Source organism: Fulvivirga ligni, from assembly GCF_021389935.1.
Classification (GTDB): Bacteria; Bacteroidota; Bacteroidia; order Cytophagales; family Cyclobacteriaceae; genus Fulvivirga; species Fulvivirga ligni.
In genome coordinates, this window is sequence record NZ_CP089979.1 from 3,988,297 (window position 1) to 4,045,967 (window position 57,671).

At 41.1% G+C, this 57,671-nt stretch carries 29 protein-coding genes and 2 tRNA genes (2 of these 31 only partly in view); 2 read left to right on the forward strand and 29 right to left on the reverse strand.

Annotated features, from left to right (window positions below; translation table 11 throughout):
• From LVD16_RS16935 to LVD16_RS16975, 9 genes are all read right to left on the reverse strand, one after another.
• Positions 1–3,092 carry the 5' portion of a VCBS repeat-containing protein gene (locus LVD16_RS16935; RefSeq protein ID WP_233769461.1) on the reverse strand. Its footprint begins 193 nt before the window's first position, so the window shows 3,092 of its 3,285 coding nt (coding positions 1–3,092); the start codon lies at positions 3,090–3,092; its stop codon lies beyond the left edge, outside the window.
• Positions 3,093–3,164: 72 nt separating this feature from the next.
• Entirely contained in the window at positions 3,165–4,691 is a 1,527-nt protein-coding gene (locus LVD16_RS16940; RefSeq protein ID WP_233769462.1) for a RagB/SusD family nutrient uptake outer membrane protein, read from the reverse strand.
• A gap of 22 nt (positions 4,692–4,713) precedes the next feature.
• Positions 4,714–7,674 carry a SusC/RagA family TonB-linked outer membrane protein gene (locus tag LVD16_RS16945; RefSeq protein ID WP_233769463.1) on the reverse strand — a complete coding sequence of 987 codons (2,961 nt, stop codon included), beginning with the start codon at positions 7,672–7,674 and terminating at the stop codon, positions 4,714–4,716.
• A 356-nt stretch (positions 7,675–8,030) separates the two neighbouring features.
• Complete coding sequence (locus LVD16_RS16950; RefSeq protein WP_233769464.1) at positions 8,031–8,585, reverse strand: porin family protein; 555 nt, start codon at positions 8,583–8,585, stop codon at positions 8,031–8,033.
• 126 nt (positions 8,586–8,711) lie between these two features.
• On the reverse strand, positions 8,712–9,380 hold the full coding sequence (locus LVD16_RS16955; RefSeq protein ID WP_233769465.1) for a porin family protein: 669 nt from the start codon (positions 9,378–9,380) through the stop codon (positions 8,712–8,714).
• Between the two features lie 77 nt (positions 9,381–9,457).
• A complete protein-coding gene (gene hutU / locus LVD16_RS16960; RefSeq protein ID WP_233769466.1) occupies positions 9,458–11,428 on the reverse strand; it encodes a urocanate hydratase in 1,971 nt (656 codons plus the stop codon).
• Positions 11,425–12,192, reverse strand: coding sequence for a patatin-like phospholipase family protein (locus tag LVD16_RS16965; protein ID WP_233769467.1), 768 nt, complete (start codon positions 12,190–12,192; stop codon positions 11,425–11,427). Before LVD16_RS16965 ends, hutU begins: the two co-directional genes overlap by 4 nt.
• Entirely contained in the window at positions 12,192–13,034 is an 843-nt protein-coding gene (locus LVD16_RS16970) for an MBL fold metallo-hydrolase (protein WP_233769468.1), read from the reverse strand. Before LVD16_RS16970 ends, LVD16_RS16965 begins: the two co-directional genes overlap by 1 nt.
• A gap of 160 nt (positions 13,035–13,194) precedes the next feature.
• Positions 13,195–14,142 carry an acetyl-CoA carboxylase carboxyltransferase subunit alpha gene (locus tag LVD16_RS16975; RefSeq protein WP_233769469.1) on the reverse strand — a complete coding sequence of 316 codons (948 nt, stop codon included), beginning with the start codon at positions 14,140–14,142 and terminating at the stop codon, positions 13,195–13,197.
• A gap of 268 nt (positions 14,143–14,410) precedes the next feature.
• Here LVD16_RS16975 and LVD16_RS16980 point away from each other — a divergent pair.
• Both LVD16_RS16980 and LVD16_RS16985 read left to right on the forward strand, forming a co-directional pair.
• A tRNA-Asp gene (locus LVD16_RS16980) sits at positions 14,411–14,484 on the forward strand.
• A gap of 155 nt (positions 14,485–14,639) precedes the next feature.
• A tRNA-Asp gene (locus LVD16_RS16985) sits at positions 14,640–14,713 on the forward strand.
• A 97-nt stretch (positions 14,714–14,810) separates the two neighbouring features.
• Here LVD16_RS16985 and LVD16_RS16990 read toward each other — a convergent pair.
• The 20 genes from LVD16_RS16990 to LVD16_RS17085 all read right to left on the reverse strand — a co-directional run.
• Positions 14,811–16,130: a sugar porter family MFS transporter gene (locus LVD16_RS16990; RefSeq protein ID WP_233769470.1), complete on the reverse strand. Its 1,320-nt coding sequence runs from the start codon at positions 16,128–16,130 to the stop codon at positions 14,811–14,813.
• Positions 16,131–16,149: 19 nt separating this feature from the next.
• Positions 16,150–17,175 carry a LacI family DNA-binding transcriptional regulator gene (locus tag LVD16_RS16995; RefSeq protein WP_233769471.1) on the reverse strand — a complete coding sequence of 342 codons (1,026 nt, stop codon included), beginning with the start codon at positions 17,173–17,175 and terminating at the stop codon, positions 16,150–16,152.
• A 94-nt stretch (positions 17,176–17,269) separates the two neighbouring features.
• Entirely contained in the window at positions 17,270–18,610 is a 1,341-nt protein-coding gene (locus LVD16_RS17000; RefSeq protein WP_233769472.1) for a sugar porter family MFS transporter, read from the reverse strand.
• A 250-nt stretch (positions 18,611–18,860) separates the two neighbouring features.
• On the reverse strand, positions 18,861–20,033 hold the full coding sequence (locus tag LVD16_RS17005) for a beta-1,2-mannosidase (RefSeq protein WP_233769473.1): 1,173 nt from the start codon (positions 20,031–20,033) through the stop codon (positions 18,861–18,863).
• A 124-nt stretch (positions 20,034–20,157) separates the two neighbouring features.
• The gene (locus LVD16_RS17010; protein ID WP_233769474.1) at positions 20,158–22,404 is read right to left on the reverse strand and encodes a GH92 family glycosyl hydrolase; all 2,247 of its coding nucleotides are present in this window, start codon (positions 22,402–22,404) and stop codon (positions 20,158–20,160) included.
• Between the two features lie 106 nt (positions 22,405–22,510).
• Positions 22,511–24,775: a GH92 family glycosyl hydrolase gene (locus LVD16_RS17015; RefSeq protein WP_233769475.1), complete on the reverse strand. Its 2,265-nt coding sequence runs from the start codon at positions 24,773–24,775 to the stop codon at positions 22,511–22,513.
• A 19-nt stretch (positions 24,776–24,794) separates the two neighbouring features.
• Positions 24,795–26,276, reverse strand: coding sequence for a sialate O-acetylesterase (locus tag LVD16_RS17020; protein ID WP_233769476.1), 1,482 nt, complete (start codon positions 26,274–26,276; stop codon positions 24,795–24,797).
• Between the two features lie 4 nt (positions 26,277–26,280).
• Positions 26,281–29,241, reverse strand: coding sequence for a discoidin domain-containing protein (locus LVD16_RS17025; protein ID WP_233769477.1), 2,961 nt, complete (start codon positions 29,239–29,241; stop codon positions 26,281–26,283).
• A gap of 105 nt (positions 29,242–29,346) precedes the next feature.
• Positions 29,347–30,732, reverse strand: coding sequence for an SGNH/GDSL hydrolase family protein (locus tag LVD16_RS17030; protein WP_233769478.1), 1,386 nt, complete (start codon positions 30,730–30,732; stop codon positions 29,347–29,349).
• A 2-nt stretch (positions 30,733–30,734) separates the two neighbouring features.
• Positions 30,735–33,086, reverse strand: coding sequence for a GH92 family glycosyl hydrolase (locus tag LVD16_RS17035; RefSeq protein ID WP_233769479.1), 2,352 nt, complete (start codon positions 33,084–33,086; stop codon positions 30,735–30,737).
• A 9-nt stretch (positions 33,087–33,095) separates the two neighbouring features.
• Positions 33,096–35,630, reverse strand: coding sequence for a glycoside hydrolase family 38 C-terminal domain-containing protein (locus tag LVD16_RS17040; RefSeq protein WP_233769480.1), 2,535 nt, complete (start codon positions 35,628–35,630; stop codon positions 33,096–33,098).
• Between the two features lie 164 nt (positions 35,631–35,794).
• Positions 35,795–38,299 (reverse strand): family 43 glycosylhydrolase, encoded by a 2,505-nt coding sequence (locus LVD16_RS17045; RefSeq protein WP_233769481.1) that lies wholly within the window; start codon positions 38,297–38,299, stop codon positions 35,795–35,797.
• Complete coding sequence (locus tag LVD16_RS17050; protein ID WP_233769482.1) at positions 38,299–41,265, reverse strand: galactose-binding domain-containing protein; 2,967 nt, start codon at positions 41,263–41,265, stop codon at positions 38,299–38,301. The genes LVD16_RS17045 and LVD16_RS17050 overlap by 1 nt, the downstream gene beginning before the upstream one ends.
• A complete protein-coding gene (locus LVD16_RS17055) occupies positions 41,262–45,314 on the reverse strand; it encodes a discoidin domain-containing protein (protein ID WP_233769483.1) in 4,053 nt (1,350 codons plus the stop codon). The genes LVD16_RS17050 and LVD16_RS17055 overlap by 4 nt, the downstream gene beginning before the upstream one ends.
• A gap of 109 nt (positions 45,315–45,423) precedes the next feature.
• A complete protein-coding gene (locus LVD16_RS17060; protein WP_233769484.1) occupies positions 45,424–47,766 on the reverse strand; it encodes a DUF5005 domain-containing protein in 2,343 nt (780 codons plus the stop codon).
• Between the two features lie 370 nt (positions 47,767–48,136).
• Positions 48,137–49,579, reverse strand: a complete 1,443-nt coding sequence (locus tag LVD16_RS17065) for a DUF5005 domain-containing protein (RefSeq protein WP_233769485.1) — start codon at positions 49,577–49,579, stop codon at positions 48,137–48,139.
• A gap of 17 nt (positions 49,580–49,596) precedes the next feature.
• The gene (locus tag LVD16_RS17070; RefSeq protein ID WP_233769486.1) at positions 49,597–52,668 is read right to left on the reverse strand and encodes a SusC/RagA family TonB-linked outer membrane protein; all 3,072 of its coding nucleotides are present in this window, start codon (positions 52,666–52,668) and stop codon (positions 49,597–49,599) included.
• Between the two features lie 20 nt (positions 52,669–52,688).
• Positions 52,689–54,410, reverse strand: coding sequence for a RagB/SusD family nutrient uptake outer membrane protein (locus LVD16_RS17075; protein ID WP_233769487.1), 1,722 nt, complete (start codon positions 54,408–54,410; stop codon positions 52,689–52,691).
• Positions 54,411–54,424: 14 nt separating this feature from the next.
• On the reverse strand, positions 54,425–57,523 hold the full coding sequence (locus LVD16_RS17080; RefSeq protein ID WP_233769488.1) for a SusC/RagA family TonB-linked outer membrane protein: 3,099 nt from the start codon (positions 57,521–57,523) through the stop codon (positions 54,425–54,427).
• Positions 57,524–57,534: 11 nt separating this feature from the next.
• Positions 57,535–57,671 carry the end of a DUF4961 domain-containing protein gene (locus LVD16_RS17085; protein WP_233769489.1) on the reverse strand. 904 nt of this gene lie beyond the right edge of the window, so the window shows 137 of its 1,041 coding nt (coding positions 905–1,041); its start codon lies off the right edge, out of view; its stop codon occupies positions 57,535–57,537.

A 57,671-nucleotide genomic window follows, 5' to 3' on the forward strand; every position in this document is an offset into this window, starting at 1 on the left:
GTTGCGGAATAATTTCCTGTAAGAAGAAATTTTTGGTCAGTCTCTTCATTAGAAATAGGCTGAATGTCAAAAATCGGTGAGAATTGAGCCTTTTCCGGTAAGTTCTGAGTAGTGTAAGATCCGTCACCATTGTTAATGACAGCTATGGATGCCAGATTAAAAACCTCCAATCTTACCGACTTATCAAGTTCTTCTGAGGAAAATATTTCATTAATGGTTTTTCCAGCATAGTCTTTAAAGTAGGTGAATTTTTTCTTTAGAAGAGGTAATTGCTTTATTAAGTCATTTTTAAGAGCAGTAGGATAAAGCTGACCATTTTGATAATAAGCAAAGATATGTTCATCGGTTCCATTATTGTCAAAATCATTAATAAACAAGGTCAATGGTTCTTTTTCAGAGGCATTAAATTTGGAGTTTAATCCCCAGTTTCCAATTAGAAGATCCATTTCTCCATCTTGATTTAGGTCAGTTGATATTATGGATTGATACCATCCGTTGCTATTAACTAGTCCTGGCACATTATATAATCTTTCGAGGTTGGCTCCTTTGTTTTTGAAAATTGTTGGGGGCATCCATTCGCCAACCACTATCAAATCGAGATCCGAGTCGTTATCGATATCCACCCATACACCATCCGTTACCATGCCTACTTTTACAAGTTTAGGCGCTACTGTAGCAGTAACGTCTATAAATTTACCATCACCTGAATTCTCAAGGATTCTGCTTGTTCCCGGACTACCATATTTACCAGGTTCCGCTCTTCCTCCTACAAAAAGATCTATGAAGCCATCATTATTGAAGTCACCGGCTTTTACACAAGCTCCCATATCAAAGAATCTAGGTAATGCAGATTCGGAGCGCGTAAAATCAATTTTGGAACCAGCACTTTTTTGGATATATACTCGATCCTGTAATGAAGCAGTACCTGCTGGAAACTCATACCCCCCGCTTACAACATATAGATCTTGCAAGCCATCATTATTTACATCAAGAAAAATTGCGTCAACATCTTCAAAATTTTGATCTGTCTTGAAGTCAGAGACTTCTAATGATCTAAAACTTCCATTTTTTTGTTGGATATAGACGCTACCTGCCTGGCCTGTGGCGCCTCCAATATAAAAATCATCAAGGCCATCACCGTTGATATCACATTTTGCTAATGAAGGTCCCTCACGAGATATCATATGATAGATTAGTCTTTCTCTATCAAAATCTACAAATGAATTTTCCTTGTGTTTGAACTCAGGAGTCATATTTATGTTAACACCCTTAATGTCAGATCCTTGATCAATTGTAGGACCTGAAAACATACTAGCATTTTGAATATCAATATGGAGTGTTTGATTAGCTTGTATGGCAGAATTAATTATTTGCTTTTTGTCAGGTCCCCATGTAACTATCAAGCTATCTACTTTAGAGCTTTTACCAAGACCAAAAATCAGTTCATAGTTCATTGAGGACTGGAAACCTTTGGTTGGAATATTTTCTAACATCTGTGTATTTCCTTGCCAGAATATTTGAACCCTTGCACCCACGCCAAATGGATTTTGTCTATCACCTTTGAGATGTATCTTAAGGAAATTATGTTCAGTATTTTTATTGGAATTGTTTCTATATACAAATGCAGGCTGATTTACATTGTTGACAATAAGATCCAGGTCACCGTCGTTATCAAGATCTCCATAAGCAGCACCGTTAGAATGTGAAGGTTCAGCTAAACCCCAATCGGCGGCAACATTTTTAAATTGAAGGCTAGAATCTTGAAGAAACATATAATTTTCAATTGGTGTGGAAGGCATCTTTTCCACAAGCTTTTCAAAATCGACTGTTTCCTGACGCATAGCAGTAATGAGATTATCTTCATTAGCCAAAAAGTCGATAAAATCTTGATCTGTTACATCTCTGTAAACTCCATTTGTTACAAATATTTCTTTAAGACCACTGTTGGTGAAATCAGCTATTAATGTACCCCAGCTCCAATCTGTAGCACTTACACCAGCATATTGGCCGATCTCCTTAAAAACACCATTGCTACCGTTTAACTGTAGCGTATTACGCATGAACTGATCATAGTAGTCATTGGCTAGAATTAATCGATGTCTGTCATAGGTTTCATAGTTGGTAGTCAGTTTTAATCTCTTGTCAGTAGCAGGTAGCATATCGGTCACAAAAATATCTGGCCACCCATCATTATTAATGTCTGCAGCATCTGTCCCCATGGAAAACTGGCTAATGTGCCCTAACCTGCTTGTAAGTTCATCTTTAAAGGTTCCGTCTTTTTGATTTACATAAAGGTAATCCCTTTCGAAGAAGTCATTAGAAATGTACAAATCCAACCAGCCATCTAAATTTATATCTGTTACAGTTACTCCTAGCCCAAAACCTATTACACTTCCATAAATTCCAGATTCCTGACTTACATCAATAAACTTATTGCTATCATTTCTATACAACTTATCACCACCAGTACTATCTCGGACGTGTCTAATGTTTTCTAATCCTAAGGATGAGACAGGTCGAAAGGAATTATTAAGGACATAGCAATCTAAATCTCCATCATTATCATAATCAAAAAATACAGCATGTGTGCTAAAACCTTTATCTGCTAGACCGAATTCTTCAGCTTTATCTGTGAAGGTGAGATCACCATTATTAATAAATAATTCATTTTCCCTTCTTCCCCCTGTTATGTCTCCTGAGTTACAAACGTAGATATCTAGCAAGCCATCGCCATTTACATCAGCCATACTTACTCCGGTGGACCAAATTTTATCACCTCCGACACCAGCTTGATCCGTTATATCCTTGAAATTAAAATCCCCTTGATTTAGAAATAGCTGGTTGCCTTTCATATTGGCTGTCATGTAAACATCGGGAAGACTATCATTATTGATGTCCCCTATGGCAACACCACCACCATTATAGTAATTTCTGTACCTAAAAACGTCGAGATCTTTATTTAAGGTGAGCTCGTTGGTGAAGGATATTCCAGAAGTGGTTACATTGGTAAAAAGGGTTTCCTGTGAAGGTTCTTCAGGGGTGGAACAAGAAATGCAAAATATTATGAAGGTCAGGTTAATTAGTTTCCGCATTAATAATGGTATTTAACAAGTAAAAGCAAGTGCCATTATGACACTTGCTTTTAATGATAAGTCTTTTATTAATTAATATCCAGGATTAGGCTGCAAATTAGGATTAGAGTCTAATGCCTGTTGAGGGATTGGGAATAAAACTCTTGTTTTGTCTGTAACTGTTTTACCTTCCCATGTTGATGTGAACGTTCCAAATCTAATTTGATCAGTTCTTCTTACTCTCTCGTAATAAAGTTCTCTTCCTCTTTCATCCAGAACGATGTCTAAAGATGCTGGAATTGATGCTACACCACGAAGATCTCTTAGTTCATCTAACATCCCTTGAGCAGATTGTCCATTAGTTACTGATCCGCCCCTTAAAATGGCTTCAATTTTCATTAAATGCACATCTGCATATCTTAATAATACTAATGAGCCAATGGTTGCAATACCTGGAGCATCCGGGCCTTGACTAATTACTTCTGGATAATACTTTACTACCCTAATACCTGCTTCATCATTATTTCCTACCAAATTGATATCTTCAGTATATGTTAATTGACTTCCCCTCCTATTGTTAACTGGTTCACCAGCAGCATTTGTTTGAGGACCAACTAAAAAGCCAAAGCCATGAGCAGGGTTAGGTCCAAGCCTAACATCTCCATTGTCAAATTTATTGTAAAAATCACTCAAGGTAGTGAAGCCATTCCATCCACCAGAACCTTGTCCCTTAGGAGGCTGATTGTAATGAATACCCATATAATAATAGGCATCAGGAGGGCTAGTTACACCTTTATCCGCCACAAAAATCTTTTCTGTAGTAGTTGAATCCTTAAAATTTCTAAAATAATTCTCTTCTAAGGCATACCCCATATCCATTACGGCATCACAGTATTCAATGACTTTGTCCATATCGGCCTTTTCGAAATTATAAGGACCTGCAGGTTCTGTTGCAGTATAGACTGCTTTGTTAAGATAAAGTCTTGCTAATAAGGCATTAGCAGCTCCTTTATTTACTACACCTGGATTTACACCTGGTCCACCTGCATCTAAATCAGGTAAAGCCTCAGTTAAATCTTTAACAATGAAATCAAATGCCTCTGTTCTAGACATTACCTTAGGGTCTACATCCACACCCTCATCAATTTCTCTAAATGGTACAACACCATAAAGGTCTACTACATAGAACATATTGAATGCTCTCAAAAACTTGGCTTGTGCAGCCTGTTCAGCCGTAGGAGATGATCCTAATATTTGATTACATACAAAAACTGCTGAATTTAGATTATTCCAAGCTCGTGTAACATATTGGTGAGTAGGATCCCATGTATGCTGATGTAAAGATCTCCAAATACCATTATCACCCCAGTCGGTACCTCTAGTAGGTCCAATCATCTCGTCACTTGGATGTTCTAATAGAGCCATAATGTTATCTTGACCAATATGATCATTCAATTTATTATAGGCTGTAGCAAGTAAATCACCTGGATCACCTGTACTAACTCCCCCCACTATTACTACTGGAACAGAATCTGTAAATTCCGTCTCCAAATCGGTACATGCTACCGAACCTGCCAATAGCATGCATAAACTTATTTTTTTAATCGTAGTATATCGCATCTGTAATAATTTTAAGTCCTAACTATAAAGAAAGATTAACTCCAAAAGTGATTGTTCTTGCTCTTGGGTATGGAGTATAGTCAATCCCGAATGATGGGATACCGTCAATAGCTTTGTTTGTGTTCACTTCAGGATCCTGTCCGCTATATCCTGTAATTATAAACAGGTTCTGCCCAGTAAGAAAGAGTCTTACAGAAGAAACTACGTCACTGTTTTGCGGTGTAATATTATATCCCAAAGTGAAATTTTGCAGACGAACGAATGATCCATCCTCTAAGAATCTGGTTGATACGTCAGGTGCATTTAATGGAGACTCACCACTATCAGCAACACTTCCATCTACATTTCTACCAATTGCTAAAGATCCAGCGGTGAAATATGCGTTGGCAGTATTATTATATATTTTCTGACCAAACATGCCTGAGAAGAAGAAATTCAAATCGAAGTTTTTATATCTTAATCTGTTTGTTAGACCTGCTGTGACTTTTGGTAATGGACTATCTCCTGTAAATTGCTGCACATCACCTCCTGCATAAACAGATAAACCTTCTGAATCATATCCTTGAAATTCTCTAAGATAATATGCATACAATGGCTGGTCATTAGCTATTCTCTGGGCATAAGCGTTAGATAATCCTTGACCGTTAATTTCACCAGTATTAGTTATACTTGCATAATTTTTAACAAGATTTTTATTATAACCTACATTCCCCATAATGTTCCAAGAGGATGATTCGTTATCAACGGCAACAACTTCTAAAGAAAGCTCTACCCCTTTGTTAATAATGTCGGCTCCTAAATTTTGCCAAACGAAAGGTTGAGGTGCTGGTTGGGCACTTGTCACTTGAATTAAGAGGTCATTTGTTGTTTTGTGATAAAAATCTAATGAACCAACTACTTTGTTATCTGCAAATCCATAATCTAAACCAAAGTTAATCTGAGAAGTTGACTCCCATTTAAGGTCAGGATTTTCGAATGCAACGCTTCCAAGTGTACCTCCATTGGTAGAACCGTTTTCATTAAAACCATAATCACTCCATCTCTGTCTTTGATAAACAAGGTTGTTAGGAATTTCTTGATTTCCTGTAATTCCGTAACCTAAGCGTAATTTCAAATCAGAAAACGCATCAGGAGTGAAACTTTCTTCTGATAACCTCCATGCGAAGGCAAATGATGGGAAAACACCATATTTGTTGTTCTCTCCAAATTTTGTAGATCCATCAGCTCTTACCGTAGCCGTTAGTAGATATTTATCATTTATATCATAATTGACCCTTCCATAAAAAGATTGAAGCTCATCTTTAGTTTTACTAGTATTAGCTAAAAACTGAGTAGCTGAAGATACATTGTTGATCATAATATCAACAAATGGAGTTCTATAGTTTCGTGCTAATAATGACTTGGTTTCATAATTAAACTGTTGATAAGAGTATCCTAACAATAGGTTTAATTTACTTGATCCGAGTTCTTTTTGATAATTGAAGTAGTTCTCTGTAATCAAATTATTTTCAGCCAAATCAAGATATCCACCTCTACCAACTCCCTGAATTCCAGCTGCTACCAAATCACTAGAATAAGCAGCCTTTCTGGAAGAAGATGAATGGTCTAGACCTAAACTAGTATTAAAAGTTAATCCTTTAGTTATTTCATACTCCAATGTGAAACTACCCAGAGACCTTAGTGTATTTGTATAATCATCTCTTAAGTTAAGCATGGCCACGGGATTCAATTGATCCACCCCTGGTTGATTATACGTTCCATCCGGATTATATACAGGCCTTGTAGGGTTTGAAATAATCATGGCTCCTAATAAATCTCCTCTAAATCCAGAGTTATTGGTAACAGGCACGTTATCGTCATGCACTCTTGATACAGTGATTTGAGATGAAATGTTCAATTTATCATCCCAAAATGATTTATTGGCATTAACACGGGCAGTTACTCTTTGTAATCCACTGGTTTTAACAATACCTTCTTGATCTAAGTAGCTAAGAGAAAGTCTGTAATTACCATCATTACCACTACCACCGTATGATAGATTATGATTATGAGATATTGCAGTTCTTAAAACTTCATCCTGCCAATCGGTGTCAGCTCCTAAATCAATCGCACTTCTATCAGCACCTAAGGATTCTGCTCCGTCTAGAAATTCATCCCTGCTGAGCAAGTCATACTTTTTTGTTATGCTACTAAAGCTAACCGATGATGAATAATTTAAAACACCAGTTTTCCCTTTTCCTTTTTTAGTAGTTATTAATATAACTCCGTTTGCTCCTCTCGAACCATAGATGGCAGTTGCAGATGCATCTTTAAGTATACTGATGCTCTCTATATCATTAGGATTCATAAAGCTCAAAGGGTTTCTGGCTGAAGATGATCCGAAGCCAACATCTGTACCAGATGAACTGGCATCACTTCCGCTTAATGGAACCCCATCAATAACATATAATGGGTTATTTCCACTTCTAATTGAGGACGTTCCTCGAATACGGATGTTCATACCTGATCCTGGTTCACCACTTGAGGATGTCACCTGAACACCAGCAGATCTTCCCTGAATAAGTTCTTCTGGGGAAGTGATCACTCCCTTATTAAAGTCTTCTGATGAAATGGAAGTAACAGCTCCGGTAGCATCCTTGGCCTCCACAGTTCCATACCCTACCACCACTACTTCAGTAAGCTCGGTTACATTTTCATCTAGTGCTATGTTAAAGGTGGTTCTTCCGTTCACCGGGACGACTTGATTTTTATATCCTATAAAGGAGAATACCAAATTGGCTCCATCCGTTACGGACATACTAAAATTTCCTTCAATGTCTGTGACTGTACCGTTGGTTGTACCTTGTTCAAGTACACTCACACCTGGTAGGGGGTTGCCGTCGGCGGCTGAGGTAACCTTACCAGTAACTGTTTGCTTTTGGGCCATGGCGGAATAGAACCCACACACCATGATCACCACAAAATTGAGTAAAAGTTTCTTCATGAGGTTTTGTGCTATGTTAACAAATAATCAGTTTAGAAATCGTTTTCAGTTAATACTTATTTGATCACATTTTCTATTATAGAAGCGAAAATGATAAAAATTAGCGCTAAAAACAACTTCTTTAGTTTATGAAGTATTAAAATAATTCTAAAACGCAACCGCAAACGTTTGCATGTATTAATTAAATCAGTTTAGCATAAAAAGAAATATTTATGTAATTATTTAATGGTTTAAAAAATTGATAATCAGAGTAATCATATTGCCCTAGATTGAGAAAGTTTCTAAATGTCATGTAATAAAAAAAGCCGGCTTATGCCGGCTTTTACTTGAGGATTTATAACCTTTATTATTTTAACTTAGAAAAGTTTCCAACCTACATAGATTTGCATTACTCTGTTCTTAGTTTCTACACCAAAACCATCATCACCATCGTTAATATCATTCAAACCTAAGTTATATCTTAACCCACCTACTAAACCTACAGGTAATTCTACACCAGCACCCAAAGCCAAGCTTAAATCTGCTGATTTGAAACTATCCTTAATATCCTCATCTTCATATTTAGCACTGCTTAAAATTCCAAATTGAGGACCAGCGTGTACGTTAAGTACTTTAGCAAATTTCAACTTTAACAACACAGGAATCGTTAAGTAATTCATATTAATATCAACGTCATCAATAGAAGTACCTTGAGCTGAAAAAAGTAATTCTGGCTGGATGCTGATGTTTTCATTCAAGCCCAAATCTACGAAAGCTCCAAAATGATAACCAGTTTTGCTATCTGTATCAACATCCCCTACATCAACATTGGCGAAGTTTGCACCTGCCTTTATTCCTAAACCAACACCTTGTGCTCTAGCTCCCAGAGCAGCAAAAAAACATACGAGAGTTAAAAAAGTAATCTTTTTCATATTATTCATGATTTTAGTTGTTATAGCATTAAACGCCTTTAAGTTCATAAATGTTATTTTAAAAGGTTTTAATAAAAAGCCTGCCTTAATTTTATCAGGCAGGCTTGTATTCTAGTCTCTAAAAAATTAGAATGTATAAGCTACAGAAATATTGATTACAGTATTCGTTATTTTGTAATCGAAATCTTCAATATCAAAACCTTCCATGTCAATATCAGGATTTATATTGGATAACCCCTTCAATAATGATGCGTTTACGGAAACAAACCCAAAATTATAGCCTACACCAGCTTGTATTCCAAAATCTGTTCTTTTAAAGTAGGTTTCATCTTCAGATAAGTCCTCTAAATCAACCTTATTCTTAAATTTAAAATCACCCTCTTCTGATTGCCCATCAATTTCTTCTTTATATTTTCCACTAATTGCGATGCCTACATATGGACCAGCAAATAATTCAAATTTTCCAAACTTAAAGACTCCATTAATAGGAATCTCAATGTAATTAATTTTGGCTCTTGAATAGTCACCATCTCCAGCATCTTCAATATCCAGTGCTGCACCTTTACTACTATAGAATATAGCTGGTCTTAAACTAATAGACTCACTTAATTGTGCATCTAAAAATACACCGATTCGTGGTGCAAGTTTATATTTCAAATCATCTTCGGTATCATAATCATCACTTAGATTCCATGTGGCCAAATTAGCCCCACCCTGAATACCAAATTTTGTCTGAGCCATCGATACCGATGCTCCTGCTGCAATTAAAGCAAACGCTAAAAAAATCTTTTTCATAATATTTATTAAAAAATTACATTATTTGTCGCAAACATATTTTATTCTATAAAAAATGCAAAAGAAATATTATCATTTTAAATTATATCAACCCTCTCCGGTAATGTAACCATTAACCTTTTCTCACCCTCCATGGCCCTTTTAATAGCGAAAATGGCTTCATCATTTCGTGCCCAACTTCTTCTGGCTATTCCGTTATTAACGTCATAGAAAAGCATATTCTTAAGCTTCCGTTCGGCATCAGCAGATCCATCTAATAGCATACCGAAGCCTCCGTTGATTACTTCACCCCAACCTACTCCACCACCATTATGGATGGAAACCCACGTAGCCCCCCTGAAGGAGTCTCCTATTACATTTTGAATGGCCATATCGGCAGTGAATTGTGAACCATCATATATATTGGAGGTTTCTCTGTAGGGGCTGTCAGTGCCGGAAACATCGTGGTGATCTCTGCCTAATACAACAGGGCCAATCTTACCGGCTTTTATAGCATCGTTAAAGGCTGTTGCAATCTTCATTCGGCCTTCAGCATCAGCATATAGTATTCTGGCCTGTGATCCAACTACTAATTTGTTGGCACCTGCTCCCTTAATCCACTGGATATTATCGGCCATTTGTTGTTGTATTTCCGCTGGAGAATTTTCTTTCATTTCAGATAGAATATCACAGGCTATTTGATCAGTTGCTTCCAGATCTTTGGGGCTGCCACTGGTGCATACCCATCGGAAAGGACCAAAGCCATAATCGAAACACATCGGCCCCATAATATCTTGCACATAGCTGGGATACTTAAATTCAGTGCTATTTTTCATGATTTCAGCTCCAGCCCGAGCTGACTCTAAGAGAAAGGCATTTCCATAATCAAAGAAGTAGGTACCTTTTGCCGTGTGCTTATTGATGGCATCAACTTGTCTTCTAAGTGATTCCTGGACATGCTTTTTAAACTCATCAGGATGATGTGACATCATTTCATTAGCCTCTTCAAAAGACAGATCTACAGGGTAATAACCTCCTGCCCAGGGGTTGTGTAATGAGGTTTGATCAGATCCCAGCTCTACATACACATTATTTTCATCAAAGGCCTCCCAAACCTCTACAACATTTCCATGGAAAGCGATGGATACCACTTCTTTCTGCTCTTTAGCCTTCTTAACTCTCTTAACTAACTCATCAATGGAGGAGATCTTTTCATCTACCCAACCTTGACTATGTCTGGTATTGATAGCTTTTTCATTTACTTCCGCCACTACGGAAACACATCCGGCAATATTACCTGCTTTAGGCTGAGCACCACTCATACCACCGAGACCTGCCGAAAGGAATAGTTTGCCAGCTAATCCATCAGTAGAAATCTTTCTTCCCGCATTCAGGATTGTAATGGTGGTACCATGCACTATACCTTGCGGACCAATATACATGTATGAACCGGCTGTCATTTGTCCGTATTGGGAGACCCCTAGAGCATTATATTTTTCCCAATCATCTGGTTTTGAGTAATTTGGAATCATCATGCCGTTGGTAACTACAACTCTTGGGGCTTCCTTTGATGAAGGGAAAAGTCCCATCGGATGACCTGAGTACATGTGTAGTGTCTGCTCCTCTGTCATGGTGGCCAGGTATTTCATAGTCAAAAGGTACTGAGCCCAGTTTTGAAAAACTGCACCATTCCCACCATAAGTAATGAGTTCATGTGGATGTTGAGCCACTGCTGGATCCAGGTTATTCTGAATCATGAGCATTATGGACCCTGCTTGTTGGGTTTGGAAAGGATAATCTTCTAATGGTCTTGCATACATATCATAATCAGGGCGAAAACGATACATATATATACGTCCATATTTTTCTAATTCTTCTTTAAATTCAGGTAAGAGCTCTTGATGGTGCTCAGGCTTAAAATATCTTAAGGCATTTCTTAAAGCCAGCACTTTCTCATCATCATTCAGGATATTCTTACGCTTAGGAGCATGATTAATACTAGGATCATAAGCTTTCTTCTGGGGTAGAACATCAGGAATACCTATTAATATTTGCTCTTTAAAATTCATCTATCAAGTTTAGTTTTAATCTTTAGTTTATCTATTTGCTGCATGGCTTGTGTATAACCAATATCAAAAATGGCATCCACATTTGACAGGTCCATAACTTTAAATGGCTCCAGACCTTTTGGTTCAATAAAGAAATCGCAGGCTTTTCTTCGGCTATAAACATTGCAAGTGATGGCTAGCATAAGTGCCCTTTCCATTACCAAACGAGCATTTCGTGGGTTAAAATCATGGTCTATAGGGTTGCAATGTGAGCCTATGATGATATCACAATTATTTTCTAAAGGCTCAACCGGAAGGTTATTAAGGATGCCCCCGTCTATATATAAGGTGTCATTATGTAAAACCGGATCGAATAATACTGGAATACATGAAGAGGCACAGATGGCGCTGATCAGTTTTCCTTCATTAAAGTACTCTGTTTTGCCAGTGACCACGTTGGTGGCGGCTATATAAAGTGGTTTCTTAAGAGCACTGAAATCATCATCCGTAATGTGTGCTTCCATAAACTTATGGATTACATCCATATTTAATAGTCCCGTCCAGCTAAGAGCAGGCTTCAACAATCTAAAAGCTTTAAGACTTCTTATTATCTCTACAATTCTATCTATCTGATACCCATATGAGTACAGAGCACCTATAATGGCGCCTGCACTACTGCCGCTGATCACATCTATTTGGATGTCAGCCTCTTCAAGTGCCTTGATTACTCCAAGGTGAGCTATTCCCCTAGCTCCGCCGCCGGAAAGTGCTAACCCTACTTTCATTAGAGAATATCTTTTAATGCAAATGTTTCATCTAAACGAACGCCTTTATCAGTATGCTTTACTGTACAGCATTCGTTAACAGGATCATGCTCCAGGAATATAATGTAGTTATTATCAGCAGCCTCTTTTAAGAATGCTTCTTTTTCCGTTAAAGTTAAAAGTGGTCTGGTGTCATATCCCATAACATAAGGAAGTGGAATATGCCCTGTAGAAGGAAGCAAATCTGCTGCAAATACTATGGTTTTATCTCCATACTTGATCTTGGGAATCATCTGTTTATCGGTATGGCCATCAACAGGTAATATATCAAACTGAGAGAAAGGAGATTTTGATTTCAAGTCAATGAAATTGAGGTGACCGCTCTCTTCCATGGGAAGCAAATTTTCAGTTAGAAACGAGGCCTTTTCTCTGGCGTTGGGCTCAATGGCCCATTTCCAATGATCACCATTAGTCCAATATTTAGCATTTTGAAATACTAATTCAGTTTTTCCATTAGCATCATATTTTACGCCACCACCACAATGATCAAAATGCAGGTGAGTCAGGAACATATCGGTTATTTCACTCTCGTTAAGTCCTATTTTATTTAGAGAAGAATGCAGGCTGTCATCACCATGTAAATAATAATGGCTAAAGAATTTTTCACTTTGCTTGTCCCCTATTCCATTATCAATTAGAATCAGTTGATCCCCATCTTCTATAAGCATGCAGCGCATAGCCCAGGTGCAAAGATTATTATCATCAGCAGGATTGGTGCGTTGCCACAATGCCTTAGGAACAACCCCAAACATGGCACCACCATCTAGTTTAAAAAATCCGGTGTTTATAACGTGTAAATTCATGGTAATAATAATTCAAATTTCAAATGAACCAATAAATGACCAGTTCCTATGGGTATAAATTTAACCAGCCAAATGTATTTGACCCTGTAAATTACTTTAAAAAAATAAAGCCACAGAAAGTTTACTCCTGTGGCTTTATATATTAATGTGTTGTGGGTTTCTACTCGTTTACAACTCCCATGTTGCAGAATTTATCAATTCTTTGAGCTATTCTATCTTCTGTAGAAAGCTCTGATAACTCTTTGGTTTGTTGTAAAATCACTTTCTTGATTTCCTTGGCCATAGCTATCATATCAACGTGTGCTCCACCAAGAGGCTCGTTAATAATACCATCTACCAATTTTAAATCTTTCATGTCATGAGATGTTACTCTCATTGCTTCGGCAGCAGTTTCTTTGTAGTCCCAGCTTCTCCATAAAATTGTAGAGCAGTTTTCTGGTGAAATAACTGAATACCAGGTGTTTTCAAGCATGAATACTTTATCACCAATGGCAATACCTAAAGCACCACCTGAAGCTCCCTCACCTATTACTATACAGATTACAGGTACTTTAAGCATGAACATCTCTTTTAGGTTTCTAGCAATAGCTTCACCTTGACCACGCTCTTCTGCTTCTAATCCAGGGAATGCTCCCGGAGTATCTATGAAAGTAACAATAGGCTTGTTAAACTTTTCAGCCAATTTCATTAACCTTAAAGCTTTTCTGTAGCCTTCAGGGTTAGCCATACCAAAGTTTCTTAGCTGACGCTGCTTGGTATTACGGCCTTTTTGCTGACCAATAAACATGTATGTTTGCTTATTTACAGATCCAAAGCCGCCTACAATAGCTTTATCATCCTTCACAGTTCTGTCACCATGAAGCTCGATGAAATCATCAGCTATTTCATAAATATAATCTAATGTATATGGCCTGTCCGGATGGCGTGACAGCTGTACTCGCTGCCAGCGAGTGAGGTTGCTGAATGTTTCCTTTTTCAGGTTCTTAATTTTTGTTTCCAATGACTTTACGGCATCGCTGACATCAACATCACTTTCTAGAGCGATCTTCTTCATGTCCTCCAGCTTAGTCTCTAATTCTGCGATAGGTTTCTCGAAATCCAATAGCATGTCCGTTTTAGTTAAAGATACAAAAATATGACTGAAACACTCAAATACAAGGTTATGTAGGTTGTTTTTAGATTTAACAACTTAAAAACACAAAAGTTCAACTTGTAAATAATTGATTTACAGATGTTTGAGTCTTAATTCTGAAATATTTGAAAAAAAATATCTTGGAGCTGTTGCAAATAAAAATGCAGAGATATACATTTGCAACACCTTAAACGAAAGGGACGATGGAAACAGCAATTTAACGCTTTTTTATTGAAAACAAAATGGTCTGGTAGTTCAGTTGGTTAGAATGCCTGCCTGTCACGCAGGAGGTCGCGGGTTCGAGTCCCGTCCAGACCGCTCTACCCTCTTAATGCAAATTGAGAGGGTTTTTTATTGTTAAAATTTTAGTGCGGTTATTGATAAATCCTATCTCTAAAAATAAAATTAAATTTTTTATCGCAAGAGTTGGTGATTAAAAACAATGACATATATTTGCACCCCTATTAGAAAACGGTCTGGTAGTTCAGTTGGTTAGAATGCCTGCCTGTCACGCAGGAGGTCGCGGGTTCGAGTCCCGTCCAGACCGCAAAAAAAGCCTCTCAAGAAATTAAGAGGCTTTTTTTATGCTCAAAATCTAAAACTAGAATAAATTAAGTTTTCGACTATAAATTGGATTTATACCATCAACTACTCAACTTCTCTTCCAATTCCTCTAAACTTACTCCCTTTGTCTCAGGCATCATATAATGAGTATACAGGAGTTGAAGTACCATGAAGAAGCAGAAAATAGCGAATATATATTCTGGGCTAAATTGGGATATGACCACTGCTCCAAATAGCGTGATAATGGCTGCGAATATATTTAATAGACCAGATCCCCACGATTGACCGTAAGACCTGACCTTATTAGGGAAAATTTCTGATATAAACACCCAAATTACAGCTCCCTGGCCAATGGCATGAGAGGTAATGAAGAGCAGCATGGATACCAGCATGAAAGTAGCTGGATAGTTGTTGTAAAAGCCTACAGCGGTCATAGCCAGGCTAATGATGTAGCCAACGGAACCTATGTACATCAATTGCTTTCTGCCGAGCTTATCTATAAGGGAAATTCCTATGAAAGTGAAGAATAGGTTAACCAGGCCTATTGAGACGGAGCTAAGTAATGAATCCGTAGTGCCCAGACCGGCCTTCTCTAATATTTCTGGCGCATAAAATAAGATGAAGCTGATGCCTGAAAATTGATTAAAAAAGGCAATTAAAAACGATAGTATCAATACGCGGTTGTATTTGCCAGAGAAGAGCTTCCCCTCTCCCTTTGAATGCTTTTGCTCCTCTTTAACAATACCCTCAATAATCTTCTCAGGTTCTGATGAAGAAGTACTTAGAACCTTCTTGGCTTGTTCCAAATCCTTTTTATGAACAATAAGCCATCTCGGACTTTCCGGTATAATAAGTACAAGCACAGAGTATATCACGGCCGGTATTAGCTCTATTCCTAGCATATATCTCCAGCTATCACTACCCGCAATATCTACCAAGAGGTAATTGGATACATAGGCCATGAGAATACCGAATACCAGATTGAATTGAAAAAGCATCCCCATTCTTCCTCTATTCTTAGCCTCCGATATTTCCGTTATATAGGAAGGCGCAGCTATAGAGGCCACTCCTGCACTTACTCCACCAATGAAGCGAAAGAATGAAAATAAGTATGGACCCGTGGCAATTGCCGCACCTAAAGCTGAGACTGTATATAAAATACCTATCCAGATTAAAGTGGTCTTCCTGCCTAGTTTCTCAGTAGGATAGCCACCCCAAAGGGATCCTAGTACGGTGCCCCATAAGGAAATTGATATGATAAAAGTGCCGTGAAACAATCCTGAAGTCTGCCAGAGCTCCTTCAATGGTAAGTTTACCCCAGATATAACAACGGTGTCAAAGCCAAAAAGGAAGCCGGCCATTGACACAATAAACACATACTTTAAAACTTTACTTTTCATAAAATGGATAGAAGCCTCGCTAGCTTTTTGCGGCTGTTGATTCTCTTTCAATCAGAGTGGCAGATAAGGTAATGGACTTCTTTGAAGCATCTTTTTTGGTGCTTTTAAGTCTATCTAATAAAGTGTCAATTACTGTCTGAGAAATCTCTTCTATGGGTTGTGAGACTACCGTGATTTTAGGCTTATGTATTCTGAAAAGGTCATGATCATCGAAAGATACTATAGCCAGGTCTTTTGGTATTTCAAGACCAAGATCATTAATAGCTTCTAATCCACTAATTCCCAAATAGTTAGTTCCGAAAAGGATAGCATCGAAATCAGGATTGTCTTTTATTATTTGACCTATATCTTCTACGTAATCTTTGTATTTGGCCTTAAATGGTAACGGAAAGACATGCGTTTCAAGTCCAAACTCTGCTACGGCATCTTTATAGCCGATAATACGGGCTTCTTTTTCCGCTTTACCTAATGCCAGGGCGATCATTGCTATCTTTTTGTATCCTCGGTCTACAAGGTGTTTGATGGCATTATAGGTACCTTCCTCGTTGTTGACCATCACCACGTCGTTGGATATGTTTTTGAATTTCCTATCAAAGAGCACTACATCCATGCCGTTGTTCATCAGCTCTTTAATATCATCTTCCATGCCCATAGTAGGTGCTATAATGCAGCCGTCTACTCCCAGCGTGGTAAACATGTTTAAAAACTCCTTGGCTCTGTCTCGATCGTTTTCTGTACTACAGTAAACTATTTTATAATTATTTTGAAGTGCCTTATCCTCTATTTCTTTGGCTATGCTAGCGAAGAATGGGTTAGAAATGTCTTCCACCATAAGACCGATAATATTAGTCCGTCCGGTTCTAAGACCCTGAGCAAATTGGTTTGGGCGATAGCCCAGTTCCTTTATTTTTTTATGAACTTTAATTACAAGCTTATCGCTAATTCCCTTCTCTTTGGCTCTTCCATTCAATATGAATGAGACAGCCGTTTTGGAAATATTGAGCGACGTAGCAATGTCATTTATGGTAAGTCTGGTTTTGGCCATTAGTTGATTAGAAATTGAGATCTAAAATAGGCATTAAATCTAGGAATATAACCGATTTGGCGAACTAAATCGGTTATATAAATCTTTTTAAGGCCTATTCGCTGCCTTTCTTTCTTACTAAAACCTTATGCAGTTCCTCCAAAGAAACTCCCTTAGTCTCCGGCATGAGGAACATGGTGAATAGAAGTTGTAATACCATGAAGAAGGCGAAGAAACAGAATACGATATAGGGTTCGAAGCTATTAATGAGTACGGCTCCTAAAAGCGTAATAATAGCTGCAAATACCCAGTGTGTACCACAACCCCAGGCCTGACCGAAAGCCCTTACTTTATTAGGGAATATTTCAGATATAAAAACCCAGATTACTGTCCCTTGTCCTACAGCATGCGAGGCAATAAACATTAAGATAAATACCAACTTAATGTTAGCAGAAGCATCAGCGTAAAAACCATAAGCTACCATTAACAAGCTTATAATATATCCAAATGATCCGATATACATCAATTGCTTACGACCCAGCCTATCTATGAGGTACATACCTACAAAAGTGAAAATAAGGTTTACAAGGCCTATTGATATTGAACTCAGTAAAGAGTCTGAACTGGCAAAGCCTGCTTTCTCCAATATTTCAGGAGCATAGTATAGAATAAAGTTAATCCCTGACAGCTGATTAAAGAAGGCAATAAGGAATGCTAATAAGAGCGAGAAATTATATTTGCCTGAGAAAATACTGGTAGGCTCTTCTTTCGATTTATTTTGATCATCCTGAATGTCTTTAAGCAGTGCTTTTGCATCCTCTTCTGATGAAGTTAATTTCAGTACTCTTAGGGCTTCATCAGGATCGTTTTTATGCAGGAGTAACCATCTTGGACTTTTAGGAACTCCGATGACCATAATTGTATATAGCAGAGCTGGCACAGCTTCTATACCAAGCATCCATCGCCAGTCGTTATCACCGCCTACTCCATTAAGTAAATAGTTGGAAATAAAAGCAATTAGAATTCCAAAGACCAAATTGAATTGATAAAGTACGCCAAGACGACCTCTGTTTTTTGCATTTGATATCTCAGAAATATAAGTAGGTGCGGCAATAGAAGAAGCTCCTACGCCCAGACCACCGATGAATCTAAAGAAAGAAAATGAATATGGGTCTGGTGCCAATGCCGATCCTACAGCAGATATAAAGAATAAGGCTCCTATCCAGATCAAGGTGGTTTTACGTCCCAGTTTCTCGGTAGGATAACCGGCAAGCAAAGCACCTACTACTGTTCCCCAAAGGGCCATTGACATAATAAAGGTGCCATGAAACCATTCTGAGGTATTCCAAAGTTCTTTAATAGGTAGATTGGCTCCGGAGATAACCACGGTATCAAAACCGAAAAGAAACCCCGCCATGGACACGGTTACCGCAAAGTAAAATAGTTTGTTTTTCATGAGGTTAAATAAATGAGTAGTACTAAATGAGCGTAAGTTATTATAGTAAGATAAGCAAAAGCTGAGAGATATACAGCAACCACTTACTTCAGGAGGATAAACCACCACGCATAATTTCAGCTCTTCATCATGAAAGATGCTTTATAAAATCGATTTAGTCAACTAAATAAGCAATATTTTCTTGAGGTCACGAGGTCTTTATGTCTTCAAGCTGAAATTATGCTAATGGTTCGGTTAATAGTATAATAACTTACTCTGGTGTGTATACAGCCACTGAAACTCTGGAGTCGGCACAGCCATAGTACAGGTACCACTTATCTTTGAAGTACACTAATCCTTCAATGAACACTGTGCCATCAGGATATTGGCCACTTTTCTCAAATGATTCTGAAGGAACCAGGAAAGGCTTATCTAAGCGATGAAGTACTTTGGTAGGAGCGTTCTTATCAAATAATACCTGCCCTGCGCAGTAGCTATTAGCCGTATAAGTGGTGTCTCCCCCATCCGCAAGGTTTTTACCATTGTACATCAGCACTATACCTTTGTCTGTGATTACCGCTGGAGGTCCAGCTTCAGTAAGCTGACTATCGAAATAACCTTTTCGTGGTGAGATCAGTGGTTTTAGTTCTCCATTCTCTTCAATTGGAGTCCAGTTAATCAAATCATCTGAAGTGGCTGCAAATATGCCCTTCTCACCCCAGTACATCCAATACTTGCCATTTACTTTAGTTATCACCTTTTTTCCGTCTTTCACCTGCGTAATAATGGAAGCTGATTTACTGAATCTATCTTTATATTTTCCGTCAAATGCCTTCTGGAAAGTTGGTCCATGCTTATCCCAGTCCACTAAGTTTTTTGATGTAGCTACAGCCAGTCGAGCCACTTTCTTATTCCATTGGGTGTAGAGCATTACATAAAGGCCATCTTCGGTAACGGCTACCCGAGGGTCTTCACATCCACCGGTCCATTCGTTTTGCTTTTGAGCATCATCTTTGGGATACATTACCGGAGTATCTCTTCTATTCATGGTAAAGCCATCGGCAGTGGCCGCTAGCCCTAGTCTTGAGGTTCGTTCACCAATGCCTACACCAGACTTGTCTTCAGCCCGGTATAATACATAAATACTGTCACCCATTACGGTGGCAGCAGGGTTGAAAGTGTCATTAGACTCCCAGGCTATGGCTTTGCCAGACATAGGATCATTAAAAGAAGTCTCTTCCTTTGGTGAGATCACAGGATTAATGCCTTCTGGTCTTACGAAAGGTCCTAATATCCAATCATCTGCTGTCGTTTCGATCCTCGCCTCAGTTTGGAGAGTGTCACTCTCTTCGGTTGTTTCTTTGCTCGGACCTTGACAAGCACCAAGCAACATGATACTTAGTGCAGCAGCGGTGAGCTTCATTGGTTTATATGAAGATTTCATGTGTATGTGTTTATTTTCAATGGTCACATGGAATTCTCATAAACATTCATCCGGCGGTTGGTATAAATTCACCTAGGAATGTTTATGCTGATTTCATGAGTAGTTAAGTTTAGATGGTCAATAATTAATTGTATGATGGTGGTTCAGCTTCTAATCCCCAAGATTTGTTAGGTTCTGAACCCAAGCTATAATTCAATGTACCACCTTTTTTAATTTCATCCCAGGAGATCCAGGTTTGGTCATATGTATTGCCATTCCATTGTAGGCTTTGGGTGTATTCATTTTGTTCTGAACCTCCTAAAATGGTCAAGGTATTACCAGAGCCTAGCTTCACCACAATCTTTTCAAAAGAAGGATTATTCAGTGAAAAACCTCCTACACCAGGAATAACAGGGTAAATGCCTATATTGGCAAATACATAAAATGCACCCATGGCTCCCATGTCATCATTTCCGGGCAATCCGCTGGCTCGGTTAGTATATTGCTCTCTGATGATTCTTCTTACTAATGCCTGCGTTTTCCATGGTTGATCGACCCAATTGTAAATCCAAGGCACCTGAAAATCAGGCTCATTACCAGCAGCAAACCACTCTTGATGATAGTTAGCGTTAAGCTTCATAAAAAACTCATCAAGACGTTGAGCAGCATAGTCTTTTCCTCCGATGGTGTCGATCAAGGTCTCCAGATTTTGTGGCACCATCCAAAAGTAGTTTTTGAAACTGGCTTCTCTCCAATCATCTCTCTGGTTCTTCCAGCTGCCATCAGCATTTCTGGATTGCAGCCAGTTAGTCTTAGGGTTGTAAAGGTTTTTCCAATACTGTGAATGGCTTAAAAATAGATCATAGGCTTTTTGATCATTTAAGGCCTGCTTGGCAAACTGTGCAATAGCAAAGTCAGAAAGGTTATATTCCAGGCTCATAGAAGCCTGTGTGTAGCCCAGCTTGAGATATTCATCCAGATGAGGTCTTGTTTCAACTCCTTGTGATCTTGTGCCTGGCTCTAGTGCACTCTTTTTCATTATCTCAAAGGCCGCCTGATGATCAAAGTCCTGAGCACCAAAAGCATAGGCATTGGCTACAAGCGCAGATGTAGGATCGCCTTGCATGATGCCCGTCTCAAAATTATTGAGCACCCATCTTGGCCAGCCACCACCCGATCTCTGGGCAAATAGTATATGAGATTTAATGATGTCACTGGTCTCTTCAGGAGCCAGCATGCTAATCAGCTGTGTCTGTGTTCTGTAGGTGTCCCAATTGCTGAATCCGGTATAATATGTGAAACCTTCAGCCTTGTGAATCTGGCCATCAGAGCCTATATATTCGCCGTTAACATCGTTAAATATGTTAGGGTGATTGAACACGTGGTATAATGCTGAGTAAAACTGAACCTCTTTATCTTTCGAGGCTCCGGTGGCCTGTATTCTGCCAAGGTATCCGTTCCATGCAGTTTCAGCATTGTTTTTTACCTCATCAAAGTCCCAACTGGTATTTTCAGTTTTTAGATTCTCCTTAGCATTCGCTAGCGAAACGTAAGAAATACCTATTTTGTAATTGATTGATTTACTTTTAGAAACATCAAAGGTGAAATAAACCCCTGAATTAGAGCCATTTGCTGCTTTACTGTCAGGCGATAGTTGTCCATCTTTCCAGGTGCCGCTCTTTAAAGGTTCCTTCTCAAATTCTGCATAGAAATAAAGGATGTAAGGAGTTCTAAAACCGCAAAACTGACCACCTTCAGCCTTTCCTTCAAAGCTGTTTCCGTTTATTTTTACTTCAGAAATATTCAGGTCATTAGCGTTAATTCCTGTACCGATGATCACTGTTCCTTTATCACTATTTTGACTATAGGAAAAACGGGCCATACCACTTCTTGGTGTTACAGTCAGTTCTGCCGTAACATTATTTTTTAAGGCAGCCTTATAATAACCAGCATGTGCCTCCTGCACCTCAATCTGCGGTTCAAGGTTCATCATGTCTACCGGTGAGGCAGTGAGATCGCCAGCAAGGGGTAGCGTAGGACAATTACCCATATGCCCACAGCCAGCTCCGCTCATTTGGTTAATGACAAAGCCTTTCTGCGGATTGAAAAAGGTAGTCGTAAACTGTGCCATTCCCATCGGATACATGGCGCCTGGGAAGGTATAGCCTGCTTCTAAATATTGCTCATGAATACCATGCCCCTTCCCTTGCGAACCAATGGTGGAATTCACCAACTGAGCATAATTTGGCGTGCTACCAGATGCTGTAGTAGTAGACGAGTCGCTGGCTTGCGGTGTTTGACAACTGCTCAACAAAAGAGGCAGAACAAGCAACAAGGCCAGGCCGGCAAGAAGCCTCTCCGAAATGTGATTACTGAATTTTTTAATATGCATTTATCAACGGTTTAAACTGATTTTTAATGGAAATAAAGAGGCCGTACATTGCAGACGACCTCTTTTCAAAACTAGAATAAAAAACAAAACCCTAACATCTAGTGTGTTATTTATTAGTAGAGACGGAATAAGGCTGATCCTCATCATTGATGCCTCTATTTTTATTAGGCTGAGCAGACATGTTCAGGTGTAATGTTCCTCCTTTCACAATGTCCTCATAAGTAATATAGTTCTTAGTGTATGTTTTGCCATTCAGGCTGGCTGAGTTGATGTAGACATTCTCCTTTCTGTTGTTGGAGGCATCGATCACGAACTTTTTACCATCTTCCAAAGTCAGGGTGATCTTCTCGAACATCGGGCTACCCAGCACATACTGATCCGTTCCCGGGCAAACACTGTAAAAGCCCATGGCACTTAAGATGTACCATGAAGACATGCCGCCCTGATCTTCATCACCAGGATAGCCTTTCTCTGTACCGCTGTAGAGCTGGCTCATGATTTTCCTTACTCTTGACTGGGTTTTCCAGGGCTGACCCACAAAGCTATAGAGGTAAGGAACATGCTGCACTGGCTGATTACCATGAGCGTACTGCCCCATATTGGCCGCCTCCATCTCACGCATTTCATGGATCACCTGACCATAATGGCCCACGTCATAAACTGACTCCATGGTGAAGAAGGTATCCAGCTTATGAATGAACTTATCTCTGCCTCCCATGAGATCCACCAGGCCATCTACATCATGAAATACTGACCATGAATATTGCCAGGCATTGGCTTCGGTAAATGGATTACCCCAGGCAATTGGATTGAACTCTTCAGGTACCCATTCACCCGTGATCTTGCGACCTCTCATAAAGCCCACTTCATTATCATAAATGTTTTTATAATTGTACATCTGACGTGAGAAAATCTGCATATAGTACTCATTACCAATAGATTTAGCCATGTTATAGGCACACCAGTCGTCATAGGAATATTCTAAAGTTTTGGCAGCACTCTCTCCTACTTCAGGATAAGGAATGTAGCCTAATTCAAACCATTCTTTGTGGGCTTCTCTACCATTTGAGCCACCCCATGGACCTTTGTTGGTCACTTCATGGAAATAGGCCTTTAGGGCTTCCTCAGGATCAAAACCTCCGACCCCTTTAATGTGAGCATCGGCCAGTAAGCTGATGGCATGGTTGCCGATCATGATGCCTGACATTCCAGGGCATGACCAGGTGGGTAAGAAACCACTTTGCTGCTGTGCATCCAACAGGGATTGCATATAGCGCGCTTGCATGGTGGGGTGCAGTAAGTTGCTTAGCGGAAATTGTGCTCTGAAAGTATCCCAAAAGCCATTATCTGTGTACATGTAGCCATCATGAATCTTGCCATCGTATGGACTGAAATAGTAAGGCTTGCCTTGCTCATTGATCTCAAAAAAACGATGAGAAAAGAGGTTCGCTCTGAATAAACAAGAATAGAAAGTGGCTTTATCTTCTTCTGAGCCTCCTTCTACCTTGACCCTGCTCATAAGTTTATTCCATTTGTCAGCGGCCTTCTTTTTAGTAACGTCCAGACTCTTATCATTGCCTACTTCCTGCCTCATGGTCAGCACCGCCTGCTCCGGACTGATGTATGATGAAGCGATTTTCACCTGAACGGTTGTGCCTGGCTTAAATTCAATGTATGCGCCTTTTCCATCACCTTCTGCGCTAGTCTGACCTTTCTGTATAGTATTTTCTCTGTTTTCCCAGGTACCATAGGCCTTAAAGGGCTTGTCAAATACAATTTCGAAATAACATTTGAAGTTGACCGGTATGAGCAAGCCATTGTGCACCCATCCGGTTATCTTCCTTTCTTTAGAATGAATTTGCACTGAACTCTGCTTGGTATAGCCATCAAAAACCAGGTACGCCTCCTGCCCTTTTGGAAAGGTAAATCTCATGTGGCCTGATCTTTCTGAAGGCGATATTTCAGCTCTCACACCATTATCAAGATCAACTTTGTAGTAATGCGGTTTAGCTATTTCTTTGTCATGAGTAAAACCAGTGGCCCTTTCATCTTCGTTTACCTTCAGCTCTCCCAGCACAGGCATGAGTGAGAAAGTGGCATAATCATTTACCCAGGGACTACACTGGTGCACCTGTTGAAAGCCTCTGATAGTGGTTTTGGAATATTGGTATTTCCAGCCATCTCCATTTTTACCGGTTTGGGCAGAAAAGGAATGCACAGGAAAAGGCACCGCCACGGTTGGATAAGTGTTTCCATAACTAAAACCAGGGTCTGATTCCGTACCCTGTAAAGTGTTTACATAGTTGACCAGGTCTTGCGCTTGAGCGGCCAAACCGATCAACATTAAGGTAGATATTATAAATACTCTCATAGATAAGTGCTTGTCTTAATTATTTCTTTTTTACAGGTGGCTCGGGCCAATTATCTGACCTGAAAGGTACCGCAGGAAAGCCTGCTCCATTCTCCAAATTGGTGACTGGATAATTGGTGAAAGCATAACGAACAGCCACTGGCTTCTTCACTTCCTTGCTGCTTACAATGATTTGATTGCCAGATATTTGAGCATGAGCTGGATGAAATACCTGATCCTCTCCTGCCACTTCAAAAAACTTGGGTGCTGCGCCATCATTGGTTTTTAATCCACCGGTTACCGTGCCTGGTTGGAAGGTGACAATGGCCTGGCTTTTATTGAATTCTGCTGACTCAAAGTGTGGGCCCTGATAAGCTACATTCAACTGTCCATAGTATCTGTTTAGGGCTGTTTTTTCTAGCCTTACACCAATTGGCTTTTTGTTTTTCGGGTGCAGGTCTTTAGCTTCCCCCACATCCATGGTGATGACCATTTCTGTATTGCCCATATCAGTAATGGCTTCCTGAGCTTCTCTGAAGAAAGCATAATCGGCCATGGTTGGATCCTCAATATCATAATAATAAGGAGCTACCTGAACAAAATAGAATGGTAATTCTCCTTGTTGAAAAGCATCTCGCCAGCTGCTGATCATCTTGTACATGAGCTGAGTATACTGGCTTCTGTCGTCTCGGTTAGACTCTCCCTGATACCAGCAGAAGCCTGAGATAGAGAGGTTTTTAAAAGGGTGTATAACGGCATTATATAACAAAAAAGGCCTTGTTACTTTTTCGAAGCTGAAGCCACCATCAATCTTCTCCTTGCTTTTGTCAGACTCCAGGTATGGTTGAAGATAGGCTTTATTCAACACCGGATCAGCGGCCAACACCTCCCTGGGCACATACGCCTGAGCTGCAGAAGCTCCTATACCGGTAAAAACTATACCTACCGGAATGTTAAGGTCCTTTTGTAGTTCTGTACCAAAGAAATAGGCTACTGCGGAAAACTTCTTGGCTGATACTGAATCGCATACCTTCCATTCACCAGATATATTCATCAAAGGGTCATTGCTGAAGTTAAGGCCGGCAGAGAAAAGCCTCACCTGAGGATGTGATGCCTTGGCCAGTTCCTCCCTGGCATTGGGCACCTCATGTAATCCAAATTGCATATTGGACTGCCCGCTACAAATCCAAACATCACCGATTAAAACATCTTCTAACTTCTTGGTCTGTCCTTCGCTCCCAATGCTGAGCCAATGATTTTTAAAATCTCCTTTTTTGATGGCTGGAACAGTGATAATACCGATAAACTGTCCATCTTCATCGGCTTTTACTGTCACAGATGAAGACAGCCAATCCGCTGATATCTCCACGGAGGTTCCTGATTTGGCAGTACCCCAGACTTTGAATGGCTTGTTCTGCTGGATCACCATGTGCTCTCCCAGAGGGTCGGCAAAGGACAGATCCTGCCCATAGCTGATCACAGCAAATGCTAGTAATAAATTGATTAACAGTAGTTTCTTCATGGCACTAATTATTGTAAGGTTCCACCACCAGTTTTGGCGTGTCTTTTCCTATTATACTCTTGGCTATTTCCAGCTGCACCTTTTTACTTTCACCCGGCAGCAGACTGAAATAACTATCTGATTTAAAGGTTGGTAAGTATTGCTCTCCCGTTTCACTGTTCACCAGTTTTACACGGATAGCCAATGCCACACCTCTTGCATCTTTAGGGTTCATAATCTCAGCATTCACCAGATAATTGCCGTCCTTTTCAGCTACGGCTGAGTTCACTTCTAAGTGTGCTTTTGGTAAATCATTGATAGCTGTGTAATCTAAAGGCGTTGATCCTCTCCAATAGAAGTTATCAGAAATTATATTTCCTTCTTTATCGGTCAGCTTGAGTTTGATGAAATGCACAGGATCCAGCTGATCAGGGCTTTCACCATATACTTCAATTTCAAAGATGGAATAGCCCCAGTCGGTGGCCCTTTTCTTACCTTTCATACGCACATATCTGGCTTCCTGTTTAAGGAATTGAATATGATCGATGCTGCCGTTGCCGTCAGTAGTTTGATATACATCTTTCCAGTTTTTGGCGTCATCTGAAAGTTGTAGTTTATACGCTTTGGCGAAGGCCGATTCCCAGTAGATTCTTACAGTGGTAAAGCTCTTTTTCTCCCCTAAATCAACATACACCCAGTTGTCATCGTCATATGAGCTGCTCCATCTGGTGCCGCTGCTGGCATCACTTACTGATGAAGCATCCCCAGCGTCTTTCGAGGTGGATGAGGCTACGGCTTGAGCATTGGCTGCCAGGTTATTGACATTGAAATTAATTTTAAATACATCGTAGATGCCATTGGCGGGAGCATCAAGCTTTACTTTTCCTCCGAGCTCTTCATATGGTTTGCCGGCAGGATCGTATACGGCTATTTCCGCGGTTACCCCTTCCAAGTCTTCACGAGTGGAGTTCAACACTTTTACTGAATTATCAGAAGCGCTCCATTGAATGTGTACCGGCTCGCTTCCTCTTCTGGCTCCCCAGAAAGCACCATTCAGATCATAATAATAGTCGTAGGTTTGCCACACAAATGATGGATAGGCAGATTGGCTCATCCAGGTTAAAATCCCGGAGGCTTTATCCCAGCTGTCATGTCTCCAGCCTTCGTACATGGCTTTGTTGGTTTCCAAATTAAGCAACTGCGCTTTTCTACACCAGTCTTCTATTCCATTAGCCTGGCCGTACCTTTCATTGATGCTTTGCTCATAAGTATCAGGGCCACCATTCGCGGCTGACTTACCAAAGAAATGCTTATTCCACATCTCATTTCTCGGCCACCAATCTTCTTTGGGCATGAACTTCTTGAAACTCTCAAATGTGGTAAAAACTGCTGTTCCTACTTCGCTTCTGAAGCCTTTAACCGGTGAGTTTTCATCTCCATTAAAACCTGCCAGGCCACTGAAGTATACTTTTGGATCGGCGTTAGTCCAAGGGCCGCTGCCTGAGAATCCGCCACCTTTCCTGGAGTTGGATTGATAGCGTCTGTCACCGGCATCATACTTGGCAACATGAGCAGCCAAAATAGAATCTAATGGTGGCTGTGGACTAGCCTCATTGTCACCACACCATAAGGCGACCGATGCATAGTTTCTGTATCTTTTGATTTTCTGGATGGCGTTATCACTAAAAGCATCGATATCAGTAGGCAAATTAGGATGTGAGTTTAACCAGAAATCATCCCAAACCATGATGCCGTATTTATCACAAGCCTTATAAAACTCTTCATCAGTGGTGGAGCCGATCCAGTTACGGATCATGTTGAAATTCAATTCTTTATGTAACCTTAGTTTGGTCTCATATTCTTCACCACGGCAGCGCAACATGTATTCTGACATGCCCCAGTTCCCACCTCTTACAAAGATTTTCTCACCGTTAATCAGTAAATGAAAGGCATGATTGGTACTGTCATAACCATATTCTCTGATACCGAAAGTCACCTGATCATAATCAGAGGGTTCATTATTTGCAGAAAACTCAAAATCACAGGTGTAAAGTGGCTGATCACCGTAGCCATTAGGCCACCAAAGTTGTGGTTCATCAATATTCAGTTGAGTGAATTCTGAGGGAGTGAAAGCTATAGTTTTTCTCTCATTAGCAGCCAGGGTCACTTCTTGAGAAAACTCGATATTTCCAGGTTTAATGAACCCTTTCAATGTGCCTTTCACTGGTTCACCGGCATTATTTTGAACTTCAGTTTGAATAGTTAAATGTGCCTTTTTCTGACCTTCCAGCTTGGTTCTTATCCATGGATCATGAATGGTGACATCACCGCTATTGCTCAGGTAAACGTCATCCGTGATCCCCATAAGCAAGCCAGGTACGTAAGGCATCCAATCCCAACTGGCACTGGAAATGTAAGTAGGACTTGCCAGGTTTGGAATAGGTAATGTGGGCCAATAAACCAGCACGGCTAGTACATTATTGCCCTCCTTTTCAAGCTCATCGGTAATATCAAAATGGCCTCTGTCCATGAAGCCATCCAGTTTACCCAATAGCTTACCGTTGAAAAAAACATCTGCCTTTCGATTTACACCTTCAAAGTTTAGCCAGGTTTTGCCCGACTTGTAGCTTTCCGGTGCCTTCAATTCCGTTCTGTACCAGAAATTACGATCGTAAAGCTTCTTATCTACCTGATAGATATTGTCACCAAAGTTAGGATCCTTTTCTATGCCTGCTTCTACATAAGAAGTAAATACTGCTCCCGGCACCACGGCTTTTACCCACCCGTCAGTGTTATAATCAGGCGCGAAAATGTTAAGACTGTCCTTGCCTATGGAGTCCTGCGGATAGACCTTCCATTGAACAGATTCCTGATCGCTGTTTAAAGAAATATGAGTGTACTCCCCTTTCGAATGGTCTGCCGACTGACAGCAGAATAACAAGAAGGAAAGAGTGATTGATAGTAGTATATATATGCCTTTACGCATTGGTAATGAGGATATTGATTGTAAGTTTTAACTGATCTTAAAGATATAAAATATATTACTAAATCGTTTTAGTAAAAACATAAAATTTAGGGAATACCGGTGGACTTATTGAGCCACCGGTACAATCTTAAAATTATGTGTTTTAGGCTTGTTTAGCTTGTAGATTAAATCGGCCAATGCTTCCTTTTGATCGTAATAGGTTTTACGAATGCTTTCAAACCTCATAGCCTCGTAAGTGTCCATTTTAGATTTCAACCAGAAGTTGTTTTCAGATTGCTTTCTGGCAAATTCAACGGCCTCATCATCATTCTGGAATAACATACCGTGCTCTAAAAAGAAGTCGAACTGGATCCAGTAGTATTCTCTTAGCTTATTGTCAATGTCTCTGATGGAATTGGCAAGGTGCCCCACTGTCCATGCTTGTCTGTATTGAGGTGTATTCTGTTGCAAAGCCAGATTAATTCCGTTATTTAAAGCCTGTGCATCCCAAATTCCGATGCTATCTCCGTCAATCAATAATTGATACTTGCCTGCTTTCAGGTTTTCTAATTTTAGCATCTCTCTGTTGAAATCCTGAGTAAAAGGAACCACGTCCAAAGCCAGGTTCATCTTCTGATCATTACCCCACATTCTGGAGCTGCTGTCCACCGGATAAGGTAAGGATTTAGCTAAATAATCGAAGGTTATGCTACTTTTGCTGGCTTGCAGATTGCTGATCTTAGCATTGTTTTCTTGCAGTACTTTACCTTTTTTCAAGTCTATACTTACCTCTGCTACAGGCGCTTCCAGGCCTTGTGCTTTTAAGAATAGATAGGCCATCACCAGATGACCACCATTGCCCGGGTGGATTCTATCAGGACCGGTGATGGTGAATTCAGGATTCGTTTTTTGTCCTTCTGTATTGATGGCTTGCATTGGATAATACAGATCAACAAAAGGCCAATTATACTTAGCTGCTTCCTCCTTCTGGAAAGCCACAATTCTTTCTATGGTTTTGCTTTTACCAGGGAAGTAGTTTTGCTCATTCTTCATAGTTTCATCATAAGGAGAAGTGCTCATGATGATCTTTTCTACATTAGGTTTAGCCTTAAGCTTTTTAATGATCTCCTGGAAATACTTGTTAGATTCCTTCACCTTGTCATCAGCAAATTGCTGCGGATTATCACCATTATACTCATGATAACCGGAGTCATTCATTCCAAATGTTACTACCACCACGGTAGGATTGAGCGCAAAAGCATCAGATTCTATTCGGGCATCAATCTGTCGGGAAACATCTCCTCCGATACCTACATTGATCACCTCTATCCTACGATCAGGGAAATGAGTCATGTAGTAAAGCCAGATGTACTCTTCATAAAAACCTGCCTCCGTGATGCTATTCCCCACAAAAGCCACCTTTTCACCTTCTTTGAATGGTTTCACAGTCTGCGCTAGCAAACTCCAGGAGAAACCGAGTAAAATAATAACAGTAAAGCCTATTCTACGCATGATTATTTAAGTTTATAGTTTGGTTCAGAACCCATAGTTAACTCCAGCTTCCCTCCTTCTTTGATATCTTCAAAATCAAGATATGGCTCGTTATGTGCCTTACCATTCAACTTGATCTCCTGGATATAGAGGTTTTCCGGGCTATTATTATGAGCTATGATTGTAAAAGTCTTTCCTTTGGCATATTTGGGATCCAGCTGAAACTGAATTTCATCGAATACCGGGCTGGTGATATCAATCCTGTTATTTCCAGGGCATACCTGATAAATGCCTGAAGCTGAAAGTATATACCAGGCCGACATTTGACCAACATCTTCATTGCCTACCAGTCCTTCCACGCCATCTTTGTAGCCTCTGTCGCAGATCAGTCTGGTCCATTTTTGGGTGAGCCATGGAGCATCTACATAGTTAAACAGGTATGGTACATGATGCACGGGTTCATTGGCATGGTTATAATATTCATTCCACATGAGGTTTTCCGGGGCTTTTTCGAAAAAGTTGGTCAGATCATCCTTCACTTCTTCTTTACCTCCCATCAGCTTGATCATACCATCTATGTCCTGAGGTACAAACCACCCCTGTTGGTAAGGGTTGCTCTCTACGCTTCCATACCACTCTTTCAATCTGCCGCCTTCAGGCCAGGGCTCAAAGGAGCCATCTTTTCTGCGGGGACGAAACCATGAAACTGAGTCGTCAAATATGTTTTTATAGCTCTCTGATCTTTTATAAAAGTCTTTGGCGATTTCCTTCTCTCCCATTAATTCGGCCATATGAGCAGTACACCATTCCGTATAGGCGTATTCCAGGGTATTTGAAATACCAAGCGACTCATAGGTATAGCCCACCTCGTTGTTACCGAACTGATTATCAGTATTTACCATGTACTTTAATGCTTTCTCCGCATCAAAATCTCTTATGCCTTTAGAGTAGGCATCCGAAATGACAGAAACGGCAGGATTACCGATCATACAGCCACTGTAGGCGTTGAGCAGCTCCCATCTTTCCAGGTAAGATTTGTCTTTTTCATCGGCCAGCGTTACCAGTGAGTTTATCATGTCATTCACCAATGAAGGATTAATGATGGTTTGCAGTGGAAACTGGCTTCTAAACACATCCCAACCACTGAAAATAGTCCTTTTTGTGAAATGCTCTGATTGGTGTGCTTCTCCGTCACCACCCATATATTCACCACTCACATCCTCAAAAACTCTTGGGTCGATCATGGTGTGATATAGGGCCGTGTAGAAAACTTTCTTTTCTTCATCGCTGCCGCCAGCCACCTTTACTTTAGAAAGGGCGTCATTCCATAGCTGCGTAGCTTCGGACTTTAGCTTTTCAAAATCCCAATCCTTTATCTCTGCTTTCAAATTCTGCTCTGCTCCTTCTAAACTCACGAAGGAAATACCTGCTTTCAGTTGAATTTGCTCGTCCTTTTTGGTGTCATATTCGGCAAAGAAGCCCAGATGTTTGCCTTCAGCCTTGTCCACATTATGGGAAACTTTTGCTTCAGCTATTCTTTGTTGATAACGATCACTCTCAATGTCTTCTCTCTTCCTGGTCCAGTTATCAGGTATGTCGGCTTCCCAGATTCCGTATTCCGTAAAAGGTCTGCTCATTTGGGCATAGAAATAAACTGTATAGTTGGCCTGACCATCGCCATTGCCCCAGCCACCACCGTCAGGAGTACATTTCATCCAGCCACGAATGGTGTGATCATTAAGCACTTCGATGGATTGTAGTGTAGAGGTGCCTCCAACTCTTCGGGCTAGATCAATTTGAATGCGTGATTGCTTGTTTTCGGGGAAAGTAAACTGTAGCATGCCGCTGTGGGGCGCAGCAGTCATTTCCGCTTTAATGTTATAGTCACTTAGTGCGACACCGTAGTAGCCCGCAGAGGCAGTTTCACTTTTCTTATCATACGCTGAACGATATCCTGCCGAAGGGTTGTCGCCTTTGCCAGCAGCGGTATGCAATTCACCCACTGAAGGCATAACAAGGAAGTTACCCATATCTCCAAACCAGCCTATTCCGCTCATTTGGGTAAAAGCAAAGCCCTCGATGGACGTATGCTCATAACTATAGCCCGAGCCATTATCGCCTCCCGTGATGGTGTTTGGACTCACCTGCACCAGTCCATAAGGCGTGGTGGCACCTGGGAATGTTTTACCTAACCCATGGTAGACGCCAGCAGCATCTGTGCTGGTGCTAGCCCCGATAAACGGGTTGACGAAACTGGCCGGAGACTCCACCCATGCTTCCTTTTCCGCTGTCGCTTCTTCAGCCCGTTGGGTGAAGGCACAGGCGTTGAGCATAAGCAATGCAGCCAGCGTACACGATTTACTAATTATTTTCATTGAATTCCTTTATCGTTTTACAGACTTAAAACCTTTTATTTTTAATGTTCTTATACCAAAATGAGGTATGCTTAGCGATACCGTCTTTTGGCCTTTGACGTCCTTTATTGGTAGTGTTTCAAGCACCTCTCCATTAAGAGCGACTAATTTTATTTCATCAAAATCACCATTCAGAGTTATGTTCTGAGGCTCTTCATTTCCTTCGGCATTAAACACACGTACCAGCAAATCCTGATCATACTGCACTGAGATGAGCTCCCAACCCTGATTTTCGAAGTTGATGAGCGACTGATCATTGGCTTTTTTACTTATAATTTGGGCTGGCAACGATTCATTCCATGCTACACTTTGCATCCATATGCCTGCTTTATCCCATTTCTGCTGATGTGGAACAATGGCATATTTCATATGGGTATGACCTTCCAGGCTGTAGTTTCTACCCCAAAGCCCTCTACCAGAGTACTGTACATTAAGCGCCAAAGGATGATCATCAGCATGTGCATAGCTGGTGGTATGATCAGTGAAAAGCGCAACACCTTGATTATCATCACCATCCATCACATCCACCCAATTGAGGATGACATTATTTTTTATGCTGTCCCATCGATCAAAGAAGGTGGATTGCAGCCGACTTTCTGTGACATCAAATGGCGCATTTTTATATATTTTCTGGTGATCAAAAGCCAATGGAAAATGAACAAGCAACTTGTATTCATCATTATAAAAGGCCTTTTTTGGGTCCTTGGCTTCATACTCTTCCATTTGTGAATATTTACCAATGCCCGGGCTGCCCTGCCAATCAATATCGAGTTCAAAATCTATCCTCCCATCGGACTGATAAAGTGTGATCCACTGGGTAAAGGGGTGCTTATCGATATGACCTTTTACCGCTATGGTAGTTAACACGGGTCCATCATTTACGACCTCAATTTCAGCGGGATGGTCTTTACTAGAAATTAATTTATTCTGTTCATAAAAGTGCCCTCTTAGCTCGTTGAAAGCTCTTTGCGATTGTAGATCCACCAGTTCCTTATTGCCATTCTTTTTATCGACCAAACTGGTGATAACACCTCCTTTGGTAGGATCGAGGGTAAGCTTATAAAAGGCAGTTTCAATGATGGATTCGTTATTACTGAAGTGTTCCCCTGATTCTTGTTTCAGCTTTTCCACTTTGAAATAAGTCATCCCGAAGGGTTTTACTTTGCCTACAAATACCAATTGTTTGCTTCCGTCAGCGGCTGTAATTACCTGAGCAGGAGTTTTCTGGCCATCGTCAGCAGTCAGTAAGACATTCTTGTTCCAATCTGGCTGTATGTTTACACGAATAACATCCTCACGGTCAACCGCTTGAGTATTAAAGATTTTTATATATTCCCCGTAAGCTATATCCTGTGCAGCGCCAAGTACTTGCTGTGTTACGCTATCGCTGATGGCATTGGTGCTGTGTGTCCAGTCCACCACTTTATCAGCCCAGGTGTCTCCTTTTCTGCCATTGTAGGGCACAATCCAGCAATCATGATGCTGTGATAGTAAAATGGTGCGCCAGGCCTCATCGAATCTGCTTTGTGGCCAGGTGGTTTGATGGGTAGCTTTTGAAAAGGCCGATGCTTTTTCAGCCATGGTAATTTTGTTTTCTGAGGTGCGTACTTGCTGCGCTATTCTCTGCAATACCTGAGCTCCCCAAACCAGGCTGACCTTGATATCTTCCTGGCTAAAATCCCATTGACTGGTAGGTTGTTTCACAGCATAATCCTCGAAATAATCTGTCCAGGTGACATATTGTGAAGGTCTATAGGTGGATTTCGCAATGCCTAGCCATGGGCCACCTTTCCAGCCGGCATCTTGCAAACACATGCCCACGGGGTGCTCAATGCCTTGAGCCAGAGCCGCTTTCACATAAGTATCACTGTTGCCCCAGGCAGTGGTTTGCCAGGTAGAATTCTTTTCAAAAGCCTCACTTTCATATCTGGTGACGGTGTTAATCATGGTTTTGTCTGGTCCTTCCCAGCCTACCAGTTCACCACCATAATTCTGCACATAGCCACCCCAGCAGGTATTGGGGTTTTTCAAAACGGCATTTTTAAAACCAAATGATTTTAATATCTGAGGCAAAGCACTGGTAAAACAAGGCTCTTCGGAGGAATAAGTGGTGTAGCTAAAGCCAGGGAAATGTTCATTCAATCGTCTGATACCCAGATCAAACTGCCGAATAATAGACTCCCCTGAAATATTATATAAGTAGGCCTGACCATAGGCAGGATTTACAATGTCGATTCGTTCGGATAGCTCAGGATTTTTCATGGCTTGTTGAAATTCTACGTAAGCCTCAGGGTCGTAAACCTTTACCGAATCCCAGGTCTCAGGCTCTATTTCCAGATTGATTTTCCAATCAGGATGCGCCTTGAGCTTTTCTACCATGAAGTGGGTCTGCCATCTTGGATAATGACCATAAATACCCCCATGATATCCGTCCACAAAATAAGCTTGCTGAGCTAACACTATTTGAGGAAACAGCACGATCAGCAATAACCATCTTATTTTCATTTAAACACAAAAATTATAATCAGTAGTACGTAAATCTAATCAATTAAATCGATTTAGTAAGTAAATATAAAAATAGTTTTCCTCATTGGTAACGATTTCTGAGAATTGGGCCTTCTAAAACTAATTTTCATTTGCTAAATCAGTTTAGAAGGCCCTCCATCATATTATTCCTTAATCACCTTTTTGGACAGAACAAAAGCCTCTGACTCTATCTTAATAATGTAAATTCCTGGCTTCACCTTAGTACCATTTTCATTTTTTCCTTGCCATTTGATGATCTCTTTTTGAGAAGACAGATTCATTTCTTTTGAAAAGACAATCTTACCTGAGAAATCATAAACAGTCATAACTCCTTGAGTAGGCTCTTCTATTTCTAACGGTATTAATACATCATCCTCAAAAGGCATAGGATATGGTTTTTTATCTAAACTCTGTCTTGGGCTTATTTTGGGAATGCTGTTGCTGGCCATGGTGTCTTCAAATAACTCCAATTCTGAAAGTTGTAATATATTTCCACTATTATTATTAAAATTAAATTTATAATATCTGTAAGCTGTATTATTACTAATGGAGAAACTTCTGGCTTGAAACCTATTATTAAAATCTTCATCATTACGCGTGTCCAATGTATGCCAGGTTACACCATCAGCACTTCCTTCCAAGGTCCAGCTTAGAGGGTCTCGCTGCGGGTTATCATTGGCTGAGACGAGCTCATAACTTCTGATAATATGACTCTCATCTGCCTGATATTCTATGTAGCAGTTAGGGTTTAAGGTAAGGTATTTGGTATCAATATTATTATCAATCAAATTACCCAACCCCTCGCCTATCGGCGAATCTGAATATTGGCTTGTGAGCACTCCTCCTAAATCTGTAATGCCAATACTTCCTGGTCGTAAAGGTTCACCGTATACTTCCACCTCGTATATTGAATAACCCCAGATGGTAGCCCTGGTAGTACCCAATATTCTGAAATATCTACCACTTGTATTTAGGTCATTATGATCATTTACAATAGAGTTATTGGCGGTAACTGACTTAACCGTAGACCAATTAGAGCCATCTTGCGATACTTGAAGTTCGTAGTTAGAAGCATATGCTCCCTCCCACGTTATTTTTACATTTCTAATATTATAATTTTGTTCCAAATCCACATATAGCCATTGAGGGTCACTGTATTCACTTTCCCAGCGACTATCTGTTTTGTCGCCATCAACAGCCAGACCACCAGCATTACCACCAATAAATGAACTTGCAACCACAGGCTGGTTAAAGGCCCTATTAGGTGCAATATAACGGTTGCCAAAAATTGAGAGCTCGTATATTGAGTATCCCCAAATGGTGCCGCGCGTAGCACCAAATATTCTAACAAACCTCCCACGGGCATTAAGATTGTTATAACTGACATCGAGTTCCGTATTTCCGGTTATCGACCTTACAGTAGTCCAGCTGCTGGCATCTTCCGATACCTGAATCATATAGTTACTACCATAGGCATTTTCCCACAAAATATCTACCTGGCTAATATCATAAATGCCACCTAGATCAACGTAAACCCACTGATAATCAGTATATTCGCTCTCCCATCGTGTGCTTATGTTATTGTCTGTTATATTACTTCCAATGTTACCGCCAAAAGTTGATGAAGCAATCACCGGCTTTCCGGAGGCAATGTTGATGCTTCCTAACGGCCTTTTTTCTACACCTTGATTGGTCATTTGTATAGGTTGGATAAAGCCATTTCCATCAAAATACATCTTATCTATACAGGTATATCGGTGATTTCCATCATTATCACCCAAGGGTTTCCTATGATAAACCATGTACCATTCATCAGCCTCTGGCACCTGAATAATTGAATGATGGCCAGGCCCTGAAGCTATCTGATCATTGCCCTGGAGCACGGTGGCGACTCTATCAAAGGGACCAAACGGGCTGTCACTGACGCCATAGGCCACTCTATAATTACCAGCAAACCAAAGACCTTCAGACCACATTAAGTAGTACTGATTGTTTCTGCGGAACATTACTGGTCCTTCAACATAATCAGGGTGTGGGGTGATCTCTCTAAAAACAGAGCCATCTTCGAACGGTACAAATCCCGTGAAATTATCATTGAGTTTCACTATGTTACAGTGACCTTCTCCCCCATATAGCATATAAAATTGTCCATCTACATCCTGAAAAATAGATTGATCTATAGGTTGAGCTCCATTGTGATATTCACCTAGTAGCGGAGCCCCAATAAGATCTACGTAAGGGCCTGCAGGATTATCGGCAACACAAACACCAATAGCATTATCAAAATCAATACCCTCAGCGCTGAAGAAGAAATAGTACTTGCCATCCTTCTCAGCTATACCAGGAGCCCACATACATCGATCAGCCCAGGTGACAATATCATTATTTACAATGCTGTTGTGCTTAGTCCAGTTGACCAAATCGGGTGATGAGAAAGCATCAAAATAAGTCTGATCCACACAGTCAATGGATGAAGTTGGAAATATCCAATATTCTTCATTTAATACTGCAGCATCAGGGTCGGCATACCAGCCTTCTATCACTGGATTTCCGGCATATTGTTGCGCTTTGCATATGCCACTTGTGAGCATGATAAGAAGCACGAGGTAGCTACTACCTCGCGCCTTTTCTGTGAATCTTCTTCTCATCAATTTTTAATGATTTTAAACTGATGACTTTCCTTTCCCATCTGTACTTTTAGAAAGAAAATACCCTTGTCCAATGGCCTTAATTTCTCTGTCAGATCTATCTTATGACTCCCTTCTTTCAGGTGATATGAAAAGGTGTCTATCTCCTGCCCTGCAACATTAGCGACCGTTATCTTCACTTTAGCAGCTGATTTTATTTGCAATGGCAAGATAATCTCTTCTTTGAATGGATTGGGATAAGGTGAATGGTCATCAATACTCTCGCTTGTTTCTTCTCCTAACCTCGCCTGAATATTGCTGGTAGCTGGCCCGTACACCTCTAGTTCATAGATAGAATAGCCCCACATGGTGGCCGCTTTAGTGCCATATATTCGTACATATCTGCCGTGCCCAGAAAGACCAATGTGGTCATTTTCTTCTTCGGTATTTCCGGATATGGTTTTAATGGTGGTCCAGTTGCTGGCGTCATTAGACACCTGAATCTGATAGTCGGTGGCGCGTGCAAATTCCCAGAAAACTTTCACCCGGCTAATATCATATTCCTGACCGAGATCAACATAAATCCATTGTGGGTTGCTGTAGACGCTGCCCCATCTTGAACCTTTATTGCCATCCACTGCAAAGAAGGCTGGGAAATAGCCATTGATAGTTGAAGACACCGTTGTCGGTTGGTTCAGTGCCAGGTTGTTGCTATACTGGTCGTCCTGATATGCGATATAAACAATGCCTGCATCAATAAACTGACCACCATAAGTTTGATGGCAATGTATGGCAATGGTATTCATATCATTTTCTCTCAGAGCATTCAGGGCATTTTGGCTAATAGCTACTTCTTCATAGCTGGTGGTGAATCCCATGACAGAAGCGGCTTGTACTCCATTGATGTAGATTTCACAGGCTTCATCATGAAAAAGGCTAAACTTCAGGCTATTCAACTGATCATCAGATAGATTACCAACATGGAATTGCTTTCGCAGCCAGATGTCTGAGCTGGTCCAGCTGGTTTGTACATTGGCATTGGGCACGCCACCACCGCCAAATCCCCCGAGACTAGAAGTCCATGACTGATCGTTAAAACCCTCATTCATCCAGCCAGTTCCCGGTTGACTGGTGGTGTACTTCCAGGTTTGAGGCACCTTCCCTGAATTCGGCAGCAGGGCTTCTACACCTTTGATCTTAATGACTTCTTCATTGATTTGACGGATACTTTCAGCAGGTACCTTCATGATGCGGTCATAGGTTAACATGCCATTGATCTCATTTTCAACATCCGTAATCTCTGTGTAAACCGCCGCACTGAGGCCATAATTTATGATATGGCTTTTTAAAGTATTAGCAAAGCCAGCATACATATCTATCAATTCCTGAGGGCTATTAACCACCACATAAGAATCAGCATCATCAGACCAATAGTGGCCATCCACACGGAGGCCTATGCCACCGTACTCACCGATTACCTTGGCTACGTCATCCCTATTTTCAAGGCCATTGATCACTGGAGCAGGATAAGGATGCACATCTACCATATCTCCGGCATCTACCCATCCAGAACCGCTGGCAGGATTAACAACACGAGATGGATCCAGCTGCTCTACAAAATGTGTGAGCTCCACAGCGTCATGCTGGCCTTGCTCTTCGTTGAATACCACCCAGGTAATGATGGAAGGAACACTTATGAGCCCTGTAACCATTCTTTCTAATTCAGCCTTAAATTGCGGCCTATCAATAGGCTGCTCTGGATAAAAAGGCCAGATGTAAGAGTTTACTGATGGCATATCCTGCCACACCATAAGTCCCAGTTTATCAGCCCAATAGTACCATCGCATAGGTTCTACTTTAATGTGCTTTCTCACCATATTGAATCCCATCGCTTTCATTTGCTCAAGGTCAGATCTGAGAGCCTCATCGGTGGGAGCCGTATACACGCCATCAGGCCAAAAGCCTTGATCCAATGGACCGAACTGGAAGACGAATTCATTGTTCAGCATAAGCTTTTTCACGCCATCTACTTCTTCCAGAGCTATCTTTCTCATTCCAAAATAGCTATCCACCTCATCTATGACAACATTTCCTTGTTTAAGGTAAACTTTCAAATCATAGAGCTTGGGTGAAGCTGGTGACCACAGTTTGGGATTGGACACTGGCAGCTGTAAGTGGCTATTCGGACTGCCGGTGATAGACGCCACTTCCACGCCATTGTCATAGGCCACCGCCTGCACCGTTACATTGTTGGCATTGTTAACATTGACGGTGACATTGAGTCTGCCCGCGTCAATATCAGGGATCAGTTTCAGGCTCGAAATGCTTTGAGAAGGGAGCGGCTCGAGCCAAACGGTCTGCCAAATACCTGTTGCACTGGTATACATAATGCCATATGACGTTTTCGACTGTTTGCCACGGGCGTAGCCACCATCATTGGTGGGATCATACACCCGAACCGCGAGCTCTTGAGGTCCTGTTCCATTCAGATAATTGGTAATATCAATACTAAATGGATCATAGCCACCCCTGTGCAAAGTCACGCTGGTGCCGTTTACAAATACCTCTGATTCCCAATCCACTGCTCCAAAATGGAGTATTATCCGCTGACCTGACCAGTCTGAAGGAACCGTAAATGCACGATTGTACCAGATGGCATTATGCCTTTCCATTACCCCTGAAATGGCTGATTCTACCGGAAATGGCACTAAAATTTGTCGTGACAAGTTTCCAGCTGGCAAGGGTTCTGTTCTGGAGTTGGCAGCCTGAAACTGCCATAATCCATTGAGGTTGAGCCACTTTTCTCTTACCAGTTGTGGTCTGGGGTATTCTGGTAGCACATTTTGCGGGTTTACATCATTGGCAAACTCTGTCATTAGATTGGCTTGCTTCATTTGCCAATCCTGAGCATGTAAGCCAAAAGCTGCGGTCATGAACAGTATAACTATGAGACCGGATCTGTTTAGTTTAAGGTTTAATATGCTCATTTGTCTGATTGGTTTTTGATTAGACGATGCGTGACTTTTCCTTCTGGTGTTTTCACCTCAATGAAATAGACACCGTTGGTTAAGGGCTTCACCAGATCATCAAGTATGAGTTCATTCGATCCTTGTGAAATTTGATAGTCTTTAGAAGCCACCTCCTGACCTGCATAGCTGGTAATTTTGATCTGCACACTGGCCGACTGCTCAACATTTACAGGTAATGTTAAATGTTCTCCAAATGGATTTGGATAAGGAATAACTGATTGATTATTAGCTTCTTCAGCAATTTCTGATCTTCCCAGAACCATGGCCGCGGATGAACCATATACTTCTAATTCAAATAAGGAATAACCCCAAATGGTAGCGCGACCAGTGCCATAAACTCTAACATATCTGGCAGTGGAATTAATACCGGTGTACTCATTCTCCAAGCTTGAATTTGATGATTCAGAACGCACAATGGACCAGTTGTTTGCATCATTGGATACTTCCACTCTGAAGGCACTGGCGTAGGCTCCTTCCCAGGTGAGCTTGATCCTGTCAATTAAATATTGGTTTTGTAAATCAACATAGAGCCATTGGGGATCACTGTATTCACTTTCCCAACGAGAATTCAGGCTGCCATCCACGGAATTGCTACCCTGATTATTATTGAAAGTGCTGGAGCTGGATGTCGGCTTGTTCAGTGCTAAATTGGTAATTCCGCCCACATACGGTGTTCCGAAAAGCTCCAACTCCGCTAATTGCAGCGATGCTGCGCCATTATTGGTAATATTCAATCGATAATAGGCATAGCCTCCGGAAGTTGAAACATTATACGTTTTGGTCTGAAAACGTGCATTGAAACTTTCACTACTGCGGGCATCCAATTGCGTCCAGGTATTACCATCGTTAGAACCCTGTAGGCTCCAGGAGGCAGGATCTCTCGGTGGGTTGTCATTGGCTGATGTAATGGTATAACCGCTGAGCGTATATCTTTCATTGGCCTGAAACTGCACCCAGCCGCTGTTATGAAAGGTCAGGTATTTGGTGGATGAGCTATTGTCTATCAGCTTATTGATGTCCTCACCGGCAGGTGAATCTGTATACTGAGCTGAAATTGTACCTCCTAGATCGGTAATGTCTTCCCCCTGCAGACCTTTGCTGCCATATACTTCCAGTTCATATATCGAATAGCCAAAAATGGTTGCTCGCGCTGTACCGTAAATCCTGACATAGCGTGCAGAAGTGGTAAGGTTAGAGAATTCATTTACCAGATTAGCATTACCCGTCACACTCTGAATGGTAGTCCAGTTGGTAGCATTATCTGATACCTGAACCTGATAGCTGCTAGCATAGGCTCCCTCCCAGGTGATCTTGATTCTATTGATGTCATAATTATCCTGGAGATCGACATACATCCATTGCGGATCGCTGTACTCGCTTTCCCAGCGCGTACCATAACCACCGTCTACGGCCTTACTTCCGGCATTATCTCCCAGGGTTGATGAAGTGACCACCGGCTTATACAAAGCCAGATTATCATTGCCTGAGGAAGTGCTGTTGTAAGGCGTGATTTTAACATCAGGCGATTGTCCTTCTAGCAAATCAGAATTAAAGCGAATGGTTAAGTTCTTAGATTCACCAGGAAGCAAAGTGAAATAGCCATCGCTAATGATAGATGGCAGAATGCGCTCTTTAGATGAACCTTTGATGGCCTGCACTCTATTGGCAAAAGCAATGGATTGGCCTTGATTAGCCACTGTTACATTCATCAGCATCTCTCCATTACTGTTGCTTATCGTTTTAGTGACGTTGAGAACTGCTGGTTGCAAGGTATTGATGGCGCTCAAAGCATTTTCTGTTTTGCCTCTGATGTAGAAGTTCTGAGAAACTACATTTCCTGAGCCATTGCTTAAAGTTAATCGCACGAAGTAGACCTCCGTAAGTTGCTGATTATTAAATTGTAATGTAGATATTTTAGATAAGGTGTTTGAATTGACGGAACCTACATTCACCACCGTATTTTGTACCTTTTGTCCATCCAGATTAATGACTTCAAGTCGGGCTGAAAGACCACTATAATTTTGAGCGGTGGTGTTCGACACTTCCACATCTCCTGATGATGGCACCATGAGAATATGTAGTGGCTCACAGGCGGATTTAGCTCCCCAATAAGCTCCCGTTTGGTCATGATAGTAGTCATAAGTTTGCCAAACCATGGATGGATAGGCTGATTGGCTCATCCAGATTAACAGGCCGGAGGCATCATCCCACATGTTATGGAGCCAGCCTTCAAACATGGCTTTGTTGGTTCTCATATTTAGAATTTGAGACTTTTTACAGAAATCCTGTATGTTGTCACTGGCGCCATATCGCTGCTGCACACTGTTAAAATAGCCATCAGCACCTGCGGCTCGTGAATAAGTATCTCCGAAGAAATGCTGATCCCACATGCTGTTACGAGGCCATTGATTAGACTCTGGCATAAACTCCTTGAAGCTGTCATAATTCGGGAAAACCGCAGTTCCCAATTCTGTCTTAAGTCCCCAACTTTCAGGTCCGTAAATTCTTGGCGGGCTGTCATAATAGCTGGCCGGATTCAGGTTGAGCCATGGGCCGCTGGAGCTCAGGGCCTCTCCTATCGAATTGGCCTGAAATCGTCTGTCATTGCCATCATAGGTGGAAACAGCGGCAGTGTAGAGGTCAATATATTCCTGCGATGGGTCGAACTCATTGGCACCACACCACACCGCAATGGAAGGATGATTGCGATAGCGCTTTACCTTTTCAATGACATTATTATTGAAGATTGGAACGCTTCTAGGCCAGTAGATATACGTGGTAATCAGCCAGAAATCATCCCAAACCATGATGCCGTATTTATCGCAGGCTGCATAGAATTCTTCATCGGTAGTAGAACCCACCCAGTTTCGTATCATATTGAAATTCATCTCTTTATGCAGGCGAAGCTTGGTGTCATACTCATCACCACGGCACCGCAGCATATATTCTGACATGCCCCAGTTTCCTCCTTTCACAAATATTCGGACTCCGTTTACCTTCAAGTGAAGTATGTCTCCCTCAGTATCATAGCTGTATTCTTTTATTCCGAAAGTCACGTCCTTCTGATCGCGAACGCCACCGGCATTGAATTCAAAATGGCAGGTGTAAAGGTTGGGATCACCATAGCCATTGGGCCACCATAATTGTGGATTGCTTATGGTGAGCAGATTTTGCACTGTGGTGCTTTGTCCCGCGGCAATGGTAACATTCTGCGAAAACTGGTGATTACCCGGCTGAATAGTTCCTGTTAAGGTACCTGTTATGCTCTGGTTGGTGTGGTTTTCCAACTCCGTTCTAACGTCCAGATTTCCTGTGTTCAGGCTGGGCACTTTAGTTCTTATCCAGGGATCATTGATGGTGATGCCGTTAGTGGTGGTCAGATAAACATCATCGGTGATGCCCATATTGAGACCGGGAACCGATGGCATCCAATCCCAGCTGTCGCTCGAAACATAGCTTGGCATGGCAGAGCAGTTCATTGGTACCACAGGTAGATAGACCTTGATGGCCAAAGTGTTATTACCAGTATTTAGTAAGCTGCTAACATTATACTTACCCCTTTCCATAAAGCCATGAAGTGAGCCTAAGAGATTGCCATTCAGATAGATATCAGCATCGCGGTTGATCCCTTCAAAGTTGAGCCAAACATTTCCCTGATTAAAGCCAGCGTTATAATTAAATTCTGTTCGATACCAATAATCACGGTTATAAATGGCTTTGTCTACTTTGTATATGTTATCTCCAAAATTGGGATCAGCCTCCAGGCCTTGTTCTACATAGGAGCCAAACACAGTTCCCGGCACTGAAGCATTTACCCAGGCTGAGGTATTGTAACCTACCTGATGAATGGCAGGATCGTTATTCACATCTTCTGCAGAGCGAACCTTCCAGTTGGCAGGACCGCTTGCACTGTTGAGCGAAATCTGGTTAAGCTGGGCACTAGCGTTAAAAAAAAGACATAGCAATGCCAGCACACCTCCAAATTTCAGTGTTGAAGTGTATTTCATAAGAGATTAATATTTTGATAAAATGAAATTGAGGCTACCTCAAAAGCACTGACCTAACCATCCCCATATGATGATTAGGTCCCTTTTTTGGTAGCCTCGCATTACCCATTTATAAGCCCATTTTAGAATATGGTATTCTCACTCCTCTGATTCTATAATAATTTGGATCGATATAGCCATCGATACAATCACTTTCACCGCAAGCGGACTGGTTCACAGAATAAGTCATGAGCAGCTCATTGCGTCCATTGTCATATTGTGGATGCACATTTGGCGTATAATAGCGAGTGTATTGGCCCTGCATATAGTCATTAATCTTGTACACCTCGGTAAGTGGTGTAAATGGTCCGGTAGGGCTATCTGAAGTAGCAGCGTAAATATTTCTAGTATTATCACAATTGAAGCCTTGATCCATTGAGATCATCACGTATTTACCATTTACCTGGCAGATAGAAACCGTACCTTTGCCTTCAGTAATTCGTGCAGCGGCACCAGTAACCGGATTATTCACCCAGGTTGAGCCATTCCAGAAGGTCCATGACATAGGGTTTGATTGCGGGAATCTAGCCACGTGAACACCGGTATTGTAACCGAATCCAAGGGTCTGAACACCAAATACATATACATAGCCATCATTCGCTTTTACCATTCCATGTGCATAACCAATGGCGGTTTGATTACTCATGCCCGCAGGCTCAGTTCGTTCTACTTGCCACAGAGTACCCGCTGATTCCGTAAGCACATAAATAGATTGGTTCGTAGCGCCAAGTCCTTGTCCTTCACCGCAATGCATGTATACTTTGTTCCCAATTTCCACCCCATTACTTGGCCAGCTCCAATCAGTGCCAGGCTGATTGCTACAGATCTGTTTTGGTCTACCCATCGGGCTGTTAATAGTCATGTTAGGATCATCCGGTGTCCAGTCATTCTTATCTTGCTGAATGAAGATGGAATTATTATAACTGAAGAAGTAATTACAAGGGAACTTGTTGTTAGGCTGCAGCGAGGTACCATCCCAGGCATCTTGCGTAACCCAAAGTACTTTACCTGCATTGCTGCCCCACTCTAATGGAATACTGCTACCCTGATCAAAGGCTACTGAGCCTAAAGACTGGTCATTTCTTTGGAAATAACGAGTCACTTCATCATCTCTATAAGAATCTGGTGCCAAGGCATTTAAAACAAAGACCTGACTTGGATCTGCTGCTGCAGCACTACCGGCATCATACACTTCTAGTTCGAAAATAGAATAGCCCCAAATGGTAGCCCGATTGGTGCCATATATTCTCACATATCTACCCGTTCCATTGATATTGGTTAGGTTATTATTGGTGCTGCTATTGCCCTGAACATTTCTAACGGTAGTCCAATCTAAGGCATTATTGGATACTTGCACCTGATAGTTGCTCGCTAGCGCTGTTTCCCAGGTAATGTTGACTCTTCCTATAATGTGTGGTTCACCCAGATCAACATAAATCCATTGAGGATCACTGTATTGGCTTGACCATCTTGTAGTTCCATTGCCATCTACAGCATTACTTGCGGCCAAATTAGTGTTTTCAGTAGATGATACAGTTACAGGTCTGTTAAAAGCAATATTACCTGCTTCTCCGCCACTCACTACGATGGAAGAAATAAGATCATTCCAACTGTCATCTACCAGGCAATCATCATCTGCTGATTTGCTCAATGAACTGCCAGTGAAATTCCCTTCTGAATACAAAGTAGCCTGAAATCCGGCTGGTATTCTCATGGAGGAAACATCATTATTAGTCACACCCAGAGCCTGTAGCTGCGTGGCGGTATAACTTCCCGGAGCCAGCGTAACGGCATAACCGCCATAGGCACAATGCTGATAAACTGTGATGCCTTCACCTCCAGAAAATGGCTCTTGCACTATGGCTGACCCATTGGAACCAGATCCATTCTGATTGGTTACGGCAAGTCCATTTGCTTTGTTGATGATGGCATAGCCACCGGGCTGCTCTCTGAATTCAAATAGCTGAGCATCAGAACCATTGTATTGCCACTGCTGCAACTGAAGTCCATTGGTACCTGAACCACTAGGCACGTCTAAAAACTTGCCACTGTGCAGGTTCATCAAAGAGTAATACCTGATGCCATTATCAGTTTTCTCATAAATGGATTGCCATTTTTGCCATAAGTTGCCGGCAGCTGTGGCTCCATATTGGCTGATTTTGGCGGCATTATTGAACTTCTCATTGTAGGTGAAATCTCCTGACACCTCCATGTAGAGATTACTGGCTGCATTTTGAATGGTAAAAGTACCATAATCACTAACAGCTGCGCCAACTCGGCCATTAGCATTGTTTTTCACGAATTCTTTTGTTCCTGTCTCTCCTTTGTCTGTTATCTCCTGAACAATATCTTGCTGGCAAGCCTGTAGTAGTGCTACAGAAAGTGCTAAGCCTAATATTCTTTTGATTTTCATAATTAAGTTGTTTTAAAATTGGTAGCATAAACTTGATTAGGGAAATAGTTAAATGCACCATAGACAATTGAGTTAGTAGTGTTTAACTACTTAGCTATCAGTCAGATAAAACCAGACCAACAAGAGAGCCGGTATAGCTGGTGTTGAGACACAGCTACACGGAATTTCATTTGTAATGAAATGATTACGTTGTGTTTCATAATATAAGGGTTTAGGTGAGTTGCGAAGAAAACTAAATCGATTTAATTACATGGTTAAAAAAATTTAATTGAACAATTAGGTAGATAAAAGGTGGCCTGAAAGGTATGAATTACCCTTCAAGCCCAAAGATTATCACTACCTCTGATAATCTTAACCCCTACCTCATAAGCTATTTCCAATTATAGACCCTCACAAAGTATGGTCGGTAATTGTCCGCCGTTCCAGGGCTATTGAAATTATTCTCAAAACCTATAGGGTTGATATTATATGAAACCACCAGTTCTCCCTCTTGCGATAATGCATGATGCACTACAGCATTATAGGTAATGTAGCCTGGAGGTTCAGGACTATCACTGGTGTATTTTTCAGGAATCATGTATATAGTTCTTTCATTAGTAAAGCCACTAACAGGGCTGTCACTTTCCATGATATTGATATCTAAACCAAAGCAGCCGCCTTGTGAAACCAGGTAGAATTTTTCACCATCCTGGAATACATTAGGTTGGGTTATTCTACCTTCAGCCACCACTACATAATCATCATGGTTTTCTGGTGGTGTGGTTGACCAGCCTGTCTTGGTGTAATATTCCCAGTCTCCTCTCAGATCGTGATCTGCTACTCTGGCCACGTACATTCTGGAATAGCAAAAGCCAATTCCCTCAGTGGCATACATGTATGTGTAGCCATCAGGACCGTAGAAGATGCTGGAATCCCAGGTGAGATTCCCTTCATATTTATTCAATAAAAGCTCTTTGAAAGACATGTCTGATACATTGAAAACAGCCACATCGGTAGAAGCATGAACTCCTGCAAAGTCACCAGGAATAACATGTCCTAACACCATTTGCAGTTCGTCTCCCACTATTTGAGAAGGTCCTCCCCAGTACCAGTGATCATCATTGTTTTCATTCGCTCCTGGGTATTTGATCCAGGTTTGTGCTTTACCGAAGAAATTTTCCGGATTAAGCTGCTGGTATCCAGATAATAAACCATCAGTTTGGATAAATCCTGCATTTCTAACAAATACATTATCTTGTCTTATTCTATCTTGAGATACCGTACCAAAGAAGCTATCCTGAAATGACCAAAGTATACTGCCATCGGGCAATTCTGTGCTTACACAGCCGTCACCACCGTTCCAACCTGAATAGCGGGTAAGAAAGTCGTTATAGGTCAGGTCATGATAAACAGTGACATTGGCATCCCAGCCTCCGTTGGGTATCAGCTCTAATCTAATAGCTTCAGGATCAGGTAGTTCTTGTATTTGAACAGTCCAGATATATTCTCTGCCTGAGGCGGCAGTTAATGTGTACACCTGGGTATTATTATTTTCCTCAAAATTAATAGCAGTGCCTGACGCCGGCTCTATAGTGGCATAAGGAGAAATTTCAATCTCCGGCGCAACCGACGAAAGATCAGTACCATATTCTACCGTAATTTTCACTGAATTTTCCGTTCTGCTATTGGTAATCACCTCATTACCAACCTGGCCAACATCTATCTTATATGAGTAAATGTTTGCATGAAATGGTAAGGGTACTGAATCATCTGTGTCTTTACAGCTGGCCAGAATGTATAGCAACGCAAGTATGAATAATTTTGCCTTTTTCATTTTCGTATTTTCAACTATTAAAAACCAATTTGAATACCCAGGTTAACTACTCTCTGATTCAGATAGGCATCACCGGCTGTGTTAGTAGATATCTCCGGATCTTGCTGATACTTGTCATAGCTTGTCTTAGTCAGCAGGTTATATCCGCTGAGGTAAACTCTGGCATTTTCGATGTTTCCTGGCAGGAATTTCTGAGGAAGTACATAACCTATATCTACAGTTTTCAACCTGATATACCAGGCATCAACCAACCAGAAGTCTGACATGTATGCGCTGCTGCTATTCACGGTAGTTGGATTACTGGTCAGTCTTGGAAACTCTGCATTGTCAGCATTTTCTGGTGTCCATCTTTGCTGGTGAATAGGCTGGAATTGGCTCTTGAAAGGTTCAATACCTGTACCTACAACACTGAAACTATAGTTAAAAGAACCCTGGAATAAAACATTAATGCTCAAGCCTTTATAACTAAATCCTGTCGACAGTCCTAATGTAGTGTTAGGCAAGTTAGGTTTGCCAATGGCGGACTTATCCAGGTCGTTGATTATTCCATCGCCACTTAGATCTTTGTATTTCAAATCACCTGCCTGAATTTCAGTGTCATTCAATGGCACTGGCACATCATTATCCGGGTTCTCATCATTGTTTCTGGCTATGTCTTCTTCAGAATAGTAGCCTACCCATGTATAGCCAAATGGCTGATTGATAGGATGGCCAGTTTCTGCTAACCAAGGGAAAGCAGGCTGAGCTTCGTCTTTATAGATCACCTTGTTTTTGGCTATGGAGAATACCAGACTAGTATTGAAGAAAAGGTCTTTTGTGATATTGGTTTCATAACCTAACTTACCATCAAAGCCTCTATTTACCGTCTCTGCTATGTTAGTTGGTGACGTACCGATACCAATGATATTGGGCACGCTCCCTCGTGGCACGAGCTGATCATAACGGAAGTCATAGAAGTAATCTACCGTCAGCGTAAGCTTGTTTTTGAACAGGTTCATATCTAGTCCTACATCAAACTTTCTGGCTTTCTCCCAAACAACGTTAGGATTACCCAGGTCGCCTTCATAGATGGTAGGATAACCGGTAGTGGCTGTTCCGAAGAAATACCCACCACCAGGACTATATACCTGATTAAATAAATATCTGTTTCCTGAAGTAGCGTCAGACCCTACCAGACCATAAGATGTTCTCAGCTTTAATAATTGCACGAATGGCACACTGAAGAAATTCTCCTCTGAGATAGTCCAGCCTAAACCTACAGCTGGAAAAAAGCCATAGCGATTGTCCTCACCAAATCTATCAGATCCATTGTAGGCTCCATTAAGATCGATCAGGTACTTATTACGGTAATTATAGCTCAACTTACCTGTGTAGCCCACAAAGTTTTGAGGAACGTTGGCAGAAGTGAAACCGTCTTTATCTACAGTATTACTTTGTCTGTTGTAAAATAATAAAGCTTTGATGGTATGATCATCATTAATTTGCTTGTCATAATTCAGAAAGCCTTGAATGTTTACATTTTTGGTGAAAACACCTATATCACCCAGGCTGGTGTAGCCATCAAACTTATACTGCTTGCTCGGATGTATGGTGTAAGTGCTGTTTTCAGAGTCATAGTGATAACTTGGAAACCCAGATCTGAAAAGACTTTTACTGTTCTCTTCAATACTTGAATAGGCAATCCTTGCTGAAACAGAAAGACCTTCCACTAAATCGCTTAGATCTTGAGATAAACCAAACAATACATTGGTATCTGTCCTCCGTGTTCTTCTATAACCACCGTTGGCCAATCTGGCGTTAAGTGTAGGCAGTTTGCCTTCCGTATCAAAAGCATAGGCATATGACCCATTAGGATTATAAAGCGGGGCAGAATAAGGACGTATTTGGGCGAAATTATAGATTTCACCAATAGCATTCTGATTATATGGCTCGTTAATATTTCCGAATCTTGAGGTTACATCCAATCTCATTTTCAATGATTTAGTCACGTCAAAATCCAGGTTAGTACGGAAGTTAAATCTACGATAGAAGTAGTTGTTATTCACCTCGTTAAATGGATCTGAGAAGTCTTTCACCAAACCATTCTGAGCAAAAGCACCGCCTGATATGAAGTATTTCAGTCTATCAGTACCACCTGACACATCCAGGTTCATGTTTTGCTGAGTAGCATATTTTTTGAAGATTTCATCGTACCAATTCACATTAGGATGTCCGTATGGGTCTTCTCCATTTTTGAATAACTCAAGGTCTTCTTCAGTGAATATGGGCTGTAAACCATCATTCTCATAAGCCTCATTCACCAAAAGAGCTGTATTGTAAGAATCCAGAAACTCCGGCGTTCTCACAGGCGTTTGTACACCACCTTCCACTCTGAAATTGATTTTAGGCTTGCCTTCTTTACCTCTTCTGGTTTTGATTACCAAAACACCATTAGCACCTTTAATTCCATATATGGCAGTAGTTGAAGCGTCTTTTAGTATTGAAATGCTTTCGATTTCGTTCACATTGATTTGTTGTAGCTGATCATAAGTGTATTGTACATCATCTACAATGATCAGCGGTCTGTTACCTTCAGCATTTAATGAACTTACCCCTCTGATAAAGAAATCTGAAGCATCTCTTCCCGGCTGCCCTGAGCGCTGCTGAGAAAAGAAGCCCGGCATTCTACCAGATAATGTGTTCTGAATATTTGGTGTAGGCACGGTTTGCACGTCTTTAGCAGAAATGGCACTTACCGATCCTGTATTGGTGATCCGTTTTACCTCACCATAACCTACCACAATTACCTCTTCAAGAGAAGTGAGGTCCATGCTGAGCACAACGTTCAATTGTTGCTGATCACCTATTTGTATTTCTTTAGTCTTAAAGCCTATGAAAGAGAAAATCAAAACATCTCCTTTATTAGCTTTGAGCATATAATTACCATCTACGTCTGTGGACATACCGGTGTTAGTACCTTTTTTAATGATGTTCACTCCTGGCAGGCTTTCTCCATCATCTGAAGTGACTTTACCTCTCACCACCATTTCCTGAGCGTAGGAAAGCTGGGCGGTGAAGGCGATGATCAATAGCAGTATAATTTTTTTCATAACTCCTTAATTATTAGGTATTACCAGTTTGGATTCTGAATCATATTATCATTTTTAAGCACCTCATCATTAGGTATGGGGTACAGATACTGCCTGGTTTCAAAAGAAGGCGTAAGCACGGCAGTTTCGTTGTAAATAAAGGTTGGTCCGGATTGTATAATGACCATGCCATTGATTGCATTATTCAGTACGCTTTCTGCTTTTTTCCATCTTCTCAGATCCCAGTAGCGTTGCTCTTCAAATGCCATTTCTATTCTTCTTTCATTATGAATAGCTTCTCTCATTTCATCTTTGCTCATACCGGCCTTTAGACCATACATGTCATCTAATCCTGCTTCTATTCCGGACCTTGCACGTAAGTCTTTAAGCACCTGATATATGTCTGTAGATGGGCCGCTGTACTCATTTTGAGCCTCAGCGTAGTTGAGCATTACTTCAGCATATCTGAATACCACCCAGTCATGCGTAGTAGATGAGTAGCCAGAAGCTGTTTCAAACTTCCCCATGAACTTGCGGAGATAATAGCTGGTTCTGGTCTGCTGCAGGGCTCCACCTGGCCTGTTTTTACCTCCTTCGAAGGTCTCTAGAATGGTGTTCAGCCATAGAGAACCGTTATGAAGTACTGTATTTTCAAGTCGTGGATCTCTGTTAGCATAAGGATCGTTCTGATTGTAAACATAGGCCGATGTAGGGTCACCAATAGACTTACCATCTAGCATAGGGAATGCATCTACCAGGTTTTGTGATGGGCTGGTTCTGCCCTGCCCTAAGCCCTGACCTGAAAAACCTACCGGACCATTGTTGGTTTCCATAACATTATTAGGGCCCTCAGGTCTGAAGAAGATCACTTCAGAATTTCCTTCTTCCAGAAATACATCAAGATAATTGGCTTGCAGGGAGAATGTACCTTCATCCATAAGCTGTTTGGCTGCATCAGCTGCTGCTTTCCATTTCTCATTATCAAGGCTGGCGTAACCAGTAAGCGGATTAGATCCATCTATATTACCACCATTAAACAGCGGGCTGGCGGCGTAGAGCAATACTCTGGCTTTCAGGGCCATAGCTGCTTCTCTAGTCACCACATGGGCATCGCTGCTAGGGTTGCTTACTGGGTATGTACGCAGTGTACCAGTGATGTCATTAAGCTCACTTACAATATAGCTGATGCATTCATCAAAACTGCTTCTTGGTATTTCCAGGTCATCGCCCAGCTGACGGACTACATCACCCATTAAAGGTACGCCACCATATCTTTTTACAAGGTTGAAGTAATGCCATGCTCTGATGAATCTGGCTTCACTTTTCCATACTTTGGCTAATGACATGCCATTGTACTGTTGCTGCACAGGTACGATGTCAATATTGGTAATAAACTCTGTAGAGCTTCTAATACCAGCATAGTGATAGCCCCAAAGCATTTCAGAACCCACAGTAAGAGAAGCATTGTAAGCTCCGGTAAGCAATTTGTCGGCGTCTGTAAGCGTATTGCTAGAAGAAATAGCATCATCAGTAGCTGAAGCCAGATAGTCTCCTCCTACCCTGTTATGACCATTTTGTAGCCTGGAATAAACTGTATTAAGGTATTGCTTAGCCACTTCACCGGTAGAATCAGCCGTACTGAACACATAGTCCTGTGTGAACTGTTCCAAGGGCACATCTTCAAAATCATTCTGACAAGAGAACAAAGCGGATGCTATCATTACTCCGAGCAGAGATTTATATATAAATTGTATCTTTTTCATGATTGTCATAGCGCTTATAGTTTTATTTTGATACCACCACTAATCACCTTCTGAATAGGATAATTGTAGAAACTTGTTACTTCAGGATCTACCTGATCATAAGCTGCTTCGGTGAATAGGTTTTGGCCATTCATGAATAGCTTCACTTCTGACACACTCTTATTTCTAAACCAGTGTTGTGGGAGTGTGTAGGCTATACTTAGATTCTTTAGTCTGAAATAGTCACCTGAGTGAACGAAGAAAGAAGTGTTGTAATCTGGAGCGTTATTCACGTTTCTACCTGCAGAGAGTCTTGGGTAAGTCGCCGTTTCGGCTGTCTCTGGTGTCCATCTGCCAATGATAGGTTCATAGGCCTGACCATAACTCTGGCCCGCCGTCTGGAAGCCTGCCTGCATGGCTAAATCAGCCACATAGATATCTCTATTGTAAGCACCCTGAAGCAAAGCACTCACTTCGAAACCTTTGTAGTTGAAACCAGCTGTGATGCCATAGTAGCTCAAAGGCTTAGTATTACCAATCGGTTGGATATCGTTGATATCAATGACACCATCATTATTCATGTCTTTGTATTTGATATCACCTGGCTGCACCTCAATACCATCAAAAGTGGCACTGTTGGCGATTTCCTCTTGTGAATTGAAGAAGCCATCAGTCTCCAGGCCGAAAATGGTGCCTACTGGCCTGCCTGTTTGTCTGGTGTAATCAAATTCTCTAAACTGTTCATCAATGAAAAGCACTTCCGTTTCCATTCTGGACCAGTTTCCGGTAACAAAATAATTGAAGTTGCCCAGGTTATTCTGGTAGGTTAGAGAGAGCTCTAAACCTTTGTACAGGTTCTCTCCAATGTTCTCTACCGGGTAAGCTAATCCCATAAGAGCTATGCTTTTACCTCTGATCTGAAGTAGATCATAATACTTGTCATAATAATAATCAGCGGTAAACTGAAGGTGATTATCCATTACAGCTACGTCGGCACCAATATTCAGCTTGTTAGCCTTCTCCCAGCTGATATTCGGGTTTGCTAAGCCGTTTGGAGCTTCACCATTTCCTGGTCCTCTGGAATAACCCTGAGGGTAAGTTCCTTCAAGCACTGTGGTTCGGTATGTCTGCCTCCAGATGTAATAGCCTGAGTTATCAATACCATTACCGGTTTTACCATATACTCCTCTGATTTTCAATTGGTTTAACCAATCTGTTGAACTTAAAAAGTCTTCTTTGGATATATCCCAACCTAAGCCTAAGGCGTAGAAAGTGCCCCACTGATCATCAGTAGGATATCTATTGAAACTACTGAAGTCTATGGCCGCTTCAGCAAAGTATTTACCGTCGTAATCGTAATTTACTTTAGCCGCTACGTTATTAGACTTAGCTGGCAAATCATAGTTCACAGATACTATTCTCTTGTCACCAAAGATCATGGCTCCCAGATTATGCTTTCCTACCTGCTTTTCATAATTCAGAGAAAGCTGACCATACCAAAAGCGGGTGCTAGCCACGTTTACGAATGAGTTAGACTGAGGAATGTTTGAGCCATAAGGCGAATAAGACCCAGCGCTTTCTTCTGTAGGCGGAGTATACTCATAAACCGTATTTTGCTTATTTCTAACAATAGCAGTAAGGTTCTGCGTAGACATGTTAGTGACTCCTTTTACTGATAAGCCTTCTACAAAATCACCCAGGTCATAATTGAGCTCCACGTTTGCCATGATATCTCTGCTGTTATCCTGGATATAGCCGGAGTTAATGGTTTGGGCATACAGGTTTACCGGAAAAGAAACATTACCAGCATATGAGTCATCTTCATTATACACCGGATAGGCAGATCCTGGCGTGTTAACCAGACCTGATAATATAGCTCCTGTACCAGCTCCGGGTTGATTTCCCTCTTGTACTCTTCCAAAAAGTGTTACTCCTACCTCAAAATCATCCGTTACATCTACCGCTACACTGGAAGTAAAAAGATATCTGTTAAGCTCCAGATTAGTGTTGTAGCTATTGATATCGGAGGTTTTGAATAGCCCTTCCTGATTGAGATAGTTTAGACTTAATGAATACCTGGCCACTTTGCCACCACCGTTAACATTTAAGTTGTAAGTGGATATAGGGGCATTCTTCTTCAGCACCTGATTATACCAGTTTACATTGGGGTGAGTGTATGGACTAGTACCATCTCTGAAAGCCTGGAAGTCCTCATCGGTATAAGCCGCTGTTTGGCCATCATTTAGCAATGCTTCATTTAGCAAGTAAGCATACTGATAAGTAGGTAATGGCTTAGGCATGTTCAAGGGAGTCTGCACTCCTATTTCACCCGAAAAAGACAGTTGAAACCTATCCGCTTCTGGCTTTCTGGTGTTTACCAAAACCAGACCTCTTGAGCTTCGCATTCCCAACAAAATGGATGATAAGGCGTCTTTTTGTACTGAAATAGATTCTATGTTTTCAGGATCTATTGAGTAAATATCTCTTTGGATACCGTCAATCACGGTTACGGGACCCTGACCTCTTAGTGATAAGGCAAACATGGTGTTGTCTGTAGGTACTGCGTTGTTAGTTTGCGGTACCTGTCCTACTATATCGCTATTGGTATTACCTGAAGTATAAGTATTTCTAATACCTCTGTACTGCTGTACATAAAGCCCTGGCATTCTACCCGCTAAGGCAGCTGCATAATTGGGTGATAAGGTAGTATTTATTTGATCAGTATACACCGTTGAAGTAGCTCCCAGCATACTTTTTCGGTCTTTCTCACCGTACAAAACAGGTAAAATCTCCGGGCTTTGAAGGTACCTTTCTATGAGACTGATCACCAGTTCATTATTTTGGCCTGTAACAAACTCAAAGGTGGCATAATCAGGATGAGTGAACACAAGAACACTACTTGATGACGCTTGTATTTCAAATTGCCCTTCTGCGTTAGTAACAGTGCTGGTTTCCTGACCTTCTACAGAAACGTTTACGCTTTCTATGGCATTACCATAACTGTCCTGAACTATTCCTTTTACGGAAGTATCCTGAGCCTGAACTGCATGTGAGAGCAGAGCGACAGCTAACAGTGTAAATATGGTAATGCTCCTTTTTAAATAAAGATTAAGCATATATTCAATATTTTTCATGGTGGTTTAGACTAGTTACAGCGTAAAGCATAGCTGTAAGGCTGGTTAGTATCTTCATCTCCTAAATCATCCATAATCTGAATAGCGCCATCAGCGCTTGTAAATGAATAAGAGATGGAGGAAATGATTTCATCTTCGGCTATGCCAA

Excerpts from the sequence above, each read along its gene's own strand:
- LVD16_RS16940 (WP_233769462.1), bottom strand. The coding sequence starts at position 4,691 with ATGCGATATACTACGATTAAAAAAATAAGTTTATGCATGCTATTGGCA.
- LVD16_RS16945 (WP_233769463.1), bottom strand. The coding sequence starts at position 7,674 with ATGAAGAAACTTTTACTCAATTTTGTGGTGATCATGGTGTGTGGGTTC.
- LVD16_RS16950 (WP_233769464.1), bottom strand. The coding sequence starts at position 8,585 with ATGAAAAAGATTACTTTTTTAACTCTCGTATGTTTTTTTGCTGCTCTG.
- LVD16_RS16955 (WP_233769465.1), bottom strand. The coding sequence starts at position 9,380 with ATGAAAAAGATTTTTTTAGCGTTTGCTTTAATTGCAGCAGGAGCATCG.
- hutU (WP_233769466.1), bottom strand. The coding sequence starts at position 11,428 with ATGAATTTTAAAGAGCAAATATTAATAGGTATTCCTGATGTTCTACCC.
- LVD16_RS16965 (WP_233769467.1), bottom strand. The coding sequence starts at position 12,192 with ATGAAAGTAGGGTTAGCACTTTCCGGCGGCGGAGCTAGGGGAATAGCT.
- LVD16_RS16970 (WP_233769468.1), bottom strand. The coding sequence starts at position 13,034 with ATGAATTTACACGTTATAAACACCGGATTTTTTAAACTAGATGGTGGT.
- LVD16_RS16975 (WP_233769469.1), bottom strand. The coding sequence starts at position 14,142 with ATGCTATTGGATTTCGAGAAACCTATCGCAGAATTAGAGACTAAGCTG.
- LVD16_RS16990 (WP_233769470.1), bottom strand. The coding sequence starts at position 16,130 with ATGAAAAGTAAAGTTTTAAAGTATGTGTTTATTGTGTCAATGGCCGGC.
- LVD16_RS16995 (WP_233769471.1), bottom strand. The coding sequence starts at position 17,175 with ATGGCCAAAACCAGACTTACCATAAATGACATTGCTACGTCGCTCAAT.
- LVD16_RS17000 (WP_233769472.1), bottom strand. The coding sequence starts at position 18,610 with ATGAAAAACAAACTATTTTACTTTGCGGTAACCGTGTCCATGGCGGGG.
- LVD16_RS17005 (WP_233769473.1), bottom strand. The coding sequence starts at position 20,033 with ATGAAATCTTCATATAAACCAATGAAGCTCACCGCTGCTGCACTAAGT.
- LVD16_RS17010 (WP_233769474.1), bottom strand. The coding sequence starts at position 22,404 with ATGCATATTAAAAAATTCAGTAATCACATTTCGGAGAGGCTTCTTGCC.
- LVD16_RS17015 (WP_233769475.1), bottom strand. The coding sequence starts at position 24,775 with ATGAGAGTATTTATAATATCTACCTTAATGTTGATCGGTTTGGCCGCT.
- LVD16_RS17020 (WP_233769476.1), bottom strand. The coding sequence starts at position 26,276 with ATGAAGAAACTACTGTTAATCAATTTATTACTAGCATTTGCTGTGATC.
- LVD16_RS17025 (WP_233769477.1), bottom strand. The coding sequence starts at position 29,241 with ATGCGTAAAGGCATATATATACTACTATCAATCACTCTTTCCTTCTTG.
- LVD16_RS17030 (WP_233769478.1), bottom strand. The coding sequence starts at position 30,732 with ATGCGTAGAATAGGCTTTACTGTTATTATTTTACTCGGTTTCTCCTGG.
- LVD16_RS17035 (WP_233769479.1), bottom strand. The coding sequence starts at position 33,086 with ATGAAAATAATTAGTAAATCGTGTACGCTGGCTGCATTGCTTATGCTC.
- LVD16_RS17040 (WP_233769480.1), bottom strand. The coding sequence starts at position 35,630 with ATGAAAATAAGATGGTTATTGCTGATCGTGCTGTTTCCTCAAATAGTG.
- LVD16_RS17045 (WP_233769481.1), bottom strand. The coding sequence starts at position 38,299 with ATGAGAAGAAGATTCACAGAAAAGGCGCGAGGTAGTAGCTACCTCGTG.
- LVD16_RS17050 (WP_233769482.1), bottom strand. The coding sequence starts at position 41,265 with ATGAGCATATTAAACCTTAAACTAAACAGATCCGGTCTCATAGTTATA.
- LVD16_RS17055 (WP_233769483.1), bottom strand. The coding sequence starts at position 45,314 with ATGAAATACACTTCAACACTGAAATTTGGAGGTGTGCTGGCATTGCTA.
- LVD16_RS17060 (WP_233769484.1), bottom strand. The coding sequence starts at position 47,766 with ATGAAAATCAAAAGAATATTAGGCTTAGCACTTTCTGTAGCACTACTA.
- LVD16_RS17065 (WP_233769485.1), bottom strand. The coding sequence starts at position 49,579 with ATGAAAAAGGCAAAATTATTCATACTTGCGTTGCTATACATTCTGGCC.
- LVD16_RS17070 (WP_233769486.1), bottom strand. The coding sequence starts at position 52,668 with ATGAAAAAAATTATACTGCTATTGATCATCGCCTTCACCGCCCAGCTT.
- LVD16_RS17075 (WP_233769487.1), bottom strand. The coding sequence starts at position 54,410 with ATGAAAAAGATACAATTTATATATAAATCTCTGCTCGGAGTAATGATA.
- LVD16_RS17080 (WP_233769488.1), bottom strand. The coding sequence starts at position 57,523 with ATGAAAAATATTGAATATATGCTTAATCTTTATTTAAAAAGGAGCATT.